This is a genomic window from Nostoc foliaceum FACHB-393, assembly GCF_014698505.1.
Lineage (GTDB): Bacteria > Cyanobacteriota > Cyanobacteriia > Cyanobacteriales > Nostocaceae > Nostoc > Nostoc foliaceum_A.
In genome coordinates, this window is record NZ_JACJTD010000012.1 from 57,672 (window position 1) to 115,342 (window position 57,671).

Annotated in this window: 55 protein-coding genes (1 of these 55 only partly in view); 29 read left to right on the forward strand and 26 right to left on the reverse strand. The window is 41.6% G+C overall.

From position 1 onward, the window contains the following. On the reverse strand, positions 1-46 hold the beginning of the coding sequence (locus tag H6G92_RS12480) for a hypothetical protein (RefSeq protein ID WP_242059106.1). It extends 245 nt beyond the left edge of the window; the window shows 46 of its 291 coding nt (coding positions 1-46); it begins with the start codon at positions 44-46; its stop codon lies beyond the left edge, outside the window. A 731-nt stretch (positions 47-777) separates the two neighbouring features. After that, entirely contained in the window at positions 778-1,632 is an 855-nt protein-coding gene (locus H6G92_RS12485) for a cell division protein FtsQ/DivIB (protein WP_190893998.1), read from the reverse strand. A 722-nt stretch (positions 1,633-2,354) separates the two neighbouring features. Between H6G92_RS12485 and H6G92_RS12490 the strand changes: the two genes are divergently transcribed. Genes H6G92_RS12490 through H6G92_RS12495 form a run of 3 tightly spaced genes read left to right on the forward strand, consistent with a single transcriptional unit; the run spans position 2,355 to position 8,854 of the window. Beyond that, complete coding sequence (locus H6G92_RS12490; protein ID WP_190893999.1) at positions 2,355-3,686, forward strand: P-loop NTPase fold protein; 1,332 nt, start codon at positions 2,355-2,357, stop codon at positions 3,684-3,686. Next, positions 3,668-3,799, forward strand: coding sequence for a hypothetical protein (locus tag H6G92_RS40275; RefSeq protein WP_277926741.1), 132 nt, complete (start codon positions 3,668-3,670; stop codon positions 3,797-3,799). The genes H6G92_RS12490 and H6G92_RS40275 overlap by 19 nt, the downstream gene beginning before the upstream one ends. Positions 3,800-3,802: 3 nt before the next feature. Further along, complete coding sequence (locus tag H6G92_RS12495; RefSeq protein ID WP_190894000.1) at positions 3,803-8,854, forward strand: WD40 domain-containing protein; 5,052 nt, start codon at positions 3,803-3,805, stop codon at positions 8,852-8,854. A gap of 122 nt (positions 8,855-8,976) precedes the next feature. Here H6G92_RS12495 and H6G92_RS12500 read toward each other — a convergent pair whose 3' ends face one another. Beyond that, positions 8,977-9,324, reverse strand: a complete 348-nt coding sequence (locus H6G92_RS12500) for a hypothetical protein (RefSeq protein WP_190894001.1) — start codon at positions 9,322-9,324, stop codon at positions 8,977-8,979. Positions 9,325-10,158: 834 nt separating this feature from the next. On the opposite strand from H6G92_RS12500, the gene psbO reads away from it, so the two are divergent. The 5 genes from psbO (at position 10,159) to H6G92_RS12525 (ending at position 14,995) form a co-directional block, all read left to right on the forward strand. Further along, positions 10,159-10,992: a photosystem II manganese-stabilizing polypeptide gene (gene psbO / locus H6G92_RS12505; RefSeq protein WP_190894002.1), complete on the forward strand. Its 834-nt coding sequence runs from the start codon at positions 10,159-10,161 to the stop codon at positions 10,990-10,992. Between the two features lie 813 nt (positions 10,993-11,805). Beyond that, positions 11,806-12,582 carry an RNA polymerase sigma factor SigF gene (locus H6G92_RS12510; RefSeq protein ID WP_190894003.1) on the forward strand — a complete coding sequence of 259 codons (777 nt, stop codon included), beginning with the start codon at positions 11,806-11,808 and terminating at the stop codon, positions 12,580-12,582. A 165-nt stretch (positions 12,583-12,747) separates the two neighbouring features. Then, positions 12,748-13,599 carry a hypothetical protein gene (locus H6G92_RS12515; RefSeq protein ID WP_190894004.1) on the forward strand — a complete coding sequence of 284 codons (852 nt, stop codon included), beginning with the start codon at positions 12,748-12,750 and terminating at the stop codon, positions 13,597-13,599. A 2-nt stretch (positions 13,600-13,601) separates the two neighbouring features. Beyond that, a complete protein-coding gene (locus H6G92_RS12520; protein WP_190894005.1) occupies positions 13,602-13,853 on the forward strand; it encodes a hypothetical protein in 252 nt (83 codons plus the stop codon). Between the two features lie 239 nt (positions 13,854-14,092). After that, complete coding sequence (locus tag H6G92_RS12525; protein WP_190894006.1) at positions 14,093-14,995, forward strand: ABC transporter ATP-binding protein; 903 nt, start codon at positions 14,093-14,095, stop codon at positions 14,993-14,995. A gap of 2 nt (positions 14,996-14,997) precedes the next feature. Here H6G92_RS12525 and H6G92_RS12530 read toward each other — a convergent pair whose 3' ends face one another. Next, positions 14,998-15,678: a tetratricopeptide repeat protein gene (locus tag H6G92_RS12530; RefSeq protein WP_190894007.1), complete on the reverse strand. Its 681-nt coding sequence runs from the start codon at positions 15,676-15,678 to the stop codon at positions 14,998-15,000. Between the two features lie 685 nt (positions 15,679-16,363). On the opposite strand from H6G92_RS12530, the gene H6G92_RS12535 reads away from it, so the two are divergent. Then, positions 16,364-16,690 carry a YbjQ family protein gene (locus tag H6G92_RS12535; RefSeq protein WP_109009512.1) on the forward strand — a complete coding sequence of 109 codons (327 nt, stop codon included), beginning with the start codon at positions 16,364-16,366 and terminating at the stop codon, positions 16,688-16,690. Between the two features lie 354 nt (positions 16,691-17,044). After that, positions 17,045-17,677, forward strand: coding sequence for a hypothetical protein (locus H6G92_RS12540; protein ID WP_190894008.1), 633 nt, complete (start codon positions 17,045-17,047; stop codon positions 17,675-17,677). Positions 17,678-17,752: 75 nt separating this feature from the next. Here the strand turns inward: H6G92_RS12540 and H6G92_RS12545 are convergent, their stop codons facing one another. Then, on the reverse strand, positions 17,753-18,214 hold the full coding sequence (locus tag H6G92_RS12545; RefSeq protein WP_313889962.1) for a YbhB/YbcL family Raf kinase inhibitor-like protein: 462 nt from the start codon (positions 18,212-18,214) through the stop codon (positions 17,753-17,755). Positions 18,215-18,595: 381 nt separating this feature from the next. On the opposite strand from H6G92_RS12545, the gene H6G92_RS12550 reads away from it, so the two are divergent. Further along, the gene (locus H6G92_RS12550; RefSeq protein ID WP_190894009.1) at positions 18,596-18,925 is read left to right on the forward strand and encodes a KGG domain-containing protein; all 330 of its coding nucleotides are present in this window, start codon (positions 18,596-18,598) and stop codon (positions 18,923-18,925) included. 194 nt (positions 18,926-19,119) lie between these two features. On the opposite strand, the gene H6G92_RS12555 is transcribed toward H6G92_RS12550, so the two are convergent. Both H6G92_RS12555 and sufR read right to left on the reverse strand, forming a co-directional pair. Then, the gene (locus tag H6G92_RS12555) at positions 19,120-19,380 is read right to left on the reverse strand and encodes a hypothetical protein (RefSeq protein ID WP_190894010.1); all 261 of its coding nucleotides are present in this window, start codon (positions 19,378-19,380) and stop codon (positions 19,120-19,122) included. 60 nt (positions 19,381-19,440) lie between these two features. Next, the gene (gene sufR / locus H6G92_RS12560) at positions 19,441-20,124 is read right to left on the reverse strand and encodes an iron-sulfur cluster biosynthesis transcriptional regulator SufR (protein WP_190894011.1); all 684 of its coding nucleotides are present in this window, start codon (positions 20,122-20,124) and stop codon (positions 19,441-19,443) included. A gap of 245 nt (positions 20,125-20,369) precedes the next feature. On the opposite strand from sufR, the gene sufB reads away from it, so the two are divergent. From sufB to H6G92_RS12585, 6 genes are all read left to right on the forward strand, one after another. Further along, positions 20,370-21,809 carry a Fe-S cluster assembly protein SufB gene (gene sufB, locus H6G92_RS12565; protein WP_190894012.1) on the forward strand — a complete coding sequence of 480 codons (1,440 nt, stop codon included), beginning with the start codon at positions 20,370-20,372 and terminating at the stop codon, positions 21,807-21,809. Between the two features lie 106 nt (positions 21,810-21,915). After that, positions 21,916-22,707 (forward strand): Fe-S cluster assembly ATPase SufC, encoded by a 792-nt coding sequence (gene sufC / locus H6G92_RS12570; protein WP_190894089.1) that lies wholly within the window; start codon positions 21,916-21,918, stop codon positions 22,705-22,707. Then, on the forward strand, positions 22,707-24,068 hold the full coding sequence (gene sufD, locus H6G92_RS12575; RefSeq protein ID WP_190894013.1) for a Fe-S cluster assembly protein SufD: 1,362 nt from the start codon (positions 22,707-22,709) through the stop codon (positions 24,066-24,068). Before sufC ends, sufD begins: the two co-directional genes overlap by 1 nt. A gap of 15 nt (positions 24,069-24,083) precedes the next feature. Continuing rightward, a complete protein-coding gene (locus tag H6G92_RS12580) occupies positions 24,084-25,346 on the forward strand; it encodes a cysteine desulfurase (RefSeq protein WP_190894014.1) in 1,263 nt (420 codons plus the stop codon). Between the two features lie 59 nt (positions 25,347-25,405). Then, on the forward strand, positions 25,406-25,612 hold the full coding sequence (locus H6G92_RS39090; protein WP_242059107.1) for a hypothetical protein: 207 nt from the start codon (positions 25,406-25,408) through the stop codon (positions 25,610-25,612). Between the two features lies 1 nt (position 25,613). Continuing rightward, positions 25,614-26,246: a Uma2 family endonuclease gene (locus H6G92_RS12585; protein ID WP_190894015.1), complete on the forward strand. Its 633-nt coding sequence runs from the start codon at positions 25,614-25,616 to the stop codon at positions 26,244-26,246. A gap of 206 nt (positions 26,247-26,452) precedes the next feature. Here H6G92_RS12585 and H6G92_RS12590 read toward each other — a convergent pair whose 3' ends face one another. Next, on the reverse strand, positions 26,453-27,151 hold the full coding sequence (locus tag H6G92_RS12590; RefSeq protein WP_190894090.1) for a Uma2 family endonuclease: 699 nt from the start codon (positions 27,149-27,151) through the stop codon (positions 26,453-26,455). A gap of 113 nt (positions 27,152-27,264) precedes the next feature. On the opposite strand from H6G92_RS12590, the gene H6G92_RS12595 reads away from it, so the two are divergent. Beyond that, on the forward strand, positions 27,265-28,839 hold the full coding sequence (locus H6G92_RS12595; RefSeq protein WP_190894016.1) for a CPBP family intramembrane glutamic endopeptidase: 1,575 nt from the start codon (positions 27,265-27,267) through the stop codon (positions 28,837-28,839). A 248-nt stretch (positions 28,840-29,087) separates the two neighbouring features. Here H6G92_RS12595 and H6G92_RS12600 read toward each other — a convergent pair whose 3' ends face one another. After that, positions 29,088-29,315 carry a hypothetical protein gene (locus tag H6G92_RS12600; protein ID WP_190894017.1) on the reverse strand — a complete coding sequence of 76 codons (228 nt, stop codon included), beginning with the start codon at positions 29,313-29,315 and terminating at the stop codon, positions 29,088-29,090. A gap of 172 nt (positions 29,316-29,487) precedes the next feature. Here H6G92_RS12600 and H6G92_RS12605 point away from each other — a divergent pair, with 172 nt between their 5' ends. The 4 genes from H6G92_RS12605 to H6G92_RS12620 all read left to right on the forward strand — a co-directional run bounded on the left by H6G92_RS12605 (position 29,488) and on the right by H6G92_RS12620 (position 33,681). Beyond that, a complete protein-coding gene (locus H6G92_RS12605) occupies positions 29,488-29,763 on the forward strand; it encodes a TM2 domain-containing protein (RefSeq protein ID WP_190894018.1) in 276 nt (91 codons plus the stop codon). A gap of 397 nt (positions 29,764-30,160) precedes the next feature. After that, complete coding sequence (locus H6G92_RS12610) at positions 30,161-30,340, forward strand: hypothetical protein (protein WP_190894019.1); 180 nt, start codon at positions 30,161-30,163, stop codon at positions 30,338-30,340. A 135-nt stretch (positions 30,341-30,475) separates the two neighbouring features. Next, positions 30,476-32,980: a heavy metal translocating P-type ATPase gene (locus H6G92_RS12615; RefSeq protein WP_190894020.1), complete on the forward strand. Its 2,505-nt coding sequence runs from the start codon at positions 30,476-30,478 to the stop codon at positions 32,978-32,980. A 203-nt stretch (positions 32,981-33,183) separates the two neighbouring features. Further along, positions 33,184-33,681 carry an FHA domain-containing protein gene (locus tag H6G92_RS12620; protein WP_190894021.1) on the forward strand — a complete coding sequence of 166 codons (498 nt, stop codon included), beginning with the start codon at positions 33,184-33,186 and terminating at the stop codon, positions 33,679-33,681. Between the two features lie 71 nt (positions 33,682-33,752). Here the strand turns inward: H6G92_RS12620 and H6G92_RS12625 are convergent, their stop codons facing one another. After that, positions 33,753-34,100, reverse strand: coding sequence for a hypothetical protein (locus H6G92_RS12625; protein ID WP_190894022.1), 348 nt, complete (start codon positions 34,098-34,100; stop codon positions 33,753-33,755). Between the two features lie 153 nt (positions 34,101-34,253). On the opposite strand from H6G92_RS12625, the gene thyD reads away from it, so the two are divergent. Then, positions 34,254-35,174 carry a thylakoid membrane protein ThyD gene (thyD, locus tag H6G92_RS12630; RefSeq protein ID WP_190894023.1) on the forward strand — a complete coding sequence of 307 codons (921 nt, stop codon included), beginning with the start codon at positions 34,254-34,256 and terminating at the stop codon, positions 35,172-35,174. A gap of 116 nt (positions 35,175-35,290) precedes the next feature. Here the strand turns inward: thyD and H6G92_RS12635 are convergent, their stop codons facing one another. The 3 genes from H6G92_RS12635 to H6G92_RS12645 form a co-directional block, all read right to left on the reverse strand. Beyond that, the gene (locus H6G92_RS12635; protein ID WP_190894024.1) at positions 35,291-35,536 is read right to left on the reverse strand and encodes a hypothetical protein; all 246 of its coding nucleotides are present in this window, start codon (positions 35,534-35,536) and stop codon (positions 35,291-35,293) included. 121 nt (positions 35,537-35,657) lie between these two features. Further along, on the reverse strand, positions 35,658-36,080 hold the full coding sequence (locus tag H6G92_RS12640) for a tetratricopeptide repeat protein (RefSeq protein ID WP_190894025.1): 423 nt from the start codon (positions 36,078-36,080) through the stop codon (positions 35,658-35,660). Positions 36,081-36,233: 153 nt separating this feature from the next. After that, positions 36,234-36,590 (reverse strand): iron-sulfur cluster assembly accessory protein, encoded by a 357-nt coding sequence (locus H6G92_RS12645; protein WP_190894026.1) that lies wholly within the window; start codon positions 36,588-36,590, stop codon positions 36,234-36,236. 328 nt (positions 36,591-36,918) lie between these two features. On the opposite strand from H6G92_RS12645, the gene H6G92_RS12650 reads away from it, so the two are divergent. From H6G92_RS12650 to H6G92_RS12665, 4 genes are all read left to right on the forward strand, one after another. Further along, positions 36,919-38,565 carry a DUF6930 domain-containing protein gene (locus H6G92_RS12650; RefSeq protein WP_190894027.1) on the forward strand — a complete coding sequence of 549 codons (1,647 nt, stop codon included), beginning with the start codon at positions 36,919-36,921 and terminating at the stop codon, positions 38,563-38,565. A 1,727-nt stretch (positions 38,566-40,292) separates the two neighbouring features. Then, positions 40,293-40,469, forward strand: coding sequence for a CopG family transcriptional regulator (locus H6G92_RS12655; RefSeq protein WP_174710394.1), 177 nt, complete (start codon positions 40,293-40,295; stop codon positions 40,467-40,469). Positions 40,470-40,745: 276 nt separating this feature from the next. After that, positions 40,746-42,185: a 9,9'-di-cis-zeta-carotene desaturase gene (gene zds, locus H6G92_RS12660; RefSeq protein ID WP_190894028.1), complete on the forward strand. Its 1,440-nt coding sequence runs from the start codon at positions 40,746-40,748 to the stop codon at positions 42,183-42,185. Positions 42,186-42,279: 94 nt separating this feature from the next. Next, the gene (locus H6G92_RS12665; protein WP_190894029.1) at positions 42,280-42,723 is read left to right on the forward strand and encodes an SRPBCC family protein; all 444 of its coding nucleotides are present in this window, start codon (positions 42,280-42,282) and stop codon (positions 42,721-42,723) included. Positions 42,724-42,789: 66 nt separating this feature from the next. Here the strand turns inward: H6G92_RS12665 and H6G92_RS12670 are convergent, their stop codons facing one another. The 5 genes from H6G92_RS12670 to H6G92_RS12690 all read right to left on the reverse strand — a co-directional run bounded on the left by H6G92_RS12670 (position 42,790) and on the right by H6G92_RS12690 (position 45,871). Continuing rightward, on the reverse strand, positions 42,790-43,008 hold the full coding sequence (locus H6G92_RS12670) for a type II toxin-antitoxin system HicB family antitoxin (protein WP_190894030.1): 219 nt from the start codon (positions 43,006-43,008) through the stop codon (positions 42,790-42,792). After that, positions 43,001-43,213, reverse strand: coding sequence for a type II toxin-antitoxin system HicA family toxin (locus H6G92_RS12675; protein WP_190894031.1), 213 nt, complete (start codon positions 43,211-43,213; stop codon positions 43,001-43,003). The genes H6G92_RS12670 and H6G92_RS12675 overlap by 8 nt, the downstream gene beginning before the upstream one ends. Before the next feature lie 159 nt (positions 43,214-43,372). Beyond that, positions 43,373-43,609 carry a 2Fe-2S iron-sulfur cluster-binding protein gene (locus tag H6G92_RS12680; RefSeq protein ID WP_190894032.1) on the reverse strand — a complete coding sequence of 79 codons (237 nt, stop codon included), beginning with the start codon at positions 43,607-43,609 and terminating at the stop codon, positions 43,373-43,375. Positions 43,610-43,718: 109 nt separating this feature from the next. Next, positions 43,719-45,203, reverse strand: coding sequence for a cobyric acid synthase CobQ (gene cobQ, locus H6G92_RS12685; protein WP_190894033.1), 1,485 nt, complete (start codon positions 45,201-45,203; stop codon positions 43,719-43,721). 263 nt (positions 45,204-45,466) lie between these two features. Beyond that, positions 45,467-45,871, reverse strand: a complete 405-nt coding sequence (locus H6G92_RS12690; RefSeq protein ID WP_190894034.1) for an Npun_F0494 family protein — start codon at positions 45,869-45,871, stop codon at positions 45,467-45,469. A 195-nt stretch (positions 45,872-46,066) separates the two neighbouring features. Here H6G92_RS12690 and H6G92_RS12695 point away from each other — a divergent pair, with 195 nt between their 5' ends. Next, positions 46,067-46,504, forward strand: coding sequence for a peroxiredoxin (locus tag H6G92_RS12695; protein ID WP_190894035.1), 438 nt, complete (start codon positions 46,067-46,069; stop codon positions 46,502-46,504). A gap of 80 nt (positions 46,505-46,584) precedes the next feature. On the opposite strand, the gene H6G92_RS12700 is transcribed toward H6G92_RS12695, so the two are convergent. The 7 genes from H6G92_RS12700 to H6G92_RS12730 form a co-directional block, all read right to left on the reverse strand. Continuing rightward, positions 46,585-46,977: a hypothetical protein gene (locus H6G92_RS12700; protein ID WP_190894036.1), complete on the reverse strand. Its 393-nt coding sequence runs from the start codon at positions 46,975-46,977 to the stop codon at positions 46,585-46,587. Positions 46,978-47,013: 36 nt separating this feature from the next. Beyond that, positions 47,014-47,901 (reverse strand): ABC transporter permease, encoded by an 888-nt coding sequence (locus H6G92_RS12705; protein WP_190894091.1) that lies wholly within the window; start codon positions 47,899-47,901, stop codon positions 47,014-47,016. Between the two features lie 74 nt (positions 47,902-47,975). Continuing rightward, complete coding sequence (locus H6G92_RS12710) at positions 47,976-48,995, reverse strand: ABC transporter ATP-binding protein (RefSeq protein WP_190894037.1); 1,020 nt, start codon at positions 48,993-48,995, stop codon at positions 47,976-47,978. Between the two features lie 260 nt (positions 48,996-49,255). Continuing rightward, positions 49,256-50,725: an aminotransferase class I/II-fold pyridoxal phosphate-dependent enzyme gene (locus H6G92_RS12715; protein WP_190894038.1), complete on the reverse strand. Its 1,470-nt coding sequence runs from the start codon at positions 50,723-50,725 to the stop codon at positions 49,256-49,258. A gap of 244 nt (positions 50,726-50,969) precedes the next feature. After that, complete coding sequence (locus tag H6G92_RS38820; protein ID WP_199344800.1) at positions 50,970-53,759, reverse strand: AAA family ATPase; 2,790 nt, start codon at positions 53,757-53,759, stop codon at positions 50,970-50,972. Positions 53,760-53,796: 37 nt separating this feature from the next. Next, entirely contained in the window at positions 53,797-55,380 is a 1,584-nt protein-coding gene (locus tag H6G92_RS12725) for a trypsin-like peptidase domain-containing protein (RefSeq protein ID WP_190894039.1), read from the reverse strand. 60 nt (positions 55,381-55,440) lie between these two features. Then, entirely contained in the window at positions 55,441-55,752 is a 312-nt protein-coding gene (locus H6G92_RS12730; RefSeq protein ID WP_190894040.1) for a CU044_2847 family protein, read from the reverse strand. A gap of 719 nt (positions 55,753-56,471) precedes the next feature. Between H6G92_RS12730 and H6G92_RS12735 the strand changes: the two genes are divergently transcribed. Next, positions 56,472-57,179 carry a M15 family metallopeptidase gene (locus tag H6G92_RS12735; RefSeq protein WP_190894041.1) on the forward strand — a complete coding sequence of 236 codons (708 nt, stop codon included), beginning with the start codon at positions 56,472-56,474 and terminating at the stop codon, positions 57,177-57,179. Positions 57,180-57,184: 5 nt separating this feature from the next. On the opposite strand, the gene H6G92_RS12740 is transcribed toward H6G92_RS12735, so the two are convergent. After that, positions 57,185-57,658 (reverse strand): TspO/MBR family protein, encoded by a 474-nt coding sequence (locus H6G92_RS12740; protein ID WP_190894042.1) that lies wholly within the window; start codon positions 57,656-57,658, stop codon positions 57,185-57,187. Positions 57,659-57,671: the final 13 nt, after the last annotated feature.

Sequence of the window (57,671 nt, forward strand, 5' to 3'; positions counted from 1 at the left end):
AGCGCATCTTATCTGCCTCAATAATATTGTTAATAGGTTTCACCATTGCGAATAATTGCAACTTTAGACACAAAATTTACTTTATACTTACTTATCCTTAAGGTTGAAATAAGTAAGAATTTACTTGTCAGACTATACCTGATTAATTTGTTGTTTGGGGGGTCTTCATGGACACTTTGTTGGAGCAATAGTCTATCTTACGAGAACCCTCACTAGTGTGGTCAACAAATCAAGATTTTCCTAGAGGTTTCGTAACCTAATAGTAATGACGGCAGAGAATAGTTCAAATTGATTGCCCAAAAAACAACGTTTACTCAAATTTTTGAGGTATTTTAAGTTACTTATTTAAGCTTCAGTAACCTGTCTTTGAAAGTGTCCTCAACAGACCAAAGTTAGAGTGTTTTTGTCCTTTGGGCTTGGATGACGGTGTAAACTGTTTTTATTAGTATCCTCTGCTCATGAGTCAAATCTTAATAAAAAACTCAAGCATTTTTCTCTTTTGGGCACTAGGTTCGGTCGAAGAATGTATAGACAGAAGGCGTTTTGCACGCCATAGACCATCATTAGATTGTCCGACATCTTGCACCCTATTATTAGATATTAGGGTCATAATTGAGAGTGTTTTACTCACAATTTAGATTTTATGATTGATCTTCTCATTTTAATTAGAAGTTAATGCCGATTTTCGGGCAGTTTGCTGGAAAACTGAAAATAATAAATTTATTTATCAGCATAAAGCTTCTTAATTTACTAGGAGCGCTCAATACATTAAAAACGCTAGATATTTTTAGGGATTTTGGGAGTTAATCTTTGGTCTTTTTGGTTCATTTGTACTAATGGAAATTCGGGATTTTTCAGATCAATATACTCTATTTGACCGAAATTGAGTTTTGTTGCTAAATGGCGCATTTGGGCGAGTAGCTTAATTTGTTCAGGCAACTGGGGGCCTAGAACGCCGAGATGTACATTTCCTAGTTCTGTTTTCAAAATTATATTCGCTGGATTTTGGCAATCAATTTCCATGACTTTTACGGGACTTTGGCTGACAGCTTTATGAAGTTGAGTCCAGTCGGGGCAGTATTGTTTTGGCAATCCAATTACTCTGAGATTGGGTAATTTTTTAGTAGGATTCAGTGATGTGTATTTTTCTAAAGGCATCCAGGCCCCACTTACATCCAGTAAGCCAATTGTGACTTTTTTGTTCCCAGTAGTCTGATTTTGCCCACTTGCTGTTTGAGTCACCGCTACAGGGACTCGTTCTTGGATTTCGATGTTTAATCCAGGAGGAAAAAGACGGCGTCTCACGATCGCTTGAGCAATAGTTGGTTGTTTTTTCAAGGAGTTAGCGATCGCTGTCGGTTCAATCCGCCACAAAGATTGTGGGTAAGATAGCACCAACAGTGATTGAGTTGTCTCATCCGACAGTAATTGATTGCCTGATTTCATCACTACTTGTTTGGGAGTTTTTAGGATCCACACTGGTTGGACTGCCACCCACAGCAATCCACCCGCGAAACCAGTAATGGCAAAAGTTCGCCAAATAGCCTGAATAATTCTCATCTGTCGCTGCCGACGTAATTTCTTACGACGCTGGGCTAGATCCGTGCGGGAAACTGATATTATGCCAGCCATTCAAACCCCTTTCTGGTTACAGTCGAAATTCCTTGACCAAACTCACCAATTTTAACTCAGCACTCTTTATGCGCTTGTATCATTATTAATCTCAGTAAACACTGTCGGCATCTGTTAGCCGTTGTCCTCAAGACTTTTTTTATTTTTAGTAACAATTTACAGAAACTACACAAGGAATGTGGCGCTATTCATTCTTCCTATTAAAGTTTACGGTGTCCATTTTTAACTGACTGTTGTCTTTTTGACAAGCGATCATCCACTATTTTTTGACTAAATATTACAAAATATTAATTTAGATATTTCTGATTTTGTTTTCTTGACAAATAGAATGTGAAATGATAGACAAGTATTCCTAAATCTCTGTGTACCTTGCTATAATTCATACCAGTCCGACCTCATCAGTTATACAAATAGAGATCATGCAATCTAGTAGCTTTTTTTACCGATTAACTCAGCCATAAAGGTTCGTGCTAGGTCAAACAAAAGCTAGAGATTGTCAAAATCTCAATAGCAGGTGTAAAAAGGACAGATATGCTTAAGGTTATTAGGGTCAACTAAATCTCTACCATACTACTGACAGTGATCTGTAATCAGTGCTGTCTTTTGCAAGAAGCTACCAACTTGCGAATTAATCGTGTGCTTACATCCCGGCTAGAGATTTTTTGTATAAAAAATACGAATTAACTGCATCTACATACACATCTACATACACCTCTACATACATGAAAACGACATTAAATTTGTCACGTTTTTATAAAGCATGTAACCCAAGCTACACGCTTAATATAAGTAACGTGCTAGATCGCCAATATTACATAGATTTTGCTGATGTCCGCGGTTGCAAGATTGTCGAAGAATTGCAGCGGACTATCTGCCGAATTTCTCCTGATGAGCCAACCTGCCAGTTATTTACAGGTCATATTGGCTGCGGTAAGTCAACGGAATTGCAGCGCCTCAAGACAGAACTAGAATTGGCAGGATTTCATGTGGTTTATTTTGAGTCCAGTCAAGATTTAGATATGGCAGATATTGATGTCAGCGATATTTTGCTGAGTGTAGCCCGTCAAGTCAGTGCCAGTTTAGAAGGCATTAGCATCAAACTCAAACCTGGTTACTTTACCAATTTGTTTAAAGAAGTAGGCGATTTTTTGCAAAGTCCCATAGAGCTTTCTGGACAAGCAGAGTTGTCGTTGGGTATTGCCAAAATTACCGCTAAAACCAAAGATAGCACCCAGTTACGTAATCAACTAAGGCAATATTTGGAACCACGTACCAATAGTATTTTGCAAGCGATTAACGAAGAAATTTTAGAAAAGGCTATTGAACAGCTAAAGCTGCGGGGTCAAAAAGGACTGGTAGTGATTGTAGATAATTTAGATCGAGTGGATATGCGTCCTTTAGCATCCGGGCGATCGCAACCAGAATATCTTTTCATCGACCGAGGTGAACAGTTACGCCGACTTAAATGCCACCTAGTTTACACCATTCCCCTGACGTTAATTTTCTCCAATGAGTATGAGACACTGAAAAATCGTCTGGGAGGAGGGATTGCGCCAAAAGTACTGCCGATGGTATTGGTGCGGCAAAGAGATGGCAGTGACTACGAACCAGGGATGTCATTAGTGCGCCAGTTAGTCTTAGCAAGAGCTTTTCCAGAAGTTCCTTTGAATGGAAGGCTTTTATTAATTACAGAATTATTCGATCACTCCCAAACCTTGGATCGTCTATGTCGCGTTAGTGGCGGTCACATTCGTAATTTATTGGGTTTACTTTATAGCTGCCTGCAACGACAAGATCCACCTTTTTCTAGGGATTGCTTAGAAGCCGTGATTAAGGACTACCGCGACGATCTGCTATTAGCTATTGATGAATCCCAGTGGGAATTATTGTTTGAAGTAGTGCAGCAGCAGAGAGTTAAAGGTGAGTCTGACTACCAAAGTTTACTAAGAAGCATGTATCTGTTTGAATATCGTGATCCTCTGGGGCGCTGGTTTGGCATCAGTCCAGCCTTAGCAGAGACAGAAAAAGTCCTTGTTTGGCAACAAAACAAGTAACAGTGCTGGGTGAGTCCATTGTCATTAGTCCTTTGTCCTTTGCCATTGGACTAATAACTAATGCCCAATGCCCGATGCCCAATACCCAATACCCCATGCCCAATGCCCAATAACCAATGACTAATGACAAGCAGCTAGATATATACACCAAAGAAAATCAGCATACTTTGCAAAGACTGATTAGAGCGATCGCGCTTTCCGAAGGTCAATTTGCCCTGATTTTAGTTCGGTGTAACTATGGGCAATTACGTGAGCAAATGTTAGAAAATATTCGCTCCATTACCAAAGATATCTATATCAGAGAAATCGTTCTCAATCCATCAACTACTTCCTTACACAGCACAATAATATCAGAACTATCTTTAGATAATCCTGCTGTCCTTACAGACTCTTTGCCATCTGCTGTGATGGTTTTCGGTATTGAGTCAGCTATCGACGTTGAAAACTTACTTACAGGCATCAACCAAGCGCGAGATATCTATGCCACGACTTTTCCATTTCCAGTGGTATTGTGGCTACAAGATGAAGTGGCATCATTGCTGTCAAGATTAGCGCCTGATTTTAAAAGTTGGGCTGCAACCACTATTAAATTTGAAATGGCAAAAGCAGATTTAATTGCTTTGATCCACCAAGAGGCAGAATCTCTATTTGCCAAAGTATTAGAAGCAGGTGCTGAAACATTTTTATCTAACGCCTCTTTAGATTTAGATCCTAAGTCCCAACACCGTCATGAAATAGAATCAGCCCGTAATGATTTAGTACGCCTCTATGGCTTTCAATTAACACCAGGATTAGAAGCTAGTTTAGAATTTGTGTTGGGGCGAGATAAATACGCCAACGATCAAATTAATGGTGCTTTAGCCAATTATCAAAGAAGCCTAGCATTGTGGCAGCAGGAAATGAGGAGACTAGCAGAGTGGGAGAATAATTCTTCTTTCCCCCTTTCATGTCCTCACCCTACCCCTCCCTCGTCTCTACTCAAGCAAGCAATAGTATTATTCCATCTGGGGCTGTGTTATCACCGAATGGCAGACTTATACCAGAATAGTAATAGTAGCTATTGTGAACATGCTCTCTTGTGGTTTAAACAATGCTTGGAAGTATTGGAAGAAGTACAAAGAGAAGACTTAGTTGCTAAATTTATTTTACCTGCTTGTGAAATGCTACAACGTTTACAAGCCTGGGATGACTTAAAAAAATTAGCTCAAAAATCATTACTTCTGCATAACACCTACGGAAGTTCAGCACAAGTTGCTCAAAATTATGGCTTTTTGGCAAATGTGGCAGCTTCGGAGTCGAATTGGGTACTGGCTCATGAATTAGCAAATACAGCACTTTCTATCTCCGAAGAAGCAACGGAAGTTTCTCTGCGAGACGCTTTGCGAACACGACGACAAGAAAGTTGGTATCTTCTCTTGCTCGCACGTACACAGCGGCATCTAGGTGAGTCTGAGGAAGCTATCAATAACCTGGAATGGGCAAGGGTAGTTTGTGAGCTACAACATCAGCCATCACTTTATTTAGAGATTTTAGAAGAACTGCGATCGCTTTACTTTTTTGAGCGTCATGACTATATAGAAGCCTTTAAGCTCAAGCAAGAAAAAATCCAAATAGAACATCAGTATGGCTTTCGTGCTTTTATCGGGGCAAGTCAATTGCAGCCGCAACGCTCTAGAATTAACCCAGCATTGGAACCTCAAAAAATACCGTTTGTTCCTGAGGGTGTTGCCCAAGAAATATCTGCTTCTGGACGGCAGCAAGATGTCAATCGTTTGATTGAAAGAATTACTCGTGCTGACTACAAACTCACAGTAATTTATGGACCATCTGGTGTGGGTAAAAGTTCAATTATCAAAGCTGGTTTAGTACCAGCGCTGAAGGAAAAAGTTATTGGTGAACGTATTCCTATACCTATTGTTTTGTCTGTTTACACTGATTGGCTCACAGTTTTAGTAAGCAATCTAAACCAAGTGCTAGCATACACAGGAATATCGGTTAATCCTGACTCTACACCCACTATACTGCTAGAAAAAATTCGCTTAGCAACCGAGCGGAATTATACAATAATTATCATATTAGACCAGTTTGAAGAATTTTTCTTTATTAGCAATATTCCCACGCAAAGAATAGAGTTTTACCAATTTTTTAGTCAATGTTTAAATATTTCATATGTCAAAATTATTCTGTCATTAAGAGAAGATTATTTACATCATTTACTAGAATTTGAACGTTTGAGCCAAAAAAATAGTATTGGGCAATATGATTTAGGCGTAATTAATAAAAATATTCTCGATAAGGACATTCGCTACTACCTAGGAAAATTCTCTAGCCAGGATGCTAAAGCCATAATTCATAGTCTTACTCAACGTTCACATTATGAACTGAGTGATGAATTAATTAACCGATTAGTCCAGGATTTGACAGGAGAACTAGATGAAGTACATCCAATTGAATTACAAATAGTTGGCGCTCAACTACAAATAGAAAACATTACCACACTTGCACAATACAAGCTTTGCGGTGGCTCGGCAAAATTGGTGGAACGCTGGCTTGGGGAGGTTATTAAAGACTGTGGTAAGGAAAACAAAGAGTTAACTTGGAAACTATTATTTGAGTTAACTGATGAAAAAGGCACACGACCGTTAAAAACTAAAGCTGATTTAGCGACTGCATTAGTTAATAATCATGATATAGATACAATATCAAGCTTTGACACAGTTGGGGAACTAATTTTAGAAATATTGGTGGGTTCAGGTTTGGTGTTGCGAGTCAGAGAAGAATTAGGCGATCGCTACCAGCTAGTTCACGATTATTTAGTTGAACCAATTCGCCAAAAGAACAATTATGGTATGCTCGCCGAATTAGAAAAAATCAAACTTGAAAAAACTAAAGCTGAAGTTGCCCAACAGCTGAGTCAAAAGCAACTCAATTTGATATTGCAACGGCGGCTGCGGGAAGCACGGATAGCAGGCGCAGTGCTGGCAATCATGGGAGGAACAATAGCAGCATTATGGTGGCAAGCTGACTTGCAAAAAGGAGCAGCAATTCGCCAAACCCTACGAGCTGAACGCAGTGAAACCAATTTGAAAATTAGTGCAATCACTGCTGCTAGCGAAGCTTTGTTTGCGTCTAATAAAGAGTTTGATGCTCTATTAGAAAGTTTACGGGCTTGGAGAGGACTTAAACAGGCAGAGGTCGTGCAACCAGATACTCGAATGCGGGTGGTGACAGCCCTACAACAGGCAGTTTATGGAGTAACAGAGGTTAACCGTCTGGAAGGGCATGCTGATGTTGTCTGGGGAGTAGCTTTCAGCCCAGATGGTCAATTGCTAGCGTCAGGTAGCCGAGATCAAACAGTGAAAATTTGGCGTCCTGACGGTACCTTACTCCAAACCCTCAAGGGTCACACTGATGCTGTCACCTGTGTAAGTTTCAGCCCGGATGGTCAAACCCTAGCATCTGCCAGCCTCGACAAAACAGTGCAAATCTGGCACAAAAACCCGGTTACAGGTGAATTTGGGACTAAGCCATATAAAACCCTGAAAGGGCATAAAGATTGGGTTTATAGCGTTAATTTCAGTCCTGATGGCGAGTTGTTAGCTACTGCCAGTAAGGATACAACCCTAAAACTCTGGCGCAAAGACGGTAGCATAGTAAAAATACTGAGGGGACATCGAGGGTGGGTTAACTGGGTAAACTTCAGTCCTGATGGGCAATTCATCGCCTCGGCCAGCGACGACAAAACAGTGAAAATCTGGCGACAGGACGGTAGCCTCGTTAAAACTTTGCAGGGTCATCAGCAGGGTGTGGTTATAGCTGTTTTTAGCCCGGACGGTAAATTTTTGGCATCAACAGGTCGAGACAAGACAGTAAAACTTTGGCGACAAGAAAGTAACACGACTAAAGACGGTTTTGACTTTCGTCTTTACAAAAGTTTACGACAGCATAGCAGTACAGTTTGGAGTTTGAGCTTTAGTTCCGATAGTAAAAAGTTAGCTTCCGCAGGTGAAGACAATAGCATAAACCTCTGGAGTATCACTGGTACTTTACTCAAAACCTTCAAAGGACACAGCGATACTGTTGTCAGCATCGCTTTCAGTCCAAATAACAAATTGCTGGCTTCAGGAAGTTTCGACAAAAGCGTGAAACTATGGAGTTTAGATGCCCCAACACCGTCTATTCTTCAAGGACATCAGAAGCGAGTTTTGAGCGTTGCTTGGAGTCCTGACGGTCAGATGCTAGCTTCTGGTAGTAGCGATCGCACTGTCAAACTTTGGCAACGATACACCAGTAGTGGCGAAGTCAAAACCCGACTTTACAAAACTTTAGTAGGGCACACAAATAAAGTTCCTAGCGTCAGTTTCGACCCCAAAGGTGAAATGCTGGCCTCAGGAAGTTATGACAAGACTGTAAAACTTTGGCGGCTTGAAGGTACTTTAATCAAGACTCTCCGCGGGCATAGCGATAGTGTGATGAGCGTGAATTTCAGCCCAGATGGTCAGTTTTTGGTAACAGCTAGCAAAGATAAAACAGTGAAGCTCTGGAACCGTGAAGGCAAGTTACTCAAAACTTTAGTGGGGCATCAGGGCTGGGTGAATAGCATAAATTTTAGTCCTGATAGTCAGGTTATAGCCTCTGCCAGTGATGACCAAACGGTGAAACTGTGGAGTCGGGATGGTACTTTGCTCAAAACTTTTTCGCCCCATGACAGTTGGGTGTTAGGTGTCAGCTTTAGTCCCACTGACGAGTTATTGGCTTCTGCTAGCTGGGATAATACCGTGAAACTGTGGCGACAGGATGGTACGTTGTTAAAAACCTTGTTAAAGGGGTACAGCGATAGCGTCAATGCTGTAACTTTCAGTCCCAATGGTGAATTGCTCGCTGCCGCCAGTTGGGACAGTACAGTAAAACTTTGGAGCCGTGAAGGCAAATTAATTAAAAGTCTCAATGGGCATCGCGCTGCGGTATTAAGTGTCAGTTTTAGCCCAGATGGTCAAACACTAGCATCAGCTAGTGATGACAACACGATCATTCTATGGAATTTACATCTTGATGATCTGCTTGTTCGTGGTTGCGACTGGGTGGGTGATTACCTCAAGCACAACCGCAATCTTGAAAAGCGCGATCGCATTCTTTGTGATGGTATAACTAGTATAAACCCTTTTTAATTACGAATTACGAATTACGAATTACGAATTAGCTTGAAGCCTCAATGGGCAACCGCTCTTGGTTTAGCGGTTGATGAGGCGATCATTGTTAATTCAGAGCTAGAAAATAATTTTTGACATGATCAACTAAAGGAGCGATCGCTCTCCAAAACTTCATGATTATTTTCTGCGGGAGCTTCTTGTGGCAAATTCGCTAAAAAGGCTTGTAGTCTCATACGCTCAATATAAGGCCAGCCTCCCTCAGACTCAATATCTTTCAGCAATGAGTAGAGTTGCCGACGGTTAACAGGCAAACTCTCTTGAAAAACCCCATCCCGGATCTCTCGGTGTAAATGCTCTAATTGCCGCAGCAAAGCCAAAAGATTTACAGTATCACCTTCACAGCCCTGAACTGCATCATACACCACAGTTGCGATCTTTTGCAGTTTACAGGAAAACTCCCCTGATTCCAGATTTTTGTTATCGCTCATGCCATCCTTACCGTATAAATGAGGTCAACTCAAATTTACCGGAGATTTTTAATTTTCCCTAGTTTGCCAATAGCTACTCTAGACAAGGAGTAAAGAAAATGAACCTTCTGTAAGCTTCTAGATGGGTTTTTTCTGAAATCCTCGTGTCCTACATCCCTCACTTGTCTGAGTAAGGGATGAATATAACTAGATTTGTATCTTTATCAAAGGCAATTGCGATCGCTCCCAAAAGAGCGTAGTAACCTTTAGCATAGCCTCCACGGCAGCTAGATGTGATCAGGACGAGACTTTGTTGGATTTTGAGTACTTTGATTTTGAGTTAAAAAAAATCGTATGATCTGGCTGATTTCCCAATCAAACAATGGGCTGTATGTAGTGGCGTAACATACATAATACAAAAAGACTTGGGCGATGCCGCTTTTGCCTGTGGCAAAAGTAAAGTGCGAAGTAGACACCTCTCTTTGCGCTCTTTGAGGCAAGTACTTATGCCGCTCTGTGTGGGGCTTACTCATCCACGCGCCCAACTCTAAACAAATGCCACCAACAGTGAAACTGCTGGTTTTTTGCTCTCCTAGTTACACACATCCAAAATGGATGCAGTGTACTACTTAGTCTGGGGTTTCTCACACCCCAAGCTCAAAAGAGTGAAACGTTTAAGTACGTTTAGCAGAGAAAAGTTTGAGCGGCGACTTCCAACCTATACGCCCGGACACTTGTTTCAACTCTTGCAATCAGAGCAACACACTGTCCGATCGGGGATGGCTTCTCGTCAGAGATCAAAGCTTCGATGCAGTTTTACAACTTAGATATTAATTTTTGAGATTGAGGTTGACCATGAGGTATCGCGCTTTAATTGTTGCATTCTTGGCTTTGTGCCTGGGGCTTATAACTGCTTGTAGTGATGCTCCTGCTACTAGTAGTAGAGATGTACTCACCTACGATCAAATTCGCGGGACTGGCTTGGCTAACAAATGCCCCCAACTAGCAGAAACAAGCCGTGGCTCCATTGCCATTGATTCTAGCCAGTCCTATGCCATCAAAGAACTTTGCTTAGAACCAACTAGCTTTTTCATCAAAGAAGAACCTGCTAATAAACGGCAAGAAGCAGAATTTGTTGCTGGCAAATTGTTGACCAGATACACTTCCACCATTGACCAGGTGCAAGGCAACCTAAAAATCAACCCAGATAATAGCTTGACCTTTGTGGAAACTGATGGTCTTGACTTTCAAGCCATCACTGTGCAACTTCCTGGTGGTGAGCGAGTACCTTTCCTCTTCACCATCAAAAACTTGGTTGCTCAAACCCAACCCAATTTGACCAGTATTAACACCTCCACGGACTTTGAAGGCACCTTCAAGGTTCCTTCCTATCGTGGTGCTGCCTTCTTAGATCCTAAGGGTCGTGGTGTCGTCAGTGGCTACGATAATGCCGTGGCTCTCCCCGCCCAAGCGGATGATGAAGAACTTACCCGCACTAACGTCAAGCGTGCTGAAAATCTTAATGGCAAGATTTCTCTGCAAATCGCTAAAGTAGATAGCTCTAGTGGTGAAATTGCTGGTACTTTTGAGAGCGAACAGCCATCTGATACAGATTTAGGTGCTGGCGAACCTAAAGAAGTTAAGATTCGCGGTCTATTCTTTGCACGGGTTGAACCGACTCGTGGCTAAACTCTCTTAGGTAACTGACTGGCATTCAGAACTACAATTCTGTAAACATCAGGTTTCATAACAAAAGTTAACTTCAGGGCTGTTTCATTCCTATAAAAGCATTATTAGAGACGAAAAGAGACAAAGGTTCAAGGGTAGACAAGAGAAAAATTCTTCCTTCCCTTCTACCCAACTTTTCAAGAGGCTTTGAAAGAATGAAACAGCCCTGCATTTTTTTCAGGAGCTAGATAGGTTTTTTATAAAAAGCGGAAAGGTTTAAATTCACCCCTTAACTTTTTCCCTTTTATTAAAAGACTAAGGATTTAAATACAACAAAGGGCATCTCGCCCTTTTTTTTGTTGCCTTGCGTAAATATACGCAGTATTTTCTAAATATTATTAGTAATTTTCAATTATTGAATGAATTTTGGTTGAGTTTACACGTATTTTTACTGGAAACAAAACTTTTGCTTATTCAACAAAATTCCGACTACTGTTATTTTGTTTATATAAATTAGCTTCACCATTAATTAATTAAAATTAAGTACAATCTCGGTTTGATATTTAGTAACTAATTTTATATTTTATTTCTATGTAGTTACAAAAACAGCTACAGATCATACCAAAGAGCAATAACAAACTAAATACCAATTTTGCCCCTTTAAACTTTGCTCGATTTTCAAGCAACTCTATGAAATTTTTTCTAAAAAAATGTTGTTATCTACCATAGAGTTTGCAAGGACATATAGCGTGATATTGTCTTTGATATCGTGCGCTCGCAGCTGAGTTTAAAAGTGAGTAATTGATTGTTGATTTACTCAATAAACACGGTGCTATGCCTACCACAGTCACCAATGAACTAAAACATGAAATTTGGCAGTTGTTGCGAGAATATCAGCAATCTCGGTCAGAAAATGTTCGCAATAAGCTGGTAAAACTCAATTTTGGACTTGTGAGAAAAGAAGCTCACTACTGGACAAATCAATGTCATGAAACCTACGATGATTTGCTCCAGGTTGGATGTTTGGGTTTAATTAGGGCGATTGAAAAATTTGAAATTTCTAAGGGACATGCCTTTAGTTCCTATGCTCTTCCCTATATTCGGGGTGAAATTCAACACTATCTCCGAGATAAAGGTGTCACCGTGCGAATTCCTCGGAAGTGGTTAGCACTGCAACAGCAAGCAATAGGAGTTTCACGTTCTTGGCGTGAAAAGCATAATCGTCAACCAACAGACTCCGAATTAGCAACAGCACTGGAAATTTCTCCAAATGAATGGCAAGAAATTAAATTAGCATGGGTAAATCGCGCTCCCTTGAGTCTCGATGTGCCAATCCAAGATGGAGAAGAAGGCTCTACCTGTTTGGGAGAATTGGTTCCAGATCCTCACTATCGCAGCTTTCAACTAGCACAAGAAGACCAACTTCGCTTGCAACAAGCATTGGTTCAACTCGAACAACGCACCCGCGATGTATTGGAATGTGTGTTTTTGCAAGATTTGACACAAAAACAAGTTGCAGAACACCTGGGAATCAGTGTCGTAACGGTTTCCCGTAGAGTCAAGAAAGGCCTGGATTTGATGAAACAGCTTATGGGTGTAACAGAAGATTGACGGCCAATAAACCGAATACGCAGTTACGCTGTGCTGTAAGTGCTAAAAATAACCCTTGAAATGTAAAAAATTAGGTTATAAAGGGAACAGACTTTGCCTTTGATACAAATTTCAGGCATGTTGATTTCCACTTTTCAATTTTCTAATGGCTTTTGAGAACAGCTCATGGGCAGAAATTCAAAAATTACAATTGCAGCTATTTTAACCTTAGCGATCGCTGGATGTGCTTCTGAAGATACACAACAAGCCATCAATCCTGCGCCGATTCCTAAAATAGTAGTAAAGTCGCCACCAGCGACTCAATCCTTTAAGAATCCAGTGATACCTGCCAAACAGGTTTCACCAGTTACTCCTGCATCTGCTAACTTGATTCAATCAACTAATGCTACAGAGCGGGCACGGTTTGTTCTGGTATCAAAAGACCGGGCTGACCCGTTTGCACAAATTTTTGGGCAGACAGTTCCGGGAATGCCTAAAACATCGGGAAGACCTGTTCCCGTGTTGCCTAAGTTACCTACTGCATCGCTAGCAGTCCGAAAACTTCCAACAGGCAGCATAGCTTTAAATCAAAAGAAAAATAACATTGCTTCTGTACCAAAAAAAGTCAATCCTACTTTGACTTCAGTCTTGCCTAGGGTTTTGCCTCAAGTTGTCCCCAACCCGACTTTAGTATCTGTATTGCCACCACCAGCACAACCTGAGTTAGCAAGGGCAGTTCTTGTGACTGGTGTAGTTCTAATTAGTAAGGAACCGCAGGCAATTATCAAAGTACCGGATGAGCCGACGAGTCGCTATGTGCAGGCGGGACAGCGATTGGCGAATGGCGTACTGGTTAAACGTATTGAAATGAATCAGGGCTATAACCCTATCGTGATTTTGGAACAATATGGTATTGAAGTTGCCAAAATGGTAGGGGAAGGGGCTGTCAATTCAACGCCGTCAGCTGCATCTGCTACCGGCAATCCTATTTCAGTGACAACACCCTCCTCAAGTCCTTTTAATGTTGGAGCTTCATAGAGATGGAGACTAAGGAAAAAATTGAATTTGCTGGTTTGCCTTTAGCTGTCTATAGAGAGATAGCAGCTCATTTACATCAAGTTGAAGGGGTAGAAGTGGATTTAATTCCCCAATCATCCCAACAGTTTGATTACAATCAAAGTCAAATTGGTGCCTTGTCCATCTCGTGGACAGCAAATTCTGGTTCAGAAAGTCGGCAACGAGTTAACCAAATTTTGGCTTACTATCAAAATCGCTATATGAATCCTATTTGATTTGTGAAAATCGAAGCCTCAGATTCCCGATTTCTTACAAAAGTCGGGAATTTTGTTGTTCATGAATGATTAAGTAAGACTATGGTGTATAACGACTTCATACTAATTCTTTGTGCAACTGCACAAAATCAAAATGCAGGTCAGACTTGGGGCTTAAGTCCCAATTTCTGGATAAACCTCACAGGTAATCAGTATCATTACTTCGGTGATTTTAAATTTTTAATTGGAGCAAAATGACTATGACTGCTGCTGTCTTTCTAGAAAACGTCTACAAGTTTTACAACAATGTACCTGTAGTTAATGACTTATCATTCAAAATTGAAGCGGGGGAAATATTTGCTCTACTCGGCCCCAACGGTGCGGGTAAATCAACCACAATTCGGATGTTGACTACACTAACGAAACCATCGCAAGGACGGATAGAAGTAAGTGGATATGATGTGATGAGCCAAGCCATGCTGGCAAAACAAAGTATTGGCGTAGTCTTGCAGCAAATCAGTGTGGATAACGATTTAAGCGTTTGGGAAAATATGGAACTGCACGGAAGGCTACATCACATTAGCAACCCACAGCGACAAAAGCTCATTAATCGATGGCTAGAGTATGTTGAGCTAGCAGAAAAACGCGATGATTTGGTAAAAACCCTGTCTGGGGGTATGAAACGACGATTGCAGATAGCGAGAGCTTTATTGCATCAACCGCAAATTCTGTTTTTGGATGAACCAACGGTAGGACTAGACCCCCAAACCAGGCGACGCCTCTGGGAAATTATTCGAGATTTGAATAAGCAGGGGATGACGATGCTACTGACGACCCATTATATGGATGAGGTCGAATTTTTGTGCGATGCCTTTGGCTCTACCAAGCCAGGACGCATCGGTATTATGGATAGCGGTAAGCTGATTTCTTTAGGAACTTTACAACAGCTCCGTTCCGTTCACGGTGAAGGTTTGGTGATGAAGCAATTGGGTGTGTCTGAAGTGGGAAGTGATAGCGCCCGTAGCTGGGAATATTTGTTTTTCCCATCTCTAGAAGAAGCGAACATCTACTTGAATGAACAGCCCGATAAAACCGGAATGATGGTGCGTCCCTCCAACCTGGAAGATATTTTTGTGGAATTAACGGGACGCCAGTTAGATTAACCTCATCCTCCTAACTGTCGCAGCATGGCTTCTACTCTGTCCACCCCTTCTGAGTCATTGCGCCGCTTGTACAAGTCACGCGCCTTCTGAAGCAAGCTGTTGGCTTGTTTGGTTTGTCGCCGCTGTTTATACATCGAACCCATTAACTCATAAGTCTGGGCGTTGTTCTTATCCAAGTCGATTGCTTGTTGATATGCCCAGGTAGCAGCAGTATAGTCTCCCATACGCGATTGCGTCACAGCCAATCCTAAATAGGCATTAACGTTGTTACGGTTCAGCTGTATGGCACGACGGTAGCCTTCCTTTGCCCCAGGTGTGTCGCCCAAATTGGCTTTGATGTAACCCACGGCGTAGTAAAAATCACTATTGTTAGGGTTGATGGCGATCGCACGACGATAAGCTGTTAATGCCGCCTGGTAATTTCCCTGTTGAGCATATAAGTAGCCAATACCTGAATGAATTTTAGCATTTTTGGGATCTAGCCTAGCTGCTTGCTGATAAACTGCGATCGCACCACCATAATCGCCAGTATCCACTAACCTCCGTCCTTCTTCTAGTAGTTGCTTTAACTCTGGGTTTTTGCCTTGTGCCACTAATACCTGAGCCTGAACCACTGAAGGTATAGTGAAGGCAAAACATCCTAATAACACCACACTCAACACAAATGATGTTGGCTTGTACACAGTAAATTTCCTGAAATTTTAGAGGACTTTTTTCTTGTACATTAAAACAAAAATATGGACTTTTGAAAACTGTATTTCCTCGCATTGATTAAGATGTTAATAGTTCATCCACTCTTTCCTTTACAATCAGCACTATATTACAGAGTTTTTACTGAATAATGAAGTGTAAGATATCAAGTTCAGATGAAGTGACCCTACATATAAATCAGTAGAATAGAAAAATGACACTTTTTAGAACAGTATTTCTACGTATCATTTAGAAAAATCTAACAGGCATCTAACTTAATCTTAGAGAGGCGATGCGCTAATCTCAGAGGGTTTAACATTCATTACTGTTTGTTATTTAATTTAATAATTTGCTGACTCTGTATCCAATTGCTCTTACATTTATAGTCTTTTATACTACCTTTTATAAATCTGCAATCCAGGCGTTTACATGCTTTTTTGGTCATTACACGGTAAGATCAATTTAACAAGTAAAATGTTCCTTCAAATTCTAGTTTTTAGTCGGCAGGATACTATCAATGAGAGCGAATTTGCGATGTTACTTCGCTCCCGCTGGAAGCGATCGCAATCTAAACTTGTGTGAGAGGACATTTATCAAACTTGTATCAACACAGACTAGTTTTGTATGTGTATTCTGAATAATAAATATTAACCTATATGCTATCTGGGAGGCTAATTTATGATTATAACTACCACTGATGTGATTCAAGGAGCCGTTATTGAGTCATATTTAGGCATTGTGACAGCAGAAGTAGTCTACGGCAGCAATTTCTTGCGGGATTTTTTGGCTGGTATTCGAGATATTATTGGTGGACGCACCGGCAGCTATGAACGTCTATTTGAGCAGGGTCAACGCAAGGCATTAGAAGAATTAGAACAACGAGCACAACGCTTAGGAGCAAATGCTGTGATTGGGATTGAAATTGATACTGGCACAATCAATATTGACCAGTCAGGAGTTCTTTTGTTGATTACTGCCACAGGCACTGCTGTAAAGATGCGTTAATTTTTTATTGGCGGTATATATTACTTTTTTATTCTTTTTTAAGAAGGGTTAAAAAGTTTTATATTGAGTCTAATAGTTTTGAAAACTCAAGCTAGATTATTATAGAAGTTAATAAATGTAATTTAAGTTAAAAAATTCTGTGGAAAATCTCTGCAAAAACATTAAATCATAAACAAATACTGAAGTCGATTAATTTTCTTTCCAATATATTTGTTTTTTATTACTAAAGATAGATTCATTAACTATTTCTATTGATAGATATAAAAACAGGTGATTTTGCTATTTAATTTTAAGCATAAACATGAATATACCTTGAGAAAAACTTTGCTGAAACAGCACTGGAGAACATAAACTATGTCATACGTAAATCGGACAGGTAATGACGTTATTCCTACTGAGCCTGTGGTAGCAGGACGAGTAGCTGAATATCATGATCTTGTTCGCTGGGGACCTATTATTTCTGGTTTGTTGGTTTCTTTAGCCACTCAATTAATTTTAAGCGCTATAATTGGTGCTGTTGCCGCAGGCGCAGTTGAAGGTTCAGGTGCACCGAGAACAATTGCTCCTAATGCTGCGGGTAATGCAGGACTTTGGTCAACTATCGCTTTACTAATTTCTCTATTTACTGGTGGATGGGTTACAGCGCGTGCTTGTGGCCCCATGAACCGCAATACAGCTCTTCTTAATGGCGCAATTCTTTGGGCAACGACTTTGGCAGTTAGCTCGTGGCTATTTGCAAGTGGAGTATCGGGTGCTTTTGGTGTTGCTGCTTCCAACGCCGGGGAAGTAATAAATCAGGTACAACAGCAAGGTACTACCCCCAACATACCCCAAACAAACGTAACTGCTCAACAAGCTCGTGAGATTGCAGCAAATGTGCGTTCGGGATTATGGTGGTTTGTGTTTGGTTCCTTATTGGGTTTAGTAGCCGCAATGATGGGAGCCGTAGCTGGTGCTCGTAGTCCCCGGACTAATTACACTGCTTAAAGAATTGTCGGAAAAATCAAATGTTATTTATTTTAAATTAAAGCACCTCTTTTTAAGGTGCTTTTTGTTGATTATTTAAGACTGGCGTTTGTAGCGTCCAATTAATTCTGCCGTTGCCAAAATATGACTATCAATTGCTGCTAAAAGTTGGTTTTTGCTAGCCCCTGCTGATAAACCCAACTTTTTATCTATAGCATAAAGTTTGAAAAAGTAGCGATGAATGCCACTGGGTGGACATGGCCCACCGTAACCAAACTTGCCAAAATCATTTTTTCCCTGGACTCCGCCATTGGGTAGAGTTTTTACAGTCGCTATATGTTCTGGTAATTGGTGAACTGTCGCTGGAATGTCGTAAACAACCCAATGAACAAATGTCCGTCCGGGTGCGTCAGGGTCATCAACAATTAATACTATGCTTTCTGTTTCTATGGGAACTTCATCCCAGACGATGGGTGGGGAAATATCTTCACCGTCACAGGTGTATTTAGCAGGAATTAAATCATTAGCCTCAAAGGCACTGCTTTCCAATTTCATCATTTTCACCTACCTATTTTTTGGATTGACCACTACTAGTCTGTCAAGTTTAAATTGATGGGTCAGCCAGTTTGTAGTAAGGATTTTAGTCGCTTACTACAAAATATCAAAACTAGCTAGCCAAGTACTACTACGCGGGCTTTAATTCATATATTCATTCTCCATAATGCATGAATTTCTCCTTTTTTATATAGCAAAGGGTAACTTTAGTTGTATATCCAAAGTTAAGCATTAGCCGTTAATATTTCTTTCTAAAGAGCCATGAATAGAGAAGATTTGGTAGCTAAATTTGAAAAGTCAATGAATTGATGAAATCGAAAACTGATATCGGTTTGGACTTGCTGAAAAAGCCAAAAACTCTAGTTAGTTACAAGGAGTACTGTCATGGCAGACACAAGCAAACGTGGTTTTGCTTCTATGGATGATGACAAGCAGCGCGAAATAGCAAGCAAGGGCGGACAAGCAGCCCATGAGAAGGGTACTGCCCACGAGTTTACATCGGAAGAAGCTCGTGAGGCTGGCCACAAAGGTGGTGAAACTGTGAGTCAGGATAGAGAACACATGGCTGAAATCGGTCGTGAGGGTGGCAAGAGTTCCCACAGTGGCGGTCGGAAACAAGATAGCGATGATGCCGACAGCGAAGAAAAGGGTACCCAAGGAGGCACACCAGAACAACATTCTAAGACTGGGCGGCAGAGTCACAAAAATAAATAAATAGACTCATCGTCTGGCATTTAAAAGGTTCTCGCTTTAATATTGGGGTTTAGGCAAAATTGCCAACCAAAATTGCCAACATATTTTATCTGTTAATATCCCGCTTCTAAACAACAGAAATGTTTTTTAGAAGCGGGATATTTTACATGGCTATTTTTTTTAATTCAATGCAATGCAAACTTTACTACCACAAATTACCATTTCAGATATGAACCTTCAATTCCCTCTTCACGCCGGATTTTACCATCTTTTTCAAACCAAGCAATTACTTGTTGTGCTGTCAAATCTTCAATAGCAACATCATACTCTTGGGCGATATGCTTCAAAAGCTTAAGTGATGAAATTGTTAATCTTGTTAAAAACTTTTCTGGAGAAGACAACAAAGCGGCGTCTACTTTTGATGACTCTTCCAGGGTTAAAAATTGTGCTGATGGTTGTTGTGGTGGTAAGTCCATAAACGCTATCTAAAATTGATTTGGGCATTGGGCATTAGTTATTAAAAAAGGGATAAATGACTAATGACGAGCTTGTACTAAATAGCCACAACGATGTTGACCATCAATAATCCAGTGGGTGCGTTCTACGGTACAATCTGGTAATACGGCTGCAAACATTTCTAATTCGTGACCACAGATGCTGGGGAAAGACTCGGCAACGTTAGAAATGGCACAGTTATGCTCCATTAAGATGAAGCGATCGCACTCAAAGGAGTCATTCACATCAACAGGGTGACACTCCGCCATGAAGCCTTCAGCTTTTCTCAATTCTACTAAGTTGGCTACACGTTCTCGCAGTGAACCTTTACCTACGCGATCGCGATATTCTTGGGCTTTGCGCTGCCACTGTTTCTCTAAAATCGATTTAAATTGATCGTGTCCTACCGTCTCGGCTAAGGTATCTAGCAACGAAACCGCAAAATTTCCGTGGCCATCACCAAAGCGATCGCTCATTGTTCGGTGCAAGCGATCGCGTCCCTGACGACTCAGTTGATAAAGGTGCTGCGGCCGCCCCATCCCCGCTACTTGCACTGATGTAGAATACAAAACTAGCTCCTCCGTCTCCAAATCTTTGAGATGGCGACGAATCGCTTGGGGGGTAACATCTAAAACTTCAGCTAGCTCTAAAGCCGTTGCTTTTTCGTGTTTATGCAGATACTCAAGGATATCTTGCTTGGTTGAGGACTGGTGGGTAGTCGCCATCTTCATTTGGTGCGAGACGTTCAGCGAACGTCCCAAAAATTAATTTCTTTGAAAATTTGACTTTGACAACATTGTTGTTGTTAATTTAGCGTAAAATGAAGATACATTAAACAACAAAGCTGTTGTTTTACTCTCCACCACTATTCTAGCAGCCGTATAACCATTCCGTAACTGGAGATGAGAATCGGTTAGCCACTGCCCGCCTCCTATCCTAAAAGAGTTCCGAACACGAGAGATTATTACTGATGAGTGCCACTGTCAAAACCTTAGTCAACCAACCCTACAAGTACGGCTTTGTCACCGATATTGAAGCCGACACTATTCCGCGTGGACTAGACGAGGACGTTGTTCGCTTGATCTCCTCTAAAAAGAACGAGCCGCAGTTTATGCTGGACTTTCGCCTCAGAGCTTATCGCCAGTGGCAAAAAATGACGGAACCAACTTGGCCGAATGTCAAGTATCCGCCAATTAATTATCAGGATATCATTTACTACTCAGCGCCAAAACGCAAAAAAGAAAAACTAAATAGCTTGGATGAAGTTGATCCAACCCTTTTAGAAACCTTCGAGAAATTAGGCATTTCCCTATCTGAACAGAAGCGACTGGCAAACGTCGCTGTCGATGCGATTTTCGATAGCGTCTCTGTCGCTACTACATTTAAAGAAAAGCTAGCGGAAGATGGGGTTATTTTCTGCTCAATTTCCGAAGCGTTACAAGAACACCCAGAACTGATCAAAAAATATCTGGGTAGCGTCGTTCCCATAGCTGATAATTATTTTGCCGCCTTAAACGCCGCCGTATTTAGCGATGGTTCCTTTGTCTACATTCCTAAAGGCGTGAAATGCCCAATGGAATTGTCTACCTACTTCCGCATCAACTCTGGTGACACGGGACAATTTGAGCGGACTTTGATTGTCGCCGAAGAAGGTAGTTATGTTTCTTACCTCGAAGGTTGCACCGCACCGATGTATGACAGCAACCAGCTGCACGCCGCTGTTGTGGAACTTGTCGCCCTCGACAACGCCGAAATTAAATACTCCACCGTCCAAAATTGGTACGCTGGAGATGCCAACGGTAAAGGCGGTATTTACAACTTTGTCACCAAGCGCGGTTTGTGTCAGGGCGTAAATTCTAAGATTTCCTGGACTCAAGTAGAAACAGGTTCGGCAATTACTTGGAAATATCCCAGCTGTGTTTTGGTGGGTGATAACTCTGTGGGTGAGTTTTACTCGGTGGCGCTGACAAATAATATGCAGCAAGCCGATACGGGTACAAAGATGATTCACGTAGGTAAGAATACCCGCAGCACAATTATTTCTAAAGGAATCTCCGCAGGTAATTCTAGTAACAGCTATCGGGGTTTAGTGAAAGTTAACCCGACGGCTAAAGGAGCGAGAAATTATTCCCAGTGCGACTCGATGCTGATTGGGGATAATGCTCATGCCAACACTTTCCCTTATATCCAGGTGCAAAATAATACTGCGAAGGTGGAGCATGAAGCTTCTACTTCTAAGATTGGGGAAGATCAGTTATTTTACTTTGCTCAACGGGGTATTTCAGCAGAAGATGCCATTTCGATGATGGTTAGCGGCTTCTGTAAGGATGTTTTCAATCAGCTACCGATGGAGTTTGCTGTGGAAGCTGATAAGTTGTTGAGTTTGAAGTTGGAAGGCAGTGTTGGATAAGTGGAAGGAAGGATAAACACAGTGACATCGGTGTTCTGTGTTTATCTTTTGGAAGAATGACGAACCGCCAAGACGCCAAGAGCGCAGAGAAAGAGAAGGAGAGAAGATGATTATTGAAAATAGTGAAATTGTGCTGTCAGTACGGAATCTGACGGCTAATGTTGATGGAACACCGATTCTTAAAGGTGTGAATCTTGATGTGCGATCGGGTGAAATCCATGCGATTATGGGGCCGAATGGTTCTGGTAAGAGTACCTTTTCTAAGGTGCTGGCTGGACATCCGGCGTATGAGGTAACTGGCGGTGAAGTGATTTTCCAGGGGCAAAATCTTTTGGAGTTGGAGCCGGAGGAACGCGCAAGAAGTGGTGTGTTTTTGGCGTTTCAGTATCCGTTAGAAATTCCGGGTGTGAGCAATTTGGATTTCTTGCGAGTGGCGTACAATTCCCGTCGCAAGGCGCAAGGTTTAGAGGAAATAGACGCCTTTGATTTTGACGATTTGATTGAGGAAAAGCTGGATGTGGTGAAGATGAATCCCAGTTTTCTCAGTCGGAGTTTGAATGAAGGGTTTTCTGGTGGTGAAAAGAAGCGGAATGAAATTCTGCAAATGGCGCTGCTAGAACCAAAGTTGGGAATTTTGGATGAAACAGATTCAGGTTTGGATATTGACGCACTGCGAATTGTGGCGAATGGGGTAAATCAACTGGCAAGTCCAGAAAATTCTACAATTTTGATTACTCACTATCAACGATTACTCGATTATATTGTGCCTGATTTTGTGCATGTGATGGCACACGGGCAGATTATTACGAGTGGTGGTAAAGAACTGGCGCTGGAATTAGAGTCTCGCGGTTATGACTGGGTGCTAGAAGAGTTTGCAGCTGCTGGGGTAGGTGTGTAATGAGTATTCAAGTATCTCCCAGTCCAATACCTAATTCAAATACAGTCCGTTTGATATCGATGTTAGATAGAGATGATTATCTGACGGGATTGTTAAATCAAGTAACGGCAACAAAAACAGAAGGGTGGTTACAGGAATTACGCCAAAGTGCTGCTAATTGGGTACGCCACTCGACTATCCCGACTACCCGCGAGGAAGAATGGCGATTTACTGATTTGTCGTCTCTGCGAAAGGTGCAATTTAACATAGAGACGGTAAATCATGTGTCTTTGCAATTTGATATTTTACCAGAGGCGGCTAATAGTCGTTTGGTATTTGTTAATGGCGTTTTTGCACCGGAGTTATCCGCAGTTTCAGATTTGCCATCTGGAATTGTGGTAAATAATTTGGCTGGTTTGTCTGTGGTTGAGCAGCAAGCTGTACAGCAGTATTTAGCTCAAGCTGAGGGAGCGCAAGAAGTTTTTACTGCTCTCAATACGGCTGGGATAACTGATGCAGCTGTGGTGTGGGTGAAGAAGAATGTGGTAGTTGAAGCGCCAATTCATTTGGTGTTTATTTCGTTTGCGGGGGAGACGGCGACAATTTCGCAGCCGCGTTGTTTAGTGGTGGCTGAAAGTGGTTCGCAGGTGACGTTAGTTGAAGAGTATGCGAACCGTAGAAGCGCAGAGGAAGGAGTTTACCTTACCAATGCGGTTACGGAAATTTGGGTTGGTGACAATGCCCAAGTTAGTCACACTAGAGTTGAGTGGGAAGGTGCAGAGGCTTTTCATATTGGGAAAACTGCGATCGCACAGGCTCGTGATAGTCGATATACTTGTCATGCCATAACTTTAGGTGCAAAGTTGTCGCGGCACAATTTGGAAATTTTGCAAACTGGCGAGCAAACCCAAACTACTCTCAATGGTTTGACGATAATTTCTGGTAAACAGTTGGCTGATACTCACAGTGCGATCGCACTCAACTATCCTCACGGTACAAGCGAGCAATTGCATAAATGTATTGTAGGCGATCGCGCTCATGCGGTATTCAATGGTAAAGTTTTTGTACCCAAACCAGCGCAGTTAACAAATGCATCCCAGTTGAACCGCAATTTGCTGTTATCCTCTAAAGCCAGAGTTGATACCAAACCCCAATTGGAAATTACGGCGGATAATGTCAAATGCGCTCACGGTGCTACTGTTAGCCAATTAGAAGATGACGAAATATTTTATCTGCAAAGTCGGGGAATTGATGAAAACGATGCTCGGAAGTTGTTAATTAACGCCTTCGCTGCTGAAGTTATCAACAAAATACCAGTTCCCTCTCTGCGAGAAATCCTTTTAAACACAGTGAATAATCTCAAGTCCCTGACTAATGAGTAATAACGTAATCTACCAATGACTTTTACTCCTACCAAAACCCTTGCTGATAAAGTTCGCGCTGACTTCCCGATATTGCATCAGGAAGTTAACGAGAAACCCTTGGTTTATCTCGATAATGCTGCGACATCGCAAAAGCCTTTATTCGTATTAAATACCCTGCGGGATTATTACGAGCAATATAATGCTAACGTGCATCGAGGTGCCCATACCCTGAGTGCTAAAGCTACTGATGCTTATGAAGGTGCTAGAGATAAAGTTGCCAAATTCATCAATGCTGCATCGCGTCAGGAAATTGTCTACACCCGCAACGCAAGTGAGGCGATTAACCTAGTAGCCTACAGTTGGGGAATGAACAATTTGCAGCCGGGAGATGAAATTATTCTCTCGGTGATGGAACACCACAGTAATATTGTGCCTTGGCAATTGGTAGCACAAAAAACGGGTGCAGTGCTGAAATTTGTAGAATTAACACCAGAAGAAACTTTTGATTTAGAACAGTTTAAAAAGCTGATTTCTGACAAAACAAAGTTGGTGTCAGTGGTGCATATTTCTAATACGTTGGGTTGCATTAACCCAGTGGCAGAAATTGGTGCGATCACTCACAAATATGGTGCTAAATTCTTAGTTGATGCTTGCCAAAGTGTTCCTCACTATCCCATTGATGTGCAGCAGATAGATTGTGACTGGTTGGTAGCATCTGGTCATAAAATGTGTGCGCCGACTGGGATAGGATTTCTGTATGGCAAGTTAGAATTATTAGAATCAATGCCACCATTTTTTGGTGGTGGTGAGATGATTGCAGAGGTGTATTTAGACCATTCCACATACGCAGAATTACCGCATAAATTTGAAGCTGGTACACCTGCAATTGGAGAAGCGATCGCACTTGGTGCTGCGATCGATTATCTTAGCAGTATCGGCATGGATAAAATCCACGCCTACGAAGCAGAATTAACAGCTTATTTGTTCCAACAATTAGAGCAAATTCCCCAAATTAGAATTTACGGTCCCAAACCAAATGCTAAAGGTGAAGGGAGAGCCGCTCTTGCGTCATTCACAGCCGGGGAAGTCCATGCCAACGACTTATCTACATTATTAGATCAAGAAGGCGTTGCTATCCGTTCTGGACACCACTGCACACAACCATTACACCGTTACTTAGGTCTTGCTGCAACCGCACGAGCAAGTCTCTCTTTCTACAACACCCGTGAGGAAATTGATATTTTTATCAAAGCACTGAAAGAAACTCTCGACTTTTTTGCAGGTTTCCTTGCTTAAAGTTACAAAATATTCAGATACTAATTGTGCCAAATATCAGCAACATATCTTGCTAATAGTTGGCACAATTTAATTATCTGGAGTTTAATGAACGCGAGGGCGATAACATTCAGAAAATTTGTAGTATTTTCACTACTGGTACTAACTGGAAGTTTCTCAAGCTCATTAGGCAAGTGCTTGAAATTGATTTGGGCGAGTATTATATTAATGACATAGGTAAAATCATCGAGATTTTATCTAACATCCTGATGGAAAAAGGATTGTAATATGCTTGTTAAGTCAAACCTTGCAGAACAAAGAACAGTCTTAGACAACGTTAGCTGGGAAACTTTTGAAGCCTTACTGAGAGATACAGGTGAGGATAGAGGCTCTAGGTTTGCTTACGACTGCGGTGTTTTAGAAATCATGACTCCACTTTTTGAACACGAAAATCCTAAAATTCAGTTTGACCGATTGATATTCGCCTTAGCAGTGGAATTAAAAACTAAAATTAGAAGTGCTGGTTCTACAACATTAAAACGTAAACCAATAGCAAAGGGAATAGAACCCGATAGTTGCTATTATATTCAAAATGAGCCACTAATTAGAGGTAAACAAGAATTAGATTTAACAACAGATCCAGCACCAGATTTAGCAGTTGAAATTGATATTACTAGCAGCTCTGTTAATAAATTTAATATTTATGCAGCTTTAGGTGTCGGAGAATTGTGGAGATATAACGGTGAAATTTTGAAATTTTATCAACTAGTAGCAAGCGAATATATTGAAATTAAGTCTAGTATCGCTTTTCCTCTAATTTATGTTAGTGAAATGAATAGATTTATCCAGCAAAGTAAAACTATGGATGAAATTGATTTGGTTCAATCCTTCCGTGCTTGGGTGCAGGGGAAGATAGGGTAAAGTGTACCTAATTAAATAACTTTAAAAATATAGTGTTTTTTAGAACATTATAATTTAGATAGATAATGCGTGTATTTTAAGAAAAATTAAGTGCCATTGGTAAAAGTAATTGCTAAGATCCTACTTCTCAAATATAAGATTAACGAAGCACGCTTGTATTCGCCAAACACAACCTAAATCCAACTGTAATCGCCCCATATTTACGCTCAACTCAAAGAATCTGGATCTATCCCCAACCTTAGCAATTCTTGTGCCAACCTTTGAGCGCGTTCTTCAGCAGTGGTAGCGCGTTGTTCGGCAGCGATCGCACGTTCTTCTGGTGTTAAATATCTGACTCCTTGTTTGTCATACCAATATAACCAATCCCGCGTAATTCCCTGATAGGTTCCCCGTTCATAACCAATTGCTAAACCTATCTCTGATAACCAAACTAAATTTCCTGGTTGCAATACATATTCACCATTTACAAAGCGATAAACTTCTAAAGGTGGTTTTCTCCGGCGTTGAGGATTGTAGACAACATAATACAAAATCTCCATCTCAGCATAAAGTTTCTTTTTGCTGGTGTATTCTCCACGCCGTCTGTGAGAAACAACTTCTAATGCCATAATCGGCATCACCTTTTCTTCCCACAATACATAACTTAAACGCAAGTTCTCATCAAAAACTCGCTCGACTCCTAAACTTAAAAACCCATCAGGCACAATCGGCGGTAATTCTGGATCGTAATATATCCCCATATCAACGCCAAAAAACCAATCCATTCGGTTTGCCCACAGCCAAGCTAAGATGGCTTCCAGCAATCCAGGAATCAAATGTTGTAGTTGATTATCCACAGGTTCATCGTCAGAATCGGGCAGATCCTCGGCGGAGGGTAAGCAGTGCAATGGGTTGTAATTTAACATGGTGGCTGCAAACGCAAACTTATAATATTGATGATATCTATCCACCTCTGACTTTTTCTTGCGATAATTCCCAAGGGGGACGCGCTCTCCATTGGCTACTAAAAGAGGGATAGATGACACTCAAGCGATTAGTTTTAATTTTTATACTGACGCCGATAGCAGTTCTGTTGGCAGTTTCGGCTTTATTCAGTAGTTGGCAAGAACCTCAGTTCCAAAGTCGCCTAGAACTATACCAAACTAATATTGCTCTACAAGCCCAAGCTTGGCAATCGGAAGATAGCAGCGATCGCAATCTCCAGGCGGTTCAGGAAGCAATACTTGGTGAGCAACCCCTGGAAAGCGCCACGAAGCAGTATCAAGAGGCGCGTCAATCAGTTGCAGCTAATTTAGACAAAGTTAACAACAAACTTGCACAATTACGTTCTCAACCTGAAATAACTCCCATACCTCCGAAACCTTTACCGGATGTTCCCCCCACTACTAAAACTTCTAAACAGGGACAGCAACAGTTACAGCAGTCTCTCAAGCAATTACAAAAATTACTGGCTGAATTAGACTTGCGGCTGGGAATTTTACAAGCACAGCAAGGACAGACGGATACGGCTCTCAAAACTTGGAGCGAATTACAACAACGCTCAGATATTAATCCAGAGTTTGGAGAAACCGCAGCTGTATTGAGTGGACTGTGGAGCAATCCTCCTCGTCTGCTCCAAAATTCTCAAGAACGAATTCAAAAGAATTTAGAAGGTTGGTTTCGCTCTACTGCTTTGGTTCAGCTATACCAACTCCAGCAACGACAAGATGCTTTATCAGCAGTTAAAGCTGCACAACAAGAATCTGCTGCTCAAGCAGTGTTGAAATTAGCGGTTATTGGCACTATTCCTACATTGGCAGCTTTAAGTGGTCTAATATTGCTGATTTTCTTATTTGCTCAACGCTTGTTGAAAGGAAAAGCCTCGTTACTAGCTCAAAATGCTGATATCCCTTGGTCAACACCTTGGGATGGTGAAACGATTTTGCAGGTTTTTGTCGTTGGCTTTTTCTTCATGGGGCAAATTTTTGTCCCTTTAGCCCTATCCTTACTCCCTATCCCGCGTCCCGTCTCTGATGTGCGACTTCAGGCTTTTTCTGTTTTAGTTAGTTACTTATTGGTAGCATCGGGTGCGCTGTTAGTGTTGTATTTTTCTCTTAAGCGCTTTTTCCCACTACCGGAATTTTGGTTTCGCTTCCGTTTTCAAGATAAGTGGTTTTTATGGGGACTGGGAGGCTATTGTGCGGCTTTACCCATAGTTGTGGTGGTATCTTTAATTAATCAACAGCTATGGCAAGGACAGGGTGGTAGTAACCCCCTGTTGCAACTAGCCCTGGAAAGTCAAGATGGTATAGCACTTGGAATATTTTTCTCTACAGCAGCGATCGCAGCTCCATTTTTTGAAGAAATTCTGTTTCGCGGCTTTTTGTTACCCTCTCTAACTCGTTACTTACCCGTGTGGGGATCGATTCTGATCAGTAGTTTGTTGTTTGCGATCGCTCACCTCAGCTTGTCAGAAATTCTTCCCCTCACCGCATTGGGGATCGTTTTAGGGGTAGTTTACACGCGATCGCGAAACCTCCTCGCTCCTATGCTTCTCCATAGCCTCTGGAATAGTGGTACACTATTAAGCTTATTTGTTTTAGGTAGCAATTAGCACAAATATATTACTGTTGCTTAAAATGAAAATATTTGCTTTTATCTCCATAAGTAGGGACAATTTACGAATTACGAATTACGAATTACGAATTACGAATTATTTTAATTGTCCTCCCGAACCATTTTAGCTGTCATGAATTGGATTACAATTCCGTTTTGCGCTCATGGAAGATGCCTCTTGCACTTCTAGATTCCCATTAGCCACACAGTTGGTCTCGTCATTGGTGCGATGGCGTTTCACGCCCACTAAAAGCGATATCTACGACGGGCTACGCCTACGCAAAAAATCCGGAAATAATACTGATGAACTTGTAAAAAGTGGTGTAGCAGTTTTTGCCGATTATTGAGGCTAATTTTTCTCAAGTTAAATAAATGTCTTACCTGAAAATCTGCAAAACTGCCGTACCAAGGTTTGCGATCATCAAATCCACCAAAAGTTATCAAGGAGCGCCAGATTTTCAGGCTATTCCGCAAGAAACTTTAGCGTTCCCTCTGGTATAGAAGCACGCTGATTTTGATTATTTGTCTTGGGATTTACTTGTACCGAAAAAATTAAAAATCTATTTATTAAGCAAATACATTTACTCGCTTTCATTACAATAAAGACTTTATTTTTATATCTCACTTATTAAGGAGCAGTACTCATATGGCAAATCTCAACCCTAGTCACCCTACCAAACAACTTCTAGCTGGTTACTGTGGCATTATCCTTGGAGCATTTGGGGTTCATAAGTTTATTCTAGGATACGCTCCAGAAGGCTTTATCATGTTGCTGATTTCTGTAGTCGTGGGTTCTTTCACCTACGGCGTTGCCTTGTTAATTATGCTACTTGTAGGTTTAATTGAAGGCATGATCTATTTGAATAAGTCTCCTGAAGAATTTGTAAATACCTACTTTGTGAATAAGCAGGGCTGGTTTTAAAAACTTATATTTCACACTTGGGTTCCTCTGTGAAGTTATATATCTTGCGTATACCTTAAAGAATGTGTCATTAATTACTTTTGTAAATCTATGTACATAATACTTAATTGCTTATTTATTTGCTGAATTAGCTAAAATTTGACAATTTATTACTATCAGAGATATGAGGAACCCATGTTTAAAAACATGGGATTGTAGCAAGATACAAAACGCGGAGGCGGAGACACTCCGCGCTTTGTATCTTGCCGCACTTTCCACTCGATCCAATTCTTTTTTTGACTGCACAATAACCCAGAACTAAATTTTTCTTCCTTCTTCCTTCTGCCTTTCTTTGTAACAATTAATTAAAGGTGTTGTGTATTTTTTAAAGTATATAAAAATTCTGAATCCTACTACTATGCTAACCATCAAACGTAAACAGCTGATCTGGATATTCTTCTTGCTGTTGGGCTTTGGCTATTTCAGTGCCATGTCTAATTTGGAAATTCACAATTTTTGGAAAAGCCTGATTGTCCTTATGCCAATACAGGTGCTAGCTGTTATCTATGTGACTTATCTACGCTGGAGCCGTCATTAACCGTCAGCGAGATCCGATAAATTAAGAAATTTAATAGGGTTGACATACAGTCGTAGTTCCATATTTCGCCTACGCTCAAATTAGAGACGCTTTTAGTCAGGCGTTGAATTTCTGTAGCGAATCTAAACACTTGCCATGCAACTCGTCCCAAAAACTAAGCTAGCCCCAGAACTTGACCCAATCCTAGAGAAAATTATTCTCGATGTTGGGGGTATGAAGTGTGCTGGGTGTGTGAACGCAGTAGAGCGACAGCTAACCCAACATCCAGGAGTCAAAAGTGCCTGTGTGAACTTGGCCACAGAGGTAGCTGTTGTAGAGTCAGAAACTGGTGCGGTAGATGCAGATGAACTAGCACAGCGATTAACAGCCGTTGGATTCCCGACTCAACCCCGAAAAGCTAGTGGTACAGTAGCTGGCGAGATATCTACTTTACTAGACCCAGCAGAACGACAACGCCGAGAAATGCGCTCTTCTGTATGGCAGTTGGCGATCGCTGCGGTGTTGCTGGTATTGTCGGGAAGTGGGCATTTTGGTAATCTTGGTAGCTCAGTGCTACCAATACTGAATAACATCTGGTTTCACTGTGGACTGGCGACAGTGGCATTATTAATTCCCGGTCGCCCGATTTTAGTAGATGGCTGGCTAGGCTGGCGGCGAAATGCGCCTAACATGAACACCCTGGTGGGATTGGGAACGTTGACAGCATACATTGCCAGTTTAGTAGCGCTGCTCTTTCCCCAAATGGGTTGGGAATGCTTCTTTGACGAACCAGTAATGATGCTGGGCTTTATTCTCTTAGGAAGGACATTAGAGAAACAAGCTAGAGGTCGCGCCGCTGCTGCATTTAGGAAATTGCTAGCACTTCAGCCACAGGTAGCGCGATTGATTGCTAACCCAGAGAAAGGAGGAATAGGATCTTCTAGCGTAGAGATTCCTGCTGAACAGGTGCGTGTTGGTGAATGGTTACAAGTGCTGCCAGGTGATAAAATCCCCGTTGATGGTCAAGTGGTGGTTGGACAAACAACGGTAGATGAATCCATGTTGACTGGGGAAGCCGTGCCAGTGATCAAGCAACCAGGCGATCCGGTGACAGGAGGGACGCTAAACCAGTCAGGAGCGATCGCTATTCAGGCAACCCGGACTGGAAGTGATACAACTCTAGCTCAAATCGTTGCTTTAGTAGAAGCCGCCCAAACTCGGAGAGCACCAGTACAGAAATTAGCAGATACAGTAGCTGGTTACTTTACCTACGGTGTGCTCACAGCATCAGTATTAACATTTATCTTTTGGTACTTTTTCGGTACTCACATCTGGACTGATGTCACCATGTCTGGTGGCATGGAAATGATGAGCCACGCTACACATGAAGCCCACCACTCCCTACTCCCTAGTACAGACGCGATGAATCGCGTCTCTCCCCATTCCCCTTTATTAATTAGTTTAAAACTAGCGATCGCAGTTATGGTAGTCGCCTGTCCCTGTGCTTTAGGACTTGCCACACCAACGGCCATTCTTGTTGGGACTGCTATGGGCGCAGAACGGGGTCTGTTAATCAAAGGCGGCGACGTTTTAGAAAGAGTACACCAATTAGACACTGTAGTTTTTGATAAAACTGGCACTCTGACTACGGGTAATCCCATCGTCACAGATTGTCTGTTAATTTCGGAAATGGACATTGGGAATCCCTACACCCTCATCCAACTAGCAGCAGCCGTAGAAAGCGGTACTCATCACCCCCTAGCAAAAGCGATTCAGCAAGAAGCACAGGGGCAACAGTTATCTATTCCAGAGGCTGTGGACTTTCACACGGAACCAGGACTAGGGGTATCTGCTGTGGTAGAGGGCAAAGTTGTACTGTTGGGTAACTGGGACTGGTTGAGTTGGCACGGTATTGCGATTAACGAAACTGCACAACAGGTAGCACAGGATTTGGCAACAGATGGTAAAACAGTCGTTTGCGTAGCAGTTGGGGGGACTTTCGCCGGGTTAATTGCAGTTTCTGATACCCTGAGACCAGATGCCCAATCCACCGTAGACAAATTGCGTCAGATGGGCTTACGGGTAATGCTGCTCAGTGGCGATCGCAAAGAAGCAGCTAGCGCCATAGCCAAACAACTAGGATTAGACAGTGCTGATGTCATAGCGGGTGTTCCCCCAGCTAAAAAAGCGGCTGCAATACAGTCTCTCCAGTTAGAAGGGACAAGGAGACAAGGGGGACAAGGAGACAAGGGGACAAAGAAAACTTCTAACTCCTCACTCTTGACTCAGCACTCAGTAATTGCAATGGTAGGAGATGGAATCAACGATGCTCCAGCTTTATCCCAAGCAGATGTAGGAATTGCTTTACACTCCGGGACAGATGTGGCAATGGAAACTGCTGAAATTGTCCTAATGCGCGATCGCTTAAACGATGTCGTTGAATCTATTCAGCTTAGTCGCGCCACTTTCAACAAAATCCGCCAAAATTTATTTTGGGCTTTTGCATATAATACAGTTGGAATTCCTTTAGCCGCAGGTGTTTTGTTCCCTAGTCTAGGTTTTGTCCTTAACCCATCTGGTGCTGCTGCATTAATGGCTTTTAGCTCTGTTAGCGTTGTCACAAACTCAATATTATTACGGCGATTAGCTCATCACCCGTAAAATACTCTTTTTCACGTAAAATTTCCAAGCACAAATCTTGGTTGTTCCCATATAAAGGTTTTACACAGTCCACAAAGCCTCTTGAGATACTTACCAAAGCTATCATAGCTACTGGAGTAGAACGAACAAGTTCTACTCTTTCAAGGTATTATGCAATTTTAAAGCTTATTTAGATCAGCACCACAGACTTATGGTGCGCGAAAATGGCAAGATACGATACTAAACAAATCTTGATTAATCACAGTTCCAGCGATTTGTCAATGGCAGCAGAAACTAATGAAAACCATCTACTGATTATTGAAGACGATCAAGGTCGCAAAGAATTTTCTCTGGAGCACCCCGTCTACTCTATCGGTAGAGACCGCGAGTGTAATATCCGTTTGATGTCGCAGTTTGTCTCCCGCCGCCATGCCACATTAGTGAGATTGCCACGAGAGCATAATAGTCATAGCTACTATTATCGGATTGTAGATGGCGATGCCAAAGGGAAGCCTAGTTCCAACGGTTTGATGATTAATGGACGCAAAATACCAAATCACGATCTAAAAAATGAAGACGAGATCGTTTTTGGCCCTCAAGTGCGTGCCATTTATTACCTTTTAAGAAATACTCAGCGTTTGGGACAAACGGATTCGAGTGAGTACGATATTACACTAATAAACCCCGGTATGGCCGAGGATTTAGAGGATGTGGGAGAGTGAATTATAACTACCAATAACAGTCTAAGCTCCCACGGATTGAAACCGTGGGAGTATCAATTAAATCACCAAAGCTATCCCGCAAGACTTTCAATCAAATGCCAATGGCGGCTACTTTCAATAGCCTGCTTGATGAATTCAAACATTTGTCGGCAGTAATTATCTAGTTGGAGTGGTAGTTCTTCATTTTTAATCACAATACTCATTCGGGTTTCTGTTTCAGTAGATTTTGATTTATCAAACAGTACTTCTACTGTGATCAATTTGGGAAAAGGAACATTGCCGGGAATCTCACGAGCGATAATATAATCGCCCGTGTGGTATTGAATATCCAACTGACAGTCTTGTAGAAGTTCTACAAGTAACGGCTGGAGATGGTCACTAGGAACAGAAACAATAAATGAACAGGTATAGCGAGCCATAATAGCCCCACGCCTTGCAACACTCCGTCCATCCTATAATACCGAAGCATCTAAACGGAAAGTGATTAAATTTTGAGATCAGGCATTATCAAGATATACAGTCATGAAAGTTTGATCAAAAACTTTACAATAAAGGTTTGGCTGAGGTAGAAAATGAAAGTCGCAATTACTGGAGCAACAGGATTTGTCGGTAGTCATTTGGTACAACAACTCCACGGGGAAGGTCATAGAATAGTAGTATTAACTCGGAATACCGCCTTTGCTCAAAAGGTTTTTCCATCTGAGGCTTTCCCCAATCTAGAAATTCTTGCTTATACACCAGATGCATCTGGTTCTTGGCAAAGTGTCATCGCTAGTTGTGATGGCGTAGTTAATTTGGCAGGAGAACCCATTGGCGAAGGACGCTGGACACCAGAACGCAAACAAGAAATCCTCAATAGCCGGAAGCTAGGTACACAAAAAATAGTTGAAGCAATAGCCAATGCTAACCCCAAACCATCTGTGTTAATTAACGCTTCGGCTATCGGCTACTACGGCACTAGTGAAACGGCAACCTTTGATGAAACAAGTCTATCTGGTAACGATTTTCTCGCCCAAGTCTGCCAAGCCTGGGAAGCAGAGGCGAGAAAGGTAAAAGATGCTGGTGTAAGGCTGGTAATTCTGCGTTTTGGGATTGTTCTGGGCAATGGCGGTGCTTTGGGTAAAATGATTCCGCCTTTCAAACTCTTTGCTGGTGGCCCAATTGGCAGTGGCCGCCAATGGTTCTCATGGATTCATATAGACGATTTAGTTAACCTGATTCTGCAAGCTTTAACTAAACCGGAAATAGAAGGTGTATATAATGCCACTGCCCCTAACCCAGTCAGGATGGCAGATTTAAGCCAAACTTTGGGACAAGTGATGAATCGCCCTTCTTGGTTGCCTGTTCCTGCTTTTGCGATCGAAGCTCTTTTAGGAGACGGGGCTATAGTCGTTTTAGAAGGTCAGCAAGTCTTTCCCAAGCGCACCGCGGAAACAGGCTTTGAGTACAAATATCCTAATTTGCAATCAGCACTAACACAAATTCTTACATAGGTCAAAAGTCAACATTTCAAAGAGACTAAGGAGCAGAGAGCCGGGAAGAAGAATTTTCCCCTCTTCCCCCTGCACTCTGCCCCTCTGAGTCTTGTGCCCAATGCCCAATCCCTTAACTATTGACTAGATAGAAATTTTCTTGAAACCCAACTGATAATACCGCTGAGAATCGCACCGCCCATGAGGATGCCAATCGCTGGATTAAACACGGGTTGCCAGAGTTGATGCCACAAATCCAAACCCAGATTTACTCCTACAGAATCACCGATCGCAGCGATCGCTAACCAGACAAAGCCAAACAAAACTAAAAAAACATCTGCGACTAAAATCGTGTTTAGCCAATTTAACAATTTATCTTTCATTTATCCTTTGATCTAATTGCCCAAAATTTTACGACTGGTAACTAAGTGATGGGTAAGTTAGAAGTGAGGATTTGCCAACTTGAATTTTACTCCTAACTCCTCACTCCCAATTCCTAACTTCTCACTCCTCCAACAGCCAATTTTTGACTTTGATCAAACTCTGCCAATCTGGTTTTCTACTTAAACCGTCTTCAATACTGCTTTTTATTTCATCGCGCCATTCTGGGTTGACATAAACTAACTGTTGTGCTATATCAATATGTTCTCGTAAACCTTTTTGACCTGTTTCCAGCATTGCTAAGGCGAGATTGACTCTAGCCTGTGGGTCTTGTGGATTTAACTTGACTGCCTTCTGTGCAGCTTTGTAAGCCAAGTTGGGTTTGTTATCGAGTAGATACAACCACGCCAAACAGATCCAAGCAGCACTCGTTTTAGGAGCGCGATCGCACACTTCTTTAAACACAGGGATTAAAGAATCTACTGCTTCTCCTGCTTTATAGCGTTCCAGACCTGTATCAAACAGGGATTCAACTGTTTGAGTCATAGTAAATTTGTCAATAATCATTAGTTAATAGTCATTAGTCATGATTCAATAGTCATAGACCAATAGTCAAGAGTCAAAAAACCTTGACTCTTGATTTTTGAGAGCGAGTTGACTCAATGGTAAAAACCCTCGCACGTGACTGGCTCCTTTTGACTAAACCCCAAATGACTTGCCGCAACCGCAAGTTTGGTTGGCATTAGGGTTAGTGAATTGAAAGCCACCACCAATCATGGCATCGCTGTAATCTAGCATTAAGCCGTAGAGATATAACAAACTCTTGCGATCGCTGACAATCTTGAAGCCATCATAGTCAAAAACTTCATCCTGCGGGGTGATCTTGCTAGTGTCTTCAAAGTCCATCATGTAAGACATCCCAGAACAGCCACCCTGACGGACTCCTACCCGTAAGCAGAAATCTGTGCCTTGCTTGTCCCGGAGGGATTTTACCTGGTGCAATGCGGCTTCGCTCAACAGAATTCCGCGTTGTTGAGGCTGAATTGCTTGTGTCATCTGCTTTTTCAACTCCTTAATTAATCTAAGCTTTACCCTGTATCGGCTTGTTAATGCCTTTGGGTTATCCTTGGTGTTTTTGTATTCATTCTAGCGGCTTAAATGTCGCTAGATGCCAAATTGTAAACACTCCGTTAAAAGCAGCCAAAGGTTTTTATTCTAGAATTGAGAGACTCAGTGTGTTTATAGATTCGGTATTTTTGGAGTTCAAGCCTGGCAGCAGTCTGAGAAGCAACTATTTTTTCAGGTGCAGCCATAAAAACCTAATCTGAGGCTAGCTATCCCCCAAAGTTTACTTCCAAATTGCTTCTTTTGATTAACTTACTCTATGACAAGTTTTAATCGCTCTACCAGTCGTCGCTTGAAGAAATTAACTCAAATTCCTTCTGTATGGGAGGGCGATCGCCGTCCGTTGTCATCACCAAACCAGCACTCAGACTCAGAGGAAAAGGGAGAATGCATTCTTTGGGTAGATTACTCCCAAGGTGTAGTTCGAGGAATGGATGTGGTAGCTTCAGATATCGGCCCAGAAGCAATAGTTCGGACTTTAATGCGAGCAATGGAGCATCCCCACAGTCCGGCAAGACCTGCCAGACCCCAAAGAATTGTAGTCAAAGATCGTGAGATCCAATTTTACCTGCGGGGGGTGCTGCAAGATTTAGATATTGCCATTGACTACGCACCAGAACTGCCTTTGATTGACGAACTATTTCGGGGGTTCGCTGACATCCTCGATAGTCAAACCCCCGACTTACCCCCACAGTATGCACAAATCTTGCGAGAGAAAGCATTTGCAATTTGGCAAGCAGCACCTTGGGAATTTTTGGAAGAACAGCAAATTTTGTCAATCGAGATTAATAAGTGGGATGTTGGCACACTCTACGCTTCAGTTATGGGAATGCTGGGAATGGAGTATGGGATTTTGTTTTATCGCTCAGAAGAGTCTTTAAAACGGTTTCGTGCCGCAGTTTTAAGAGATGAACAATCAACGGAGCATCTAGAAGAAGCGTTCCTCAAGCAAGATTGCCTGTTTCTCACCTTTGAGAGTGCTGACGAAGCCGATGAAGATGAGGATGAGGATGAAGAAAGTGATTTGGCGGATCTGCCATTATCAGAAATTGACCCCACGTTCGGTAATATCCACCCCTTAGAAGGACTACGGTCTGTTTTGTATGACGAAGAAGCACTGGTAATCTTCGTTGCGATCGAAAGCCTAAGCCGCTTTATTCGCGATCACCGTCGCCAGCTTCATGAGGACATCTTCCCTACCCTCAGCCGTCGCTATCGCGTTTCTCTACCACAGCCGGAAGAATCAACTAAATCTGTGGCTGTGACAGTCTCTACGATGCCGCAGTTAGCAGCAGAATTAGAGGAAATGGCAGGCTTTGGTGTCGATAACGAGGAGATTGACAACCTTGGCTCACCGAATTTCCAATCATTGCAAGATGACTTGATACCGGAAGATTCCTTCCTCAGCTTAGGTGTAGTGTCCTGGGAAATGTTGGAGTACCTTCGTAAAGGGGTCAGCTACCATAAGGCTGGTGAAATCAAACAAGTGGGTGATGGTTTGCCGGTGATTTTAATTCAAACTTCCCGGCCCAAGGCTAAGACTGTAATTGAAAGAATTGAAGCAGCAGGTGGACTGAGAGCAATTTGCTTTAATCCAGGTGCCGACCCCTTCGATGGCGATCGCTACGACCTGGGTTTATTACAAACTCAAAATGGTGAATTGTTCCTATTCGGTGAATTTTTAGATGAAGATCCTATTCATGTAGAAGCCCGAAAAAAATGGAATCAACGGTGTAAAAATACTAAGGGCTACTGTGGCTTAATCATTGCCAAAGGACTAACAGGAGCTTCCCGTGGCAATCCTCAGTTACGAGATATGATGGCTTTGTTTGAAGCGCGATCGCTTTCACCTAAAGATTTAGGTCTTGGCACTCTCCAACTGATGCCCCAACTTAAATTGGAATAGTTGCACTAATCGCCGTAATCCTAAATGTCAGGTTACGGCTATGATAAATTAAGTCGATGTGTATTTGATTCACAATATTGAGCAAACTCAGTGCTGAAGAGCAAGTGGTGTTACTGAGTGTTCAATAAATTGAAAAATATTTCGTACTATTGTACTTAGTATATATCCTGCACGGCAATACGGTCTTTTAACCGGAGCTTTCGGAGTCTCCGAATACCCTCAGAACTCAGCACTTTTCATCCTTATTCATCCGCGTCTCTCTCAGAGCGCTGGATTTTGTCATGTATATGTCAACTCTAATAGTCAACCAGTGATTAGAAGTTAACTTCACCCAAATTTCATGAAGTATCTATATTCTCATAGTTTTCCAGTAATTTAATTTAAACATTTGCCAGTATAAAGAATTACAAAGTAATAAAAAATTATTTACGAAGTCCGGTTTAATCAAACCTAAGCGACGCACTTCAATATCAGAATCTTTTTTTAACAAGTTTTTGACCTTAGGATCTTGTTATATATCAATATCATTAAGCAAAAGCTCAGGTAATAAATTTTTCTTTGTAATTTTTTTATAAAGTATGAAAATGAACTTATTTATAGTCTAAATAAAGTTTATTTAAAGCCCAAAAATCATGGATATAATGAATACACTCCCAAAAATTTTGAAGTATCTAATTATTTTTACGGTACATTTAACAATAAATAATGGTTGTATTTCAAAATCTTTTTGGCAGTAATTTTTCTCTTACTTTAGATATAAAAAAGAGGTCTGATGTGGAATTTTTAGCCCAGTAATCAGCGAAAAATTATTTGTATAATCTTCTGATAGATGAATACGAACCATGCGAAAAATATTGTTGAGCTTAAGATAAACTATATCGCTAGAGGGAAGATAAAACACATCTAAAATTTCATCGTATTTTTACGAGAAGTTAGTCTAAAAGCATGAAATAAAACTAAAATATTATTATTGGCAACAGCCAACTAACACCATATCTATTATGGGATCATCATCTATGTAAAATTACAGATAATATTGTTAAAATTCACCAAACAATTGGGCTATTTACACCCAGCAAACTGAGTCTTGCGGCCTTTTTTATGGCTACTATATTGGCACAGAAAAACAATCAGCTTGATCGAGAGAAGCCAAAAATCATAAACGTTCAAGCAGATATCAACTTCTTAGTTACAGTAATGGGTACAGATGGGTGTTTGTTCTAGAGCGATCGCTTATTTGCTTGCTTTTAAGTGATTATTCACAATCTATACACACCACTTTAAACCACCTCTAAGCCAGCATTTCAGCATGATAATGATTCTACAGCTTTATTTTCTGGTGTTGTATCAGATGTTCTCTCCAAGTGGTTTTGGCGAACTTGGTTAAGAGAGAAGGTCAAATGCTTTCAATGGAGAATAACTTTGTAAATCATCATTGAGTCAACAGTAGGTGTCTCAAATTCATTTATCAAATTTCATTGCCAGGCTTTACTGATGCTGTTAGTAGGGTTATTATCCTCAAAAGCAAGTATGTGCTCTTTCTACTGTCACAATAGTCACAAATAAAGTGTAGTTTTTTGATTTCTTTAGAAAATGATGAATACTTTGACAAAACGAACATTTTTAATATTAATGGTATTACTTGTTTCCTGAGACAAACTCTGATAATCTTATCGTTTTCCTCTTTACTTAGACCCTTTCGAACATCTGAATATACAGCAAATAGCATGATAATGACAAATAAAAAATGGGCTGTGAAACGTATAACTGTCAATCTCGCAACACAGGAAGCGGAAAAACTAGAAAAATATTGTCAACAAACAGGTAGACCCGCAACCGATGTGATTCGTGAACTGATTAGAAGTTTGCCTGTCTCTGACGACGGCAAAGATGTAAACAAGTAAGAAGTTACTTTTACGACTTATCCAGATCACTGCTTTGCCACCAAAAAAATAGCTATGATACTTTTTTGAGTCCGCCGCTATGGACAAGAGTTTGTCTAGCTGATACAGACGCGTTCTTCTCGCGTCTGGTCAATTACCGGGACTAAAAGGAGTGATCAAAGAGGTTTTAGTATCGACATTGCCATGCCTTGATACACTAATGGAGTTGATATTAAGTAGCAAATTCCGACACCAACCCAGTTACAATCTGTAAAGAAACTGAAAAGGAACGACGGAATGCGCGTTGCAATCGTAGGTGCGGGACTAGCTGGGCTAGCAACCGCAGTGGATCTAGCAGATGCTGGTTGTGAAGTAGAGATTTTTGAGTCTCGTCCATTTGTCGGTGGTAAAGTTGGCAGTTGGGTTGATGGAGATGGCAACCATTTAGAAATGGGATTGCATGTATTTTTCGGCTGCTATTACCAACTGTTTGACTTGATGAAGAAAGTGGGGGTGTTAGAAAACTTACGCCTCAAGGAACATACCCACACTTTTATTAACAAAGGAGGGCACACTGGTGCTCTGGATTTTCGCTTCCTTACAGGTGCGCCTTTCAATGGCTTAAAGGCATTTTTCACGACTTCTCAACTATCGTTACAGGATAAACTGCAAAATGCGATCGCTTTGGGTACTAGTCCCATAGTTCGCGGATTGGTAGACTTTAACGGGGCGATGAAAACCATCCGCAACTTAGATAAAGTTAGCTTTGCCGATTGGTTTCGCAGTCATGGTGGGAGTAATGGCAGCATCAAGCGCCTGTGGAACCCCATTGCTTACGCATTGGGATTTATTGATTGCGAAAATATGTCTGCTCGTTGTATGTTAACGATATTCCAGTTATTTGCTGTCAGAACTGAAGCTTCAGTTTTGCGAATGCTGGAAGGTTCTCCATCGGAGTATTTACACAAGCCCATTCTGGAATACTTAGAAGTTAGAGGAACCAAAGTTTACACCCGTCGGCAAGTGCGGGAAATTCAGTTTACTGAGTTAGAGGAACAAACCCGCGTCACTGGTATAGTAGTTGCCCAAGGTGATACAGTAGAAACTATCACTGCTGATGCTTACGTTTTTGCCTGTGATGTTCCAGGAATCCAACGCATCCTACCGCAGGAGTGGCGTAAGTGGTCGGAATTTGACAATATTTACAAACTGGATGCAGTACCAGTGGCTACAGTGCAGTTACGCTTCGATGGTTGGGTAACGGAACTGAACGATGGAGAGCAACGTAAACAGCTAAATCACGCGGCTGGAATCGATAATTTACTTTACACAGCCGATGCTGACTTTTCTTGTTTTGCCGATTTGGCCTTGACTAGTCCTGCTGATTATTATCGCCCAGGACAGGGTTCATTGTTACAGCTAGTGCTGACACCGGGAGATCCGTTTATAGCACAAAGTAATGAAGCGATCGCACAGCATGTCCTCAAGCAAGTCCATGAACTGTTTCCCTCGTCGCGGGAGTTAAATATGACTTGGTACAGTGTGGTAAAACTTGCTCAGTCTCTCTACCGAGAAGCGCCAGGGATGGATGCCTATCGTCCTAACCAAAAAACCCCAGTAGATAATTTCTTCCTTGCAGGGAGTTATACTCAGCAAGACTACATCGACAGCATGGAAGGTGCTACTATTTCTGGACGGCGGGCGGCAAAAGTGATTTTAGAGAGTTTGAAGAATTGATTTAGACACGCAGTGACTTGCCGCAGACTACCGCAAAGGACGCGTAGACACGAAGTGGCTTCTCGAAAAGTAGGACGCGAAGGAAAAAGAGAGAATGTCAGATTGGTTAGAGCATACTGTGCAGGTAGAAGTAGAAGCTCCCATAGATTTAGTATGGAGCCTTTGGGCTGATTTAGAGCAAATGCCCCGGTGGATGAAATGGATTGATTCGGTGAAAATTCCGCCAGATAATCCAGATATATCTCTTTGGAAATTAAAGACGGGCAGTCTAGAATTTAATTGGAAATCACGAATTCTTAAAGTTGTTCCCAACCAAATTATCCAATGGGAATCTGTTGATGGTTTGCCGAATCAGGGAGCAATTCGCTTTTACGATCGCCACGGTAGTAGTGTTGTCAAAATGACCATTTCCTACGCCATCCCCGGCATGATTGGCAAAATTATGGATAACTTATTTTTGGGGCGGATAGTTGAATCAACGATTCAAGCTGATTTAGAAAGGTTTAAAGAATATGCGCTGAATGTTAAAGCTAATTGATATAGATACAAAATAACCTGCGATCGCGCAAATTGTTCAGCATTAGTTACCACATACTCAATTGCGTTAACGCACTCTACTTACTGTTGGTTCTGGAAGTGGATCACCTACAGCTTCGTAAGCAATAATTAGAGACTCTAAAGCTTCAATTCCATTTACCACAGCCAACTCGTAAGTATCTCCATGAGTCCGCCAGCGTTGTCCTGGAAAATCAGGGAATCCTACTAAGAAGCAACCATCTTCATCAGACCATTGAATAATCATTTGGTACTTAAGCTTACTCATCTTTTTCTTTCCCTTCTACTTCCTCAATTGCCTGTTTCACTTCCTTCTCTTGGTAGTGTTTAGCATCTGCTCCGTCTTTGCCTGAAATCGTGATTTTTCCACTATAGAGGGGATGCACCCAGTTAGTATGACTTCCTTTTCCAGGGACTTCTGTAAAACCCACTTGGGAAAGCATTTGCTTCAGTTCCCGGATTTTCTTTGGCATTAATTTTCTTAAAAAATGCGATCGCCACAGGCCACAGTAAGAAACAATGGTTCAAATATTCGTTGCTGTCGATCCAAAAAAATCTAATCATTAATTAGATTTTTATTTATGCATTGACTTGTTTTACTATACTAGTCCTTGTCAATAACAGGGCTGACATTACCAAGTTGGGTCACTAAACAAATTAATCGTTAATTCCTCGCGTGGCGGTACTGCGGTGATACAAGCGCGGATGATCTCTCCATCCTCTAATTCGACGGTGCAAGCGTGACAAGACCCCATAAGACAACCAGTGGGAATAAATACCCCAGCCCGGTCTGCTACATCTAAGAGGGCTTCTCCCACTTCGGCATCTACTATGACATCATCTGGTAAAAAACGGACACGAACAACCATCAATGTTACGCATTTAATTTAGTATTGACTCCTCAGAGTTGTCCTTTGTTATTGGTCATTTGCAAATGACAAATGACCAATGACTAATGACACTTCAACGCATTTTAGCTTAAGACAAAAACAGACTTAAGTCTAAATGGCTTTCAACTTCAGTGGCTAAAGAATCCAAAATCTGCTCTCGCTGTTCTCGGTAATTAGCAACACCAGTAGGCAAAGATTTTAAACCCCGCTGTTGACGGAGGCGATTTAACCAAGCCCGTCGCCAAGGGCCGTTGTCAAAAAGCCCGTGGAGATAACTACCCCACACAGATTGACAACTATCCACTAACCCTAAATTAATATCGTCAAATAGGGCATGGTAGGATTGTGGATCTATGCCTTGCTGTTCGATGCGCGATCGCCCTTGGTGGATTTCAAAGCCATTAACTGGCAAGCCTTGTTGCGGATAATTTGAGCTAACTTGGCGCTGGCGGGCAATTTTTTGTCCTGTAATTACAGTTCTGATTGGTAAAAGATTTAACCCTTGATACCTACCAGCTTGTCCTTCTATCCCTTCTGGATCGGCGATGATTTGACCAAGCATTTGATAACCACCACAGATACCTAAAACCGTTCCACCAGAAGCAGCATAGTTTTGGATAGCTTCTGCCATACCGCTTTTTTGCAGTAGCAGTAAATCAGCAATTGTGGTCTTTGTACCTGGGATAATCACGGCATCGGGGTGTCCTAAATCGTGCTTAGGACTTAAATATTTAACTGAAACTGTACTTTCTGATTCCAGTGGATCAAAATCGGTGAAATTGGCAATTCTTGGTAAGCGGATGACCGCAATATTGAGGTCAGTTTGGACTTTATTCGACGACGATTGACGTTCTAGCAGATCAAGGGAATCTTCTGCTGGAAAAACTTCTTGTAGGTAAGGTATAACACCGATAACGGGGATACCCGTGCGTTCTTCTAACCATTTTATCCCCGGATCTAGGAGCGCTCGCTGTCCTCGGAACTTATTAATTACTATACCCTTTATTAAGGCGCGTTCATCCGGTTCCAATAACTCTAAGGTTCCAACAACATGAGCAAAAGCGCCACCCCGATCAATATCAACCACTAACATCGTTGACGCGTTCAAATGTTTTGCCACCCGCATATTAGTTAAGTCGCGGTGCTTGAGGTTAATCTCTGCTGGACTACCGGCACCTTCACAAACCAGCAAGTCAAATTCCGTTCCTAAATGCTGTAGCGATTCTTCAATTGTCCGCCACCCCAGTTCAAAATATTGCTCGTAGTAATCTGAGGCACTCACCTTGCCTACAGACCTGCCTTTAATAATTACTTGGGAAGTCATATCCCCTTGGGGTTTAAGTAAAATTGGGTTCATTTCTACCCAAGGTACGACTCCCGCCGCCCAAGCTTGTACTGCTTGGGCATAGCCAATTTCTCCACCACTGGCAGTGACATAAGCATTTAAAGCCATATTTTGACCTTTAAAGGGAGCCACCCGCCAGCCACGCCGCGACAGAATGCGACAAATAGCTGTAGTTAAAAGTGATTTCCCTGCATGGGATGTTGTCCCCACTACCATAATTGATTTCATAGTTGCTATTAGTTAGTTTTCAAGATACAGGGTGAATTTTTAAGAGGAAAAAAGAAACGGGGACATGGGGACACGAGAGAGGATTTGATAATTTTTCCGCGTCCCCGCGTCTCTCCCTCTCCGTGTCTCCCTTCTTTACTTGCTACCAACGCCATCACAAATTTCAATTAGATGATTATGGTAAAGACTTCATGAATAGATGTGATGTTTCCGTATATATTGTTCCCTTTGATTGCCTAATCCTAACTCTTTGGTTTTTTATTCTAAAAGGGTATCCGCAACCAACGAATCACAATATCGGATAAATGATCGCGCCATGAAGGTGTCCGCCAATTTTTTCCCTGATATTGTTCCACCAACTGGCGACCCAAAGGAGTGAGGCGAAAACTATCTGTAATTCCCTGACCATCGACTTCTCGTCGCAATACACCTACTTGGATTAGCCAGCCCAAGGCGTTGTCACAGGCTAATTCTGATAAAGGACGCTTAGTATAGCCTTGTTTGAGTCCATTTTCCAGGGCGATCGCAGTTAATGACACACTCTGGTGTCCCATCACTTCAAATAAAGATAAATTGAAAGGTGAACACACTAGCGATCGCTCGGCTCTTTCTACTGTGCTCTGAGGATAGACAAAAATATTTGGGTTTTGGGAATCAACAGCAGGCATTGTGTATAGGTAGAAATTTTTCTTCTGATAAAGATTAATCTAAGAATATATTTTTTCTTGTACTAACTACCTCATTTAACCAAAAATTGGTTACCTAAAGTATAGTTGTGCTATTTTTTAGTAATTATATTTAAACATTATAAATTAATGTAAAATTTCAAGTGCATCAACAATCTGAAACAGGAAAGGTTAATTATGCCTCTAGCAGTTGGTACGGATGCACCTGCATTTACCGCCAAAGATACAAACGGCAACACAATCTCTTTATCTGATTTTGCCGGAAAGACCGTCGTTTTGTATTTTTACCCCAAAGATGACACGCCAGGCTGCACCAAACAAGCCTGTAGTTTTCGGGATGCCCAGCCTCAATATCAAGGCAAAGATGTTGTAGTATTAGGAGTCAGTGCAGATGATGAAGTCTCCCATCAGGCATTCACCCAAAAATATAATTTGAATTTTCCCCTACTGGCTGACACCGACAAATCCCTAATCACAGCTTTCGATGTGGATGGCGGCGGTTATGCCAAGCGTGTCACCTATGTAATTGACCCCAGCGGTAAAATTACCCATGTTGACACCAGTGTAAATACTACCACCCATGCTAGCGATGTTTTAGCTGCACTTGGGCTGTAGTTTTTTTTACCTGATAACTAAGGATTTTTTAAATAGTCTTAGCCCCGAGCCTCCAGAGGCTTGGGGTTCTTCGTTTGAATTCAGTTACCTGATGCTGGTGTAACTGATGGCGGTGTCACTGATTGTGGTATAACCAATGGCGAACGGGGAGTTGCTTGCTGTTGATCTTGAATTAGTTTTTCTTGCCTTGCTTTAAAGGCTGCTGCGGCTGAGTCTAGTTGTTCGTTCTGTTGGTCAGAATTCCAGTTGAGAGTCCCGAAATTCGCCCGATGAATCAGGTCAAACATGTTGAAATTATCTGAGTTCGTGCGGGAAAATGGATCGGTATTTTGGTCTGTTGTACTATTACTGGGAAAAGAATCCGCTGGGCTGACTTGAGCCGAACTGGGTTGAGCCATGAGCAAGGAAGCAAAGCTAATTCCTGCCACGGTAGCCACAAATAGTCTAGAAATTTGTAAAAATGGTTTTTTCATGGGATTTTGACCCTAAAATTGCTCTATTTTATCTCTTTAAGCAAGAGTCCGCCGCAGTTGGGGCTGAATACTCAGTAAGGCGACAAGGGCAAAGCCAAACAATATCAGCAATGCTCCCCCAAAGGTAACATCGCCCCAAGGAGCCTGCATCACTACACTACCTAGCCCCCAACTACTGTGGAGATAAAGATAGCGAATTGGTTCGATCGCATAGCTGAGAGGATTTAGGGTAGCCACAACCTGCAACCATTGAGGCATAAAGGATAGAGGAGCCAAGGCAGTACTAGCAAACAATAATGGCAGGTTAGTGACAAAAATTACTGCAATCAATTCAATGTGTCCGGGTAGAGCAAAAGCTAAACCAAGAGAGATTGCTGTTACGCCCAAAGCTAAGAGGAAGACAATTAAAGCGATCGCACTTAAACCCGCTGCATCGGGTAACCCTGCCCCCAAGAACGCCGCCGCTGCTACAATCACCGCTGCTTGCAGCAAACTTTGGCTGATGATGAAGATTGCCGAAGCAAAGACAATGGAAAACCGTGATGCTAACGGTGCCACCAGCAAACGATTCAAAAAGCCGAACTCGCGGTCAAACATTACTGGCAAACCAGCATTCAGCGCCCCAGCAAAGGCTGTAAACACAATTATGCCGGCAGCCAAAAATTGACCGTAATTGGTTGTATTGCCAAATATACCCTTAGGAGCATTTTGGAACAAAGCGCCAAACAGTATCAACCACATTACTGGCTGAATAATTCCGGCAACTAAAGATGAAGGACGGCGTTGCAACTGAATAAACAAGCGACGAGTTAAAGCCAACGTCTCTTGTACCAATTCACCGAAAAAGTTAGGTGCAGCATTCGCATCTGCTTGTGGCGATGCTAGCGGCTGCCAATTGATATCAGATTTAGGAGTAACACTCATAGCAATTTTGGATTTTGGATTTTGGATTTTAGATTGGGCATTGGAAATTACTCCCATGCCCTATTCCCCATTCTCTATCTCATATTCTGCTTCTTCTCAGCCTTGGGATCGCGAGTGGCAACGGCTGCCAGTTCTGCATCCATCAGTGTGCGTCCTGTCGCGGCGAGGTAAACATCATCGAGGCTGGGGCGAGATTGGGCGATGCCAAATATGGGCAAGCCAGCGGTATTCAGCGATTGCTGTATGTTAATCAGAACATCGTTCTGAGGTGTCACTACCAAGTTGAGAGAATTACCTTGAGCGCTGTTGATGATGACTTCTTGGACAAACGGCAAAGATTGCAACAGGTTTTTGGCAATTTCTGCTTCCTCAATGGGGGAAAACTCGCGGATTCGCAAGGTGATGCGATCGCCCCCTACTTGATCTTTTAATTGTGAAGGTGTGCCACTGGCAATCACGATGCCGCGATCTATAATTGCCACGCGATCGGCTAAAGCGTCAATCTCTTCTAAATAATGGCTGGTAATTACTACCGTCGTCCCAGAGGCGCGTAATTTTCTCAAGAAATCCCACACCACAAAACGGGTTTCTATATCAAGCCCAACAGTTGGCTCATCCAACACCAGAACATCCGGTGCATGGAGCAATCCAGCAGCCAAGTCTAGGCGCTTGCGTAAACCGCCTGAGTATGTCCCTGTCTTTTTATTGGCGTATTCTTGCAAACCAAGTAAATCTAAGACTGTCTCAATACGCTGTTTGGCTACTGCACCTGGGAGATGATAAAGTGCTGCTTGCAATTGCAGCAATTCTTTTCCAGTCAGCACCTTATCTATAGCGACTTCCTGAGCTACGTAGCCTAGTCGTTGTCTTGCCACTCTTGGATTATCTAACACAGAGATGCCAGATACTTCAATTTTGCCCGCATCCGGTGTGGTGAGTGTACATAAAGCACGCAAGGTAGTAGTTTTACCAGCACCGTTGGGGCCAAGTAAACCAAAAATTTCTCCTGGTTCTACCTGAAAGGAAACATCCTGGACGGCAACCACTGTACCGTAGCGTTTTTGCAGATTTTGAATTAAAACGGCGGGAGCCATGACAGCCTATCCCCAACTATACAAATCTCAATAAAGTCTATCTTTATTGTAGAAGGTAGGGAGCAAGGAAATAGCGCATGAGCGAAAATCTGTAATAAGTTCGCGTCATGCGCCATGCTGCCAAAAATTTCTGATTATTTTAGACAAGTTGCTTGATTGCGTTTGTAGCGAAATAAACCAAACACTACAGCAATTAATCCTAAACCTGGAAATAAATTAAATTTTTATCAAAAATAATTAAAAAGCTTGGAGTTTGGAGATTATTTCACAACTTTCAAAGTTTTGAGGCTAGTATCAGCACAACCGCTGATAAAACCTCCCATCGCCTGAATTTTTTGCAGATAGTCAAGAACACATTTGGTAATGACTTCTCCCGGCATTAACACAGGAATTCCTGGGGGATAGGGACAGATGATTTCAGCACAGATACGTTTATTGGTTTGTGTCAAAGGTAGTATTTCACTGACAGCAAAAAAGGCTTCACGGGGTGAAAAATGTAAAGCATAATCCAGTGTTTTGCCCAGATTTTGCCCAACCTGGTTTTTAAGAGTCAAGTTGGTTCGGTGATATTCTTTGGCAAGAGTGGTAAAACCTTGCACTAATTGCGCAATATCGGTTGGGGTGTTGCCTAAACTAATGATAAAGGTGAGATGTTGCAGTGAGGCGAATTCAGCAGTGACAGCAAATTTTTCATCAAGAATTTCATCTACTTCAAATCCGGTTAAACCTAAACCAGAAACAGTGACAGTTAATCGTGTTTCGTCTAAAGCTACAAAGCCGGGAGATCCCCCCAAAGCCGAGATTTCTAAAACAGATAATCCAGGAATTTGACTGATTCTGGTTCTAGCTTCTTCAGCAAGTTGCAAAGTGCGAGACATCAGTATTTTTCCCTGGAGTGCCATTTGCTGACGCGCTGCATCTAAAGAAGCTAAAAGTAAATAACTAGGACTGGTAGATTGTACGAGTTGCAAAGCTTTACTGATGCGATCGCAATCTATCCGATTACCTTGAATGTGGAGCATCGATGCCTGTGTCATCGCACCGAGTACTTTATGGATGGATTGTACAGTTAAATCAGCACCTGCGGCTAAGGCTGGAGTGGGTAATTCTGGATGAAAGGCAAAGTGTGCGCCGTGTGCTTCATCTACGAGTAGAGGAATATTATATTGATGTGTAATGTTGGCGATCACACTCAAATTTCCACAAACGCCGTAATATGTTGGATAAACTGTCAACACTGCTTTGGCATCTGGATGTTGTTGGAGTGCAGATTGTACAGCTTCAGGTGTGATGCTATGAGCAATATCTAAAACTGGATCGTATTCAGGATTAAGAAAAATTGGTATTGCACCTGAGAGAATTAAACCTGCGATCGCAGAAGAATGCACATTTCGAGGCAGAATAATTTTATCGCCCGTCCCACAGGTTGCGAGAATTGCCGCTTCAATCCCACAGGTAGAACCATTGACAAGGAACCATGTTTGCGAAGCGCCAAATGCCTCAGCCGCCAGTTGTTGTGCTTCTTGAATAACGCCTTGGGGTGCAAAGAGATTATCTAAATCTGCTAATTCGGTTAAATCAGCGCGAAAGACGGCTTTACCAAATAAGTCAGCCAAGGATTGAGAAATTCCCTCACCTTGTTTATGCCCTGGAGTGTAAAAAGGTGCATGGAGTCTTGCTGCATTGATTTTTAAGGCATCTAATAAAGGTGTTTGATTTTGATTGAGCATTTTTGAAGAAACGAACCCTCAATGATAAAATTTAAAGTCATTCATAGACCAATACAGTTCAGATAAGCCCAAAACACTTGTAGAGACGGCGATTTATCGCGTCTCGAAAACCCAAAATTGTTGCCAGTAGCCCTTAACTGAACCGTATTGATTCATAGACGATGGAAAAGTTTAAATATTGGATACTATAGTCGCAACAAAAAGGTTGCGTTGTGTGCCTTATCTAATTCTTTACTTTAAATAATTAGCTTCTTACTGCACGCTCTCTCACCCATTGTTTTAACAGAGGAATTTCAAAATCATATCCTCCATTGGTTTTTTGTAAAATATGATAACGCAACAAGCGGGTTAATACCTTTTCAGCAATTTCTGTAGTTATAGGTAATAAAATATCTGTTCTGGCAACTTGTAATAGTAATTCTTGACCAATTACTATTTCTTCTGGTGTAGTTCCTGTAAATTCTGTCCAAATATTTGTAAAATAAGGTTGACCGTAAATAAATCCGTCATTAATAGAAGCTTCCAATAGTTCAGCAGTAATAAAATCAGTATGGTTCAAGTTAGCTTGATTCACCATTGATGCGCCCAATAATTGTAGGCAGTAAGGGTGACAATTGGTAAGCATTAATACTTCTTTTACAATGCCTGGAGCGTAACGTAGTGTAAAAGCTGGATCTGGATTAAGCAGTAAGTCCTCAGCTTCGTTAGGTTCAAGATAAAGCATTTCTATCGGGACAACGCTGATAAAATAGCTACTCCAATTTGGGCCTAATTCCTCTAAAGTTTGCACCCCAGAAAAGAGAAAACCGAGTTGTTCATAATGTTGAATTAAGTGGCGCAGTTCGTCAAATAAACGTAAAGTTATCTGTCCCTTTTGGATGGCTGTACCGATTTTTTCAAATTCATCAAGATTGAGAAGGATGCGCCGTTCTCCGATTTGGGCAAGTGCTTCATCCAACCAATCTTCTAAAGTGGTATAGGGACTAGCTGGAAAATCGGTGCGTTTAGGAATGTTTGGTAATTGAACGCCTTGACTTTTGCAGTCTTTATGAATTGCACGGACTAAGCCAAAGCAAAAATCAGATTCGCTGGTGGTAATGGCGGAACTTTGCATATCCACAAATACAGGGAGGATATCACTGGGAAGCAGGCGGGGAAAGTTATACAAAAAAGAAGTTTTACCACAACGACGGGGGCCATGCAGCACAAGGGTAGGTCGGTCGCGGTCTAAAACTCGACGGACAATTTCATTGGCAAATTTCTGACGACCTTTAAACAAGTTTTTTTGCTCAAGTCGCACCGGATTTCCATATTGGAATGGGTTGATTAGTTCGCCTTCAGAGAGTTTGCGTTGTTCATTTTGTTCCAGTTCAATAACCCTTTGCCAATGTTCTAGTACAGGTGCCCAGCGTTTGATGGCTTCGTCTTTAAGTCCCAGAGAAGATAATTGAGATTGTAATCGAACAAGCTTGTTATTGATTTTTTCCAATCCTCGTTCTCGTAGGTGTAGATTTTCATTTTCGAGTGCAGATTGAATATCTTGAATAATAGTTTGCAAACGAGGAAGAAGGATAGAAAGTTCAGATTTAACCCTTGGTAAAGGTGTTTCTGGAGTGGGGGTATCACTGTCAGAATCGAGGTGATAGAAGGGGGAAATCAGGAAGGGTAATATGGGATGGTTTGAGTTGGCAGTAAAGATTAGTTCTGGAATACTTTGAATTTGCTTGAGTTGGTCAGCGACAATTTGTGGTAAGGCATTTTGCAGGGTTATTTGAAATCCTGGTAAGGAAAAAGTTTGGGTATATTGAAAGATTGTTAAGGCTTGTTGAGGTCTTTCACGAAATTCAGAAACAAGAAGTTGAGCATGATTAGGTAAAGGTATCCACAAGAGTTCGCTAGTGTAAGGAGGTAATTGAAAAAGTATTTTTGCTGTTTGGGGACGTAACCACCTAATTGTTGAATCTGAAAATCTGAAAAGTTTTAGTAAAGAATTAGGGGATGTATAATAACCACCTAAAAAAATAAAGCTATAATCAGGAAATATTCTGTAATAGCTGACTAAGGTTACAGCGATCATTAATGCTGAAAGCCATCCTAAATTTAGGGCACAAAGAGCTATTAAAATCACTGTAGTGGTCATCAAAACCGTGTTATCTTTTGCTGGTGCAAGAGCGAAAGCGATTAAACTTGCAACAACCGAAAACCAAGTAAGCGGTAAAGTAGCAACTCCCTCCACGACTCCCACCACTCCGACCGCCACGACTCCCACTACTCCGACCACCAGGACTCCCCCCACTCCGACCGCCACTGCGACCGCCACGACTTCCCCCACGACTCCTTGCACGATGACCATCATTCCGATCACCACGATGACCGCCATGACGACCGCATTATCACTATTTTTTATACTTTCGATTGCTAAAAATAGGAGAAAGCCTGTTATTCCACTTACTAACAATAGGAACAACCAGTTTTGAGTTACTAACCACGTTCCTAACATCACATTGATTGTTCCTCCCACGACCATCACATTACGAGTAAGAGAAAGATGTTTTTTTAACAGTTGCATTAACCAAACAGTTAATGATATAGATACTCCGAAAACTGCGAGACCTACGATTTGAGCTAAAAAAGGTAAAACTTTAATAGCTTCTATTAAGCCCTTTAACCAACTATCAGGCTGATTTAATACAACTATCAACCACAACAAGGGGATAACCAGTCCTAAAGGTAAAAAGAAAACTCCTGTCGCATAAGCAATTAACATTACACAAGGTAACTGTAACCAATCTAATAATTGATTATGCTCAATTAGCTTTAAAAAAAGAGGGATATTAGAAATAAATAATAGTAATAGATACTGAGTAGTAAATCGGAAGTTTCCTAAAAATAAAATATCAAAAAAATCTGTGTTTTGTCTACGTCCATTTTTCTCTTCTTGAGGCAACCATTCATTCATTCGTTGTTGAAGCCTTGAAGGACAAAACATTGCCCACCAAAATAGTTCCCAAGTTTCTCGCAAAAACAGTAACATTTTTTATATTTAATGTTTGAATCTTTGGCTTATTGCTTTATCTTTGACCTTTCACAAACTCTGCAAAAACACTGCTAAATAAACCCCCATTCTTCCGTAATAACCCATGACGCTGAAGCCTATCTACAATTCCCAGATCGGGAATAGGTAAATTACTCTCTCCTAACTCATAACGCAATGCTAAACGTTCACCTTTGGTTAAATCTTTCCAAAGTTCTTCAAAACGAGGCTTTGCTTGAAAATTAAACTCATTTTTAGCTATTTCTTGATTCCTATTTTGCCACAACATCGCCCCCGCCATCTGCACATAATAGGGCAACCCTCCTGCTAACTCATCCACCCATTGTAATACCGCAGAATTAGGCAGAAATTCTTTCTGTCCTTTCTGGATGATGCTTTGCCAAGCTTGCTTTTCTAATGCCCCTAAAATAGTCGTACTGAAAATATTGGCAAAGGGAGAACCCAGACTCAAAGTTTCGTAAACTTCATTAAGAGGGCGTTTACTGGCAATTACCATTGTTAATAAACCCGCAGAAGCCTTAGAACGCCAATCTTCTCCCCAATCCTGAAACAATTCCAATCTATCTTTTTTACTAGCAATGGCTTCAAACTCATCCAATAAAATAATTAAACGATACCCTTCATCTACTAACACCTGTAAGCCATCTTCTACTGCAAAGCCATCTTCATTATCTTTCTTTGACCAAGGAAAATTCCCTGTTAGTTTGTGAATCCCTCGCCTTAAGCCTTCAATAATCCCCTCTGGAGTATGAAAATTCCCATTTGTTAAATCTAAGAAAACAACTAAAGGCTTTTGTTCTGGCGAACAAAATTCGCTGGTTCTTTCTCTGATATATCGCAATACAGAAGTTTTTCCATTGCGCCGCAAGCCTACTAAATTGACACATTGAGGACTAATCGCGCCAATGCGGTTTTTAATCTCTAAAATCTCTTTTCTCCGCCCGTAAAAACGTTGTGGAGGAACAGGAAGTCCATATTCAAATGGATTATCACCTTTGGGCTTGGGCTGATGAAATTGTTTATTAAGTAAGGCAATTTTGGGAAACTGTTGCACAATAACTTGAGCTGAAACTGCCCGCCCACCTAAATCGTTACCCTCATCACGGGAAAGATGCACTATTCCACAAACTTTACCTGTTAGTAAATTTAACAAAGGCGAGCCACTAAAGCCTGAGATAACTTGCCCTTGCTTTAACTTATAGAGAATAATATCCTGCTTAAAACTTATTCCTTCATATTTAAAGCTTGCTGAATCTCCCTGTGAATAATCAACTTCGCTATTCTTGGGATAACCAAAAATATATAAGTCATCGTTGGTCTTGGGTTCTGTGTCATCCAATTCAACACAGGGATGATCCAAACAATCTTTGTCCAGTTGTAAAAGGGCTAAATCAAGGGGATATTTGCATAATTGTGTAACTTTAGCTGTGTAATTCTGGTTTCCCGCTTTCCAGAATACTTCCACAGGGTTATCTTTCGCAGATTCGACTACATGGGCGCAGGTGAGAATCCAATTCGGTGCAACAAAAAAACCAGTTCCTTGACTACTGGCAACATTTAAACGCACTGTACAGCGTTGTAAATAGTCTTCGTTACCCATTAATTGCTCTCACCTAACATCTTTGTAAAAAGATTACCACAACTCTAAGATAATCAACTTTTATTTACCCCATTCCATCGTAATTTCCAAGTTAGCTGTGCCTGTTCCTTTCACAATTAAAGCGGTTAGTTGTCCTGACTCAACTCCAATTTGTAAACCTAGTTTGACACTAAATTTATCTGGTTTGACTGTCTCGCTAATATCTTTTAATGTACCTGCGACATCTTCAGCAATGGATTTAATAATTTCTGTCGCTTGTTTAAAGACTCTGGTTTCAGCAGAAACAGGTTGTTCTCCTATAGGCGTAACCTCTACTTTAATTATTTTGCCGTCAGAAAGTTCAAAAGAAATAATTTTGGTTTTATCTACCATACTTTATTTTTTATGTTAGTTTTTCGTGCAAGAATATTCCTAAATAATGGAAAGAAAATATATGGTATTGTTACATTTTTCGGACGCAATTAATTTGAGTATAGTAATGATTATTAATATACTACACGTTACTTTGAACGTTTCATTTTTTGAAAGGTTTCAGAACTTTATAAGCAGTAATTACAGCCTAAATATTTTATATAGCGGTTCTCGGTTGAGTTAGGTACAAGAACCCCACCCCCAACCCCTCTCGAAAAGCAAAGCTGTTTCATTCACTCAAAAACTCCAAAAATACTTGTGTTCTGGACGAAAGGACTTGTGTTCTGGACGAAAAGGCTCGTGTTCTGAACGAAAGGACTTGTGTTCTGGATGAAAGGACTTGTGTTCTGGACGAAAAGGCTCGTGTTCTGAACGAAAGGACTTGTGTTCTGGACGAAAAGGCTGGTGTTCTGAACGAAAGGACTTGTGTTCTGAACGAAAGGACTTGTGTTCTGAATGAAAGGACTTGTGTTCTGAACAAAAGGACTTGTGTGTACACCGTAGGTTCTTTGAGAGGGGACTATGATGTACCTTATGTGATTAGGAAAGGCTACATAACTTAAGGATTGAGAAAAATTGGTATTGCACGCAGAGGCGCAAAGAACGTAGAAGAATAAGAGACTCGTTACGCAAAATACTATGCTTGCGTTAAAATCCGTAAGTCCTGCATAGCTGACTAGATGAGACCCTATCATCAAATTCCGATTTTTGAGTGTGGTGAACCACTAACGGAGATTCCTTTAGAATTATTTGCCGTGGAATCTCCCCATCCTTATGAAAAATTGGGTGCGCCCTATGGCGATCGCTCCCCTTATTATCTCCGTCAAAGCATTATTGAAAATTTGATCCAAGCGCAAAATTATCTTCAACTGTTGCATCCCAACTGGCGTATTCAAATTTTTGATGCTTATCGTCCAGTAGCAGTCCAGCAGTTTATGGTAGATTACAGCTTCGCCCAAGCAGTGCAGGATAGAGGACTGACTGAAGTGGAGTTATCACCAAACCAACGCCAAGAGGTTTGGGAAGCGGTTTATACAATTTGGGCTGTGCCAAGTTTAGATGAAAAAACTCCGCCTCCTCATAGTACAGGTGCGGCGGTAGATGTAACGCTAGTAGATGATGCAGGGAAAATAGTGAATATGGGTTCGCCGATTGATGAAATGTCAGAGCGATCGCATCCCGATTATTATGCCAATAGCGATCGCCCAGAAGCCCAAAATTATCATGCCCACCGTCAGCTATTGCAAGATGTAATGTTAAAAGTCGGCTTTCAACGCAATCCTAGAGAATGGTGGCATTTTTCTATTGGCGATCAAATGTGGGCTTGGCTGAATAATCAATCCAATCCAGCCAATCCTGCCACAGCACGTTATGGCCGTCTTGCATAGATGCGTTATGCATCTTGAGGATTTAACTCTTTTAACTCGTCGGTAGTGTAAGTACCAATAGGAGTCCAAATTAGATAAGGAAGGAGTAACAGCGCCGCCATTAGAGAAATCGGCAAAACGCAGATTGCCAGGACAACACCTGAAATCAAACCGATTAGCCCAAGAACTTCCCCAGCTTTGAGACTGCGAAACCTCAACATTATAGGTATGTAGGCGACGGTGATAATTTCCACTAAGAGGTACAAAGCCATTAGTAGCCAAGTAACTAGGCTTCCGGGATTTTTTTCCCAGACAATATAGGCTGAAGCTGCACCGCAAATAAAAATCACAGTCCAGATGAGGGGAATTAACGGCTCAAAAACTAGCCAGCGAGGGCGACTTAACTTTGCAAACCATTTAACATCACGCGGCGTGATCAAGAAACTACCAAGGGCGATGAAGAAAGTTACAGCCCCAATTATTATCCAAGATGGAATCATAATGCACTCAAGT

What these genes read in the sequence shown, in the direction of transcription:
- H6G92_RS12625 (WP_190894022.1), bottom strand. Translation starts at nt 34,100, where the DNA reads ATGGCTCGCTATACCTGTTCATTTATTGTTTCTGTTCCTAGTGACCAT.
- H6G92_RS12710 (WP_190894037.1), bottom strand. Translation starts at nt 48,995, where the DNA reads ATGGCTCCCGCCGTTTTAATTCAAAATCTGCAAAAACGCTACGGTACA.
- H6G92_RS12645 (WP_190894026.1), bottom strand. Translation starts at nt 36,590, where the DNA reads ATGACACAAGCAATTCAGCCTCAACAACGCGGAATTCTGTTGAGCGAA.
- H6G92_RS12495 (WP_190894000.1), top strand. Translation starts at nt 3,803, where the DNA reads ATGACTAATGACAAGCAGCTAGATATATACACCAAAGAAAATCAGCAT.
- H6G92_RS12535 (WP_109009512.1), top strand. Translation starts at nt 16,364, where the DNA reads ATGATTATAACTACCACTGATGTGATTCAAGGAGCCGTTATTGAGTCA.
- H6G92_RS12595 (WP_190894016.1), top strand. Translation starts at nt 27,265, where the DNA reads ATGACACTCAAGCGATTAGTTTTAATTTTTATACTGACGCCGATAGCA.
- H6G92_RS12640 (WP_190894025.1), bottom strand. Translation starts at nt 36,080, where the DNA reads ATGACTCAAACAGTTGAATCCCTGTTTGATACAGGTCTGGAACGCTAT.
- H6G92_RS12705 (WP_190894091.1), bottom strand. Translation starts at nt 47,901, where the DNA reads ATGAGTGTTACTCCTAAATCTGATATCAATTGGCAGCCGCTAGCATCG.
- zds (WP_190894028.1), top strand. Translation starts at nt 40,746, where the DNA reads ATGCGCGTTGCAATCGTAGGTGCGGGACTAGCTGGGCTAGCAACCGCA.
- sufB (WP_190894012.1), top strand. Translation starts at nt 20,370, where the DNA reads ATGAGTGCCACTGTCAAAACCTTAGTCAACCAACCCTACAAGTACGGC.
- sufC (WP_190894089.1), top strand. Translation starts at nt 21,916, where the DNA reads ATGATTATTGAAAATAGTGAAATTGTGCTGTCAGTACGGAATCTGACG.
- H6G92_RS12590 (WP_190894090.1), bottom strand. Translation starts at nt 27,151, where the DNA reads ATGTTAAATTACAACCCATTGCACTGCTTACCCTCCGCCGAGGATCTG.
- H6G92_RS12525 (WP_190894006.1), top strand. Translation starts at nt 14,093, where the DNA reads ATGACTGCTGCTGTCTTTCTAGAAAACGTCTACAAGTTTTACAACAAT.
- H6G92_RS12695 (WP_190894035.1), top strand. Translation starts at nt 46,067, where the DNA reads ATGCCTCTAGCAGTTGGTACGGATGCACCTGCATTTACCGCCAAAGAT.
- H6G92_RS12675 (WP_190894031.1), bottom strand. Translation starts at nt 43,213, where the DNA reads ATGCCAAAGAAAATCCGGGAACTGAAGCAAATGCTTTCCCAAGTGGGT.
- psbO (WP_190894002.1), top strand. Translation starts at nt 10,159, where the DNA reads ATGAGGTATCGCGCTTTAATTGTTGCATTCTTGGCTTTGTGCCTGGGG.
- sufD (WP_190894013.1), top strand. Translation starts at nt 22,707, where the DNA reads ATGAGTATTCAAGTATCTCCCAGTCCAATACCTAATTCAAATACAGTC.
- H6G92_RS12740 (WP_190894042.1), bottom strand. Translation starts at nt 57,658, where the DNA reads ATGATTCCATCTTGGATAATAATTGGGGCTGTAACTTTCTTCATCGCC.
- H6G92_RS12730 (WP_190894040.1), bottom strand. Translation starts at nt 55,752, where the DNA reads ATGGTAGATAAAACCAAAATTATTTCTTTTGAACTTTCTGACGGCAAA.
- H6G92_RS12485 (WP_190893998.1), bottom strand. Translation starts at nt 1,632, where the DNA reads ATGGCTGGCATAATATCAGTTTCCCGCACGGATCTAGCCCAGCGTCGT.
- H6G92_RS12500 (WP_190894001.1), bottom strand. Translation starts at nt 9,324, where the DNA reads ATGAGCGATAACAAAAATCTGGAATCAGGGGAGTTTTCCTGTAAACTG.
- H6G92_RS12515 (WP_190894004.1), top strand. Translation starts at nt 12,748, where the DNA reads ATGGGCAGAAATTCAAAAATTACAATTGCAGCTATTTTAACCTTAGCG.
- H6G92_RS12580 (WP_190894014.1), top strand. Translation starts at nt 24,084, where the DNA reads ATGACTTTTACTCCTACCAAAACCCTTGCTGATAAAGTTCGCGCTGAC.
- H6G92_RS12615 (WP_190894020.1), top strand. Translation starts at nt 30,476, where the DNA reads ATGCAACTCGTCCCAAAAACTAAGCTAGCCCCAGAACTTGACCCAATC.
- H6G92_RS12680 (WP_190894032.1), bottom strand. Translation starts at nt 43,609, where the DNA reads ATGGTTGTTCGTGTCCGTTTTTTACCAGATGATGTCATAGTAGATGCC.
- H6G92_RS12650 (WP_190894027.1), top strand. Translation starts at nt 36,919, where the DNA reads ATGACAAGTTTTAATCGCTCTACCAGTCGTCGCTTGAAGAAATTAACT.
- H6G92_RS12620 (WP_190894021.1), top strand. Translation starts at nt 33,184, where the DNA reads ATGGCAAGATACGATACTAAACAAATCTTGATTAATCACAGTTCCAGC.
- H6G92_RS12605 (WP_190894018.1), top strand. Translation starts at nt 29,488, where the DNA reads ATGGCAAATCTCAACCCTAGTCACCCTACCAAACAACTTCTAGCTGGT.
- H6G92_RS12510 (WP_190894003.1), top strand. Translation starts at nt 11,806, where the DNA reads ATGCCTACCACAGTCACCAATGAACTAAAACATGAAATTTGGCAGTTG.
- H6G92_RS12545 (WP_313889962.1), bottom strand. Translation starts at nt 18,214, where the DNA reads ATGATGAAATTGGAAAGCAGTGCCTTTGAGGCTAATGATTTAATTCCT.
- H6G92_RS12715 (WP_190894038.1), bottom strand. Translation starts at nt 50,725, where the DNA reads ATGCTCAATCAAAATCAAACACCTTTATTAGATGCCTTAAAAATCAAT.
- H6G92_RS12655 (WP_174710394.1), top strand. Translation starts at nt 40,293, where the DNA reads ATGATAATGACAAATAAAAAATGGGCTGTGAAACGTATAACTGTCAAT.
- H6G92_RS12555 (WP_190894010.1), bottom strand. Translation starts at nt 19,380, where the DNA reads ATGGACTTACCACCACAACAACCATCAGCACAATTTTTAACCCTGGAA.
- cobQ (WP_190894033.1), bottom strand. Translation starts at nt 45,203, where the DNA reads ATGAAATCAATTATGGTAGTGGGGACAACATCCCATGCAGGGAAATCA.
- H6G92_RS12665 (WP_190894029.1), top strand. Translation starts at nt 42,280, where the DNA reads ATGTCAGATTGGTTAGAGCATACTGTGCAGGTAGAAGTAGAAGCTCCC.
- H6G92_RS12610 (WP_190894019.1), top strand. Translation starts at nt 30,161, where the DNA reads ATGCTAACCATCAAACGTAAACAGCTGATCTGGATATTCTTCTTGCTG.
- H6G92_RS12725 (WP_190894039.1), bottom strand. Translation starts at nt 55,380, where the DNA reads ATGGGTAACGAAGACTATTTACAACGCTGTACAGTGCGTTTAAATGTT.
- H6G92_RS12520 (WP_190894005.1), top strand. Translation starts at nt 13,602, where the DNA reads ATGGAGACTAAGGAAAAAATTGAATTTGCTGGTTTGCCTTTAGCTGTC.
- thyD (WP_190894023.1), top strand. Translation starts at nt 34,254, where the DNA reads ATGAAAGTCGCAATTACTGGAGCAACAGGATTTGTCGGTAGTCATTTG.
- H6G92_RS12735 (WP_190894041.1), top strand. Translation starts at nt 56,472, where the DNA reads ATGAGACCCTATCATCAAATTCCGATTTTTGAGTGTGGTGAACCACTA.
- H6G92_RS12490 (WP_190893999.1), top strand. Translation starts at nt 2,355, where the DNA reads ATGAAAACGACATTAAATTTGTCACGTTTTTATAAAGCATGTAACCCA.
- H6G92_RS12635 (WP_190894024.1), bottom strand. Translation starts at nt 35,536, where the DNA reads ATGAAAGATAAATTGTTAAATTGGCTAAACACGATTTTAGTCGCAGAT.
- H6G92_RS38820 (WP_199344800.1), bottom strand. Translation starts at nt 53,759, where the DNA reads ATGTTACTGTTTTTGCGAGAAACTTGGGAACTATTTTGGTGGGCAATG.
- H6G92_RS12670 (WP_190894030.1), bottom strand. Translation starts at nt 43,008, where the DNA reads ATGAGTAAGCTTAAGTACCAAATGATTATTCAATGGTCTGATGAAGAT.
- sufR (WP_190894011.1), bottom strand. Translation starts at nt 20,124, where the DNA reads ATGGCGACTACCCACCAGTCCTCAACCAAGCAAGATATCCTTGAGTAT.
- H6G92_RS12540 (WP_190894008.1), top strand. Translation starts at nt 17,045, where the DNA reads ATGTCATACGTAAATCGGACAGGTAATGACGTTATTCCTACTGAGCCT.
- H6G92_RS12550 (WP_190894009.1), top strand. Translation starts at nt 18,596, where the DNA reads ATGGCAGACACAAGCAAACGTGGTTTTGCTTCTATGGATGATGACAAG.
- H6G92_RS12690 (WP_190894034.1), bottom strand. Translation starts at nt 45,871, where the DNA reads ATGCCTGCTGTTGATTCCCAAAACCCAAATATTTTTGTCTATCCTCAG.
- H6G92_RS12585 (WP_190894015.1), top strand. Translation starts at nt 25,614, where the DNA reads ATGCTTGTTAAGTCAAACCTTGCAGAACAAAGAACAGTCTTAGACAAC.
- H6G92_RS12700 (WP_190894036.1), bottom strand. Translation starts at nt 46,977, where the DNA reads ATGAAAAAACCATTTTTACAAATTTCTAGACTATTTGTGGCTACCGTG.